We start from the raw sequence: 57,352 nt of genomic DNA, 5'->3' as shown, positions 1-57,352 counted from the left end.
GCCGCAGCAGCACCACGCCCTCATGGGCCAGGCGCGACAAGGCGCGACGAATGATGGTGCGGCTGACGCCGAAGATCTCACCCAGCGCCTCTTCGCTCAGCTTGGTGCCGGGCGCCAGGCGTTGCTCAAGAATCGCATCGAAAATGTGGGCATATACGACATCGTCCTGAGTCCCGCTGCGGCTGCTTTTACCCGCGCGCGGCTGCTTCTTCAGAGGCTGCAATTGATCGTTCATTCTGGCTCGCGTCAATGAGAGTCGGCGACAGTGCGACTCTACTGTGTTCTACCCGGTAGCTGACAAGCACCGAGCGAAAAAACATCAGAAAAGAATGGAGGCAATTGTACACAAGTCAATCCGCCACTACACCATGCGTTGTATGACGTCATAGCTGCTATCGGCCGCTCGCTGACCAGGGTGAGTGCCGAAGATCAAATTCTTTCCTTATATATAGCTGCGTTGTCAGTTCGTTAGCAGCTAAGGGTTTCCTTATCCGATGGATCGATGCGTACGCGAGTAAAAGCGTCAAACCCGCAACCCATCTATCTTATTGTTTTTAAAGAATTTAAAGCAGATTCCAGAATGATTGTCGCCTAATCCGTGCGCATCCGGGCCAGACCGTACGACTGGTGCGATTAATGCAACATTAAAAACATTAATTGCATTTTTTGTATACAACATCATAATCGCGCCTGAGTGACTTCTTGACCGCTCGGTCAACAACTTAGCCAGGAAGCACCACCAAAGACACCGCCTGCCTCAGAGAGCATTGTTCTTGCGCAACGCTCTGGGCGGTACACAACAAGAGAGATGAGGAGTACCCGCTGTGGAAAGCGTCAAACAAGAACAACACGCGAATCAACTGGCAAGGGGTGGCCTGCTCGACCGCTTCTTCAAACTGACCGAGCACCGCACCACCATAAAGACCGAACTGCTGGCGGGCCTGACGACCTTCGTCACCATGGCCTACATCATTTTCGTCAACCCCAACATCATGGCCGGCGCCGGCATCGACCATGGCGCCGCCTTCGTCGCCACCTGCATCGGCGCAGCCCTTGGCTGCTTCCTGATGGGCCTGTACGCCAACTGGCCGGTCGGTCTGGCGCCGGGCATGGGGCTGAATGCCTTCTTCACCTACACGGTCGTCGGCGAGATGGGCTACAGCTGGCAGATCGCATTGGGCGCAGTGTTCATCTCCGGTGTGCTGTTCATGATCATGAGCTTGTCGAAGATTCGCGAATGGCTGCTCAACAGCATCCCGATGAGCCTGCGCTTCGCCATGGGCGCCGGGGTCGGCCTGTTTCTCGGCCTCATCGGCCTGAAGACCGCCGGCATCGTCGTCGACAGCCCGGCGACCCTGCTGACCATGGGCTCGTTCGGCAATCCGACGGCGCTGCTCGCAGCCGTGTGCTTCCTGCTGATCGCCGTGCTCAGTCATCGCAACGTGTTTGGCGCGATCCTGTTCAGCATGCTCGGCGTGACCGCCATCGGCTGGGCCCTGGGCCTGGTGGAATATGGCGGTCTGGTGTCGATGCCGCCGAGCCTGGCGCCGACCTTCCTGGCGATGGACATCGCCGGCGCGTTCAATGTGGCGATGATCAGCGTGATCCTGGCCTTCCTGTTCGTGAACATGTTCGACACCGCCGGCACCCTGATGGGTGTGGCGCATCGCGCCAACCTGGTAGACGAAGACGGCAAGATCCACAATCTCTCCAAGGCACTGAAAGCCGACTCCACCTCCAGCGTCGTGGGCGCGATGGTTGGCTGCCCGCCGGTGACCAGTTACGTCGAGAGCGCTTCGGGCGTCGCCGCCGGGGGCCGCACCGGCCTGACCGCCATCACCGTCGGCCTGCTGTTCCTCGCCGCGATGTTCTTTGCGCCACTGGCCGGCATGATTCCCGCCTATGCCACCGCGGGCGCGCTGATCTACGTGGCGATGCTGATGATGAGCGGCATGGCGCACATCGACTGGAAGGATCACACCGACACCATTCCGGCCATCGTCACGGTGGTGATGATGCCGCTGACCTTCTCCATCGCCAACGGCATCGCCCTGGGCTTTCTCACCTACGCCACGCTCAAGCTGCTCACCGGCCAGCGCGACAAGGTATCGCTGAGCCTGTACGTGCTGTGCGTCATCTTCATCGCCAAGTTCGCCTTCCTCTGACGACACGCTCGAGGCGATGATCAAAAGCTCATCGCCGTAGTCAGTCATTCAGAACAAAAGCTTCGCGGACAAGTCCGCTCCCACAAAAGCACTGTCTGTGTTCTGTGGGAGCGGACTTGTCCGCGAAGATCTTTGGTAGCAGCAGCCCGATCAGGCAAAACACCCGCGCCCCTGCAAAAGCAGCCGCAGCGTTTCTGTTGACTGACAGCTATCAGTCCCAGATTTGCATTGGAACTACGTCAACGTGCATCGGTAGGATCCGCACGCAGCGCCATGGAGTTCATCCAACTTGGTGCCCCCAAGCACCCTCCCCCCTGGGCGTCACCTGACCACACAACAACATTGGACAGGTCTTAGCCTTGGCAAAAACATTCGCGCAAAAAAAAGCCCGCAGTGTGAGCGGGCGTAAGGACTCAAACGAGTCTGAGGGTGACAAGCATTCGTCTGGCGGACGGCCCGCCAATCATCAGCTACCGCGGTAGGTGGAGTAGCTGTAGGGAGAAATCAGCAGCGGCACGTGGTAATGCTCCTGACCGGCATCGATGCCGAAGCGCAGCACGACCACATCGAGAAATGCGGTATCCGGCAGTTTCACGCCACGGGCGCGGTAGTAGTCGCCGGCATGGAAGTGCAGTTGATAGACGCCCGTGCGGTAATCATCGCCCTGCAGCACCGGTGCATCGCAACGGCCATCGTGGTTGGTGGTAACGGTGTTGATCAGTTCCAGCTGCGCGCCTTCGACGCGGTACAGCTCGACCTTGATGTCACTGCCTGGGCAGCCATGTGCGGCATCCAGTACGTGTGTAGTCAATCGTCCCATGGGTTTCGGATGCTCGTAGCGGCCAGCGCCCGGCGAACATCACACCTCCTCTACTTTGTTGAAATCGGCTCGTCGCAGTGCACCGACGCGATGGCAGGATAGCACGCAGCCATAATATAAAACACTTTAATCAAAAATTGTACACAATAAATCCAGTAGCCATACTCGAAACGCACCAAAGCGGTTCACTATTCACCCCATCCCCAGTTAGTAATCACGGCACAACCCGCGCGCATTGCTGGCCATCCGGTCAATTTTTCCATGGCCACGCACCGCGAAGAAAATGATGAAAAGTCGATTTACAAACAGCAATTAACTTTGTATACAATTACTCATCCCGGTCGCGTAGCCGTCGATTATCCGGCACGCAGTGACCGCAACGCTCCAGATAGGAAGACTGCAGTGAATGCTGATTACCCACGCGATCTGATCGGCTACGGCGCAAACCCACCCCATCCGCAATGGCCGGGCGATGCCCGCATCGCCCTGTCCTTCGTGCTCAATTACGAAGAAGGCGGCGAGCGCAACATTCTTCATGGGGACAAGGAATCCGAGGCTTTCCTCTCCGAGATGGTCGCCGCCCAGCCACTGCAGGGCCAGCGCAACCTGTGCATGGAGTCGCTCTACGAATACGGCAGCCGCGCCGGCGTGTGGCGCCTGCTCGATCTGTTCAAAAAGCACGACATCCCGCTGACCATCTTCGCCGTGGCCATGGCCGCGCAGCGCCATCCAGAGGTGATTCGGCAGATGGTCAACGCCGGTCACGAGATCTGCAGCCACGGCTACCGCTGGATCGACTACCAGAACATGGACGAGGCCACCGAACGTGAGCACATGTTCGAGGCCATCCGCATCCTCACCGAGCTGACCGGCGAACGTCCGCTGGGCTGGTATACCGGCCGTCTGGGCCCGAACACCCGACGCATCGTGCGCGAGGAAGGCGGTTTCCTCTACGACTCCGACACCTACGACGACGACCTGCCCTACTGGGACCCGGCCAGCAGCGCGGAAAAGCCGCATCTGGTGATCCCCTACACCCTGGACACCAACGACATGCGCTTCACCCAGGTGCAGGGCTTCAACAAGGGCGACGATTTCTTCGAATACCTCAAGGATGCCTTCGACGTGCTCTACGCCGAAGGCCAGGCCGGCGCGCCGAAGATGCTGTCGATCGGCATGCACTGCCGCCTGCTCGGTCGCCCGGCGCGCCTGGCCTCGCTGGCACGCTTCATTGACTACGTGAAAAGCCATGACAAGGTCTGGTGCGCCCGCCGCGTCGACATCGCCAAACACTGGCACGCCACTCACCCCTTCCGCGCGACCGAACAAGAGAGCCGCCCATGAGCCGTTTCCAGACCCTGACCCCGTCCCAGCTGAGCCGCGAGGAGTTTGTCGCAGCCTTCGCCGACATCTACGAGCACTCGCCCTGGGTCGCCGAGAAAGCCTATGACCTCGGTCTGGACGCTTCGGTAGACGAGATCGACGCCCTGCACCAGCGCATGGCCGACATCCTCCTGTCCGCCAGCGCCGATGCGCAGTTGGCACTGATCAACGCCCACCCGGATCTGGCCGGTAAAGCTGCCGTACGCGGCGAACTGACTGCCTCCAGCACTGCCGAACAATCCGGTGCCGGCATCCATGAATGCACCGCCGAGGAGTTCGCCCGCTTCACCGAGCTCAACGACGCCTACAAGGCCAAGTTCGGCTTCCCCTTCATCAAGGCCGTCAAGGGCAGCAACCGCCACCAGATCCTGGCCGCCTTCGAGGAGCGCATTCACAACACGCCGGAGCAGGAGTTCGCCACCGCCCTGGCCGAGATCAACAAGATCGCCCTCTTCCGTCTGCAGCAGCTGTAACACTGCCGCCCTTTCAATCGAACAGAACAAGTAGTACAGCCATGCGTAGCCTGACCATCGAGCCCCTGAGCAAAGAAGCCTTCGCCCCTTTCGGTGACGTGATCGAAACCGACGGCAGCGACTTCTTCATGATCAACAACGGTTCCACCCGCCGCTATCACAAGCTGGCCACCGTGGAGACCGCACAGCCGGAGGACAAGGCCATCATCAGCATCTTCAGTGCCGAGGCACTGGAAATGCCGTTGACCATCCGCATGCTGGAACGCCATCCGCTGGGCAGCCAGGCTTTCATCCCGCTGCTCGGCAACCCCTTTCTGATCGTGGTCGCGCCACTTGGCGATGTACCTGTATCAGGGTCCGTCCGTGCCTTCCTCAGCAATGGCAGGCAGGGCGTCAATTACCATCGCGGCGTCTGGCACCATCCGGTGCTGACGATCGAAAAGCGGGATGACTTCCTGGTGGTTGATCGCAGTGGTTCCGGTAACAACTGCGATGAGCATTTCTTCAATGAGGACGAGCTCCTTCTCCTCAAACCCCACCAATAAGAGAAGCCCGGGGCTGGCGTGCCTCCCCCGGGGAAGAGGTACGAATCGTGGAAGCACATTTCACCGAGTGGCTAAACCTGGGCATCCGCTGGATCCATATGATTACCGGCGTCGCCTGGATCGGCGCATCCTTCTATTTCGTCTGGCTGGAGAACAACCTCAACCGCAGCAACCCGCGCGACGGCCTGTCGGGCGACCTCTGGGCGATTCACGGCGGCGGCATCTACCACCTAGAAAAGTACAAGCTGGCCCCGCCGAAAATGCCGGAGAACCTGCACTGGTTCAAATGGGAGGCCTACTTCACCTGGTTGTCGGGCGTCGCCCTGCTGCTGGTGGTGTATTACCTCAACCCCAGCCTGTACCTGGTCAAGCCGGGCGTCGAACTGTCTCCGGCGATGGGCATCGCCATCGGACTCGGCTCCATGGCGGTCAGCTATGTGATCTACCACTTCCTCTGCGATTCGCCGCTGGGCAAACGCCCCGCCCTGCTCGGCGCCGTGCTCTTCGTGCTGATCATCGCGGCGGCCTATGGCTTCAGCCAGATTTTCAGCGGCCGCGCGGCCTATATCCATGTCGGCGCCATCATCGGCACCATCATGGTCGGCAACGTGTTCTTCACCATCATGCCGGCCCAGCGTGCGCTGGTTAAGGCGATCGAAACCAACACGACGCCAGATCCGCTGCTGCCGGCCAAGGGCCTACTGCGTTCGCGCCACAACAACTACTTCACCCTGCCGGTGCTGTTCATCATGATCAGCAACCACTTCCCGAGCACTTACGGCAGCCAATACAACTGGGCAATCCTGGCCGGCATCGCGATTCTGGCCGTGCTGGTGCGTCACTACTTCAACACCCGCCACGACAGCAGCAAGTACGTCTGGACCCTGCCGGCCGCAGCCTTGGGCATGATCTGCCTGGCTTACGTCACCAGCCCGCACAGCAAATCGGTCAGCGCACCGGCAACGGCTCAAGCCCCGGCGATCAAGTACGCTCCCGTACCTGCCACGGGACGCCCTGGCAACCCCGCCACGCCCAGCGAACCCGCTACGCAAGACGCCCAGGCCAAGACCGAGGTCAGCGCGGAGTCGCCAGCGACCGCCGATAGCGCGGCACCTGCCACCAGCAGCGACTTCGCCAAGGTCGAAAACGTGATTCACGAGCGCTGCACCGTGTGCCATTCAGCCAGCCCCAGCAGCCCGATGTTCAGCGCTGCACCGGCCGGCCTGATGCTCGATACCCCGGAGCAGATGAAGGCGCAGGCGGCCAAGATCCACGCCCAGACCGTGGCCACGCAGATCATGCCGCTGGGCAATATCACCCAGATGACCCAGGACGAGCGCGACCTGATCGGCAGCTGGATCGCCGAGGGCGCGCAGATCAACTGATTGCCACACATGTCGCGCCCGTGACTGGCGCGGCATCTTTTTACACCCATGAACCGCCGGCAGCGCGAGCTGACCGGCGGTTCATTTTTTGTGCACAATCGATAAATAAATTGTTTTTAACCATGTCCACAAGTTGCTATAGTCGGGAACATTCTGACCGACCAGACAAGTTTCTATCGGCCAGGACGAGAGGTGCCGTGAAGCCTCGTGCAAGCCCATGACCGTATAAAAACAAAATGGCAGGCTACGACATGACCACAGACAGCAACACCCAAGCTCCCGCTGCGCCCGCCGGCAACAGCGACCTGATCTACCAGCTGGACGACACCCCAGCGTTCGCCCCAGCCATCTTCGCGGCGCTGCAGCATGTGCTGGCCAGCTTCGTCGGCATCATCACCCCCACACTGATCGTCGGTAGCGCTCTGGGCCTCGGCGCCCATGTGCCCTATCTGGTGAGCATGGCGCTGTTCGTTTCCGGCCTCGGCACCTTCGTCCAGGCCAAACGCATCGGCCCGATCGGCTCAGGCCTGCTATGTCTGCAGGGCACCAGTTTCGGCTTCCTCAGCGTGGTGCTCAGCGCCGGCTTCATCGTCAAAGGGCGCGGAGCCAGCGAGGAGGAAATACTCGCCACGCTGTTCGGCATCTGCTTCTGCGCCGCCTTCGTCGAGATCGCCTTCAGCCAGTTCATCAACAAGCTGCGCAAGGTCATCACCCCGGTAGTGACCGGCACCATCATCTGCCTGATGGGCCTGTCGCTGATCAAGGTGGGCATGACCGACCTGGCCGGCGGCTACGGCGCACCGGATCTCGGCGCATTGCATCATCTCGCCCTCGGCGGCCTGGTGCTGGGCACTATCGTCGTGCTCAACCGCGTCTCGTCGCAGGTGCTGCGCCTGTCCGCGGTGATCATCGGCCTGACGCTCGGCTTCGCCGTTGCCTGGTTCACCGGCCGGGTGGATTTCGCCAACATGGCCGATGTGCCGCTGATCAGCGTGCCGCAGCCGTTCAAGTATGGCTTCGGCTTCGACTGGATCGCCTTCGTGCCCATCGCCGTGATCTTCCTGATCACTCCGCTGGAAACCGCTGGCGACCTGACTGCCAACTCGATCATCTCCAGGCAGCCGGTCAAGGGCCCGCTGTACATGCGCCGGATCAAGTCCGGGGTACTGGCCGACGGCTGCAACTCGGCGGTCGCCGCCATGTTCAACAGCCTGCCGATGACCACCTTCAGCCAGAACAACGGGGTGATCCAGCTCACCGGCGTAGCCAGCCGCCACGTGGCTTTCTACATCGCCGGCATCCTGGTTTTGCTCGGCCTGTTCCCGGTGGTGGGCGCGGTGCTGCAACTGATGCCCAAACCGGTGCTCGGCGGCGCTACCCTGATCATGTTCGGCACCGTCGCGGTGGCCGGCATCAAGATTCTCAGCGAAGCCGGTCTGCACCGCCGTAACGTGCTGATCGTGGCCATTTCCCTGGGCCTGGGCCTGGGCGTAGCTGGCGTGCCGGATGTGCTGTCGCACATGCCGGACGTGCTGAAGAACATCTTCGGCTCACCGATCACCATCGGAGCCTTCAGCGCCATCGTGCTGAACATTTTCCTGCCAGACGAACAGCAGGAAGTGGAAGAGGACGACTACGACCCCGAGGCGCACCTGCACACCGTGCTGCAGAACCGCCAGGACGACGATAGCGTCGACGACGGCAACCTCAAGACCCTGAGCCGCGACCTCACCCCGGACGCGCGCACCAGCTGACCCGTTAACCGCGTCATCGATTTCACTCCCGGCAGCCTGCTGCCGGGAGGCACCTGCTTGCACCTCAAAAACAAGGACAATTCATGAAACTCAAGCATCTGCCTCACTGCCTGGCCCTTTCTGCCGGACTGCTCTGCGGCCAGCAGGCGCTCGCCGGCGACCTGCTGCTCTGGCAGGACAACAGCCTGTCGTACCTGTATGGCGAGAACTTCCAGCGCATGAACTTCAATGGCGAAGAGCAGCGCACTCAGACCACCTTCACCTTCGAGCACGCCAGCGGCTGGGCCTGGGGCGACATCTTCTATTTCCTCGACTACATCCGCGCCGACAACGTGCAGACACGCGGCAGCTTCGACAATGGCACCTTCCGCCAGCACGACCGCAACACCTTCTACTACATGGAGTTCTCGCCGCGCGTCAGCCTGAGCTGGCTGACCGGGCAACAGCTCGCCGCCGGCCCGATCAAGGACGTCTACGCCGCCTTTACCTACGAAAAAGGCGAAGGCGGCCCGGGGCCGGAGAACTACCTGTACGGCATCGGTCTGGACTGGGAACTACCCGGCTTCAATTACTTCAAGACCAACCTGTATCAGGTGAAGATCAACAACCACACCTTCTTCAAGGATGCCGACAGCAACGGCTACGCCACCCAGCTGACCGTCAGCGCGGCGTACCCTTTCAGCCTGGGCGATCAGGATTTCGTGGTCGACGGTTTCGTCGACTGGCGCTCGCCCTCGCGCGACGCCGGCACTCAGACCTCGGTCGGCTCCTCGATCCAGGTCAAGTGGGATGCGGGCAAGGCCCTGTTCGGCAAGGAACGTCAGCTCTATGTGGGCACCGAAATCAACATGTGGCGCGCCAAGTATGGCGTGAAACCGGTGGATGGCTCGGGCGACCGCTTCGACCAGACCGCCGTGCAGGCACTGGTCAAGTATCACTTCTGACCGTTGCCGCAACGCACTTGGCCAACGTCGGTAGGGACGGCGGCCGGGTAAAAGGGGGATGGGCGCTTGCGCCCCTCCCCCTTTTTCTTTAACGGGACATCGACAAGTACCCTGGAAGCCGCACCAACCCGGCACTCAAGCACCAACCCCGGCACCGAATCGGTGCGCGATTTGACTGGCGTAACCGGCTTTTCGATCAACATCTTGCAAGCACACAGCTGACCAGAAGGTCAAGTTTTTGATCACAAAAATTCAGTTTTTTGTGTGCAATTTATTCAAAAGCCATATTCAACAACGACTTTTATGTGTACAACACAAGCAGGTTCCTACCGAAACACTGTTTAAGTGGCTGTATACATGGAATCAGTCACGCAACGCATACAGGATCGGAACGAAACCTGCAGACAAATCTCCTCATAGATCGCCGCGGCGCAAGAACAAAACTGGGAGCTGTCCATGTCCAACACCGAAGACTTTCGCATCAAGCACATCGACCCCTCGCTACACAATGAGGACCTCGCCCCATTGGCTCCCGAGAAACGCACCTGGGGCTGGTTCGAGATTTTCAACGTCTGGTCGAATGACATTCAAAGCCTGTTCGGCTACACCCTGGCGGCGACGCTGTTCATTTCCTACGGCCTCAATGGCTGGGCGGTACTGGCGGGCATCGTTCTCGCCGGCTTCATCGTCATGGGCCTGGTGCAACTGACCGGCAAACCCAGCGTCAAGTACGGCATCCCCTTCCCGGTGTTCGCCCGCGCCAGCATGGGTGTACGCGGCGCCAACTTCCCCGCCTTGGTGCGCGGTATCGTCGCCATCTTCTGGTACGGCGTGCAGACCTACTTCGCCTCCACGGCGGTGGCGCTGCTGCTCAACTCGCTGCTGCAACCTCAGGACCCGGCCGTATACATGGGCCTGACCGCCATCGGCTGGCTGTCCTACGTGATCGTCTGCCTGTTCCAGGTGGGGCTGTTCGTCTGCGGCATGAGCTGGATCACCCGCTTCCTCAACTGGGCCGGGCCGCTGGTCTACGTGGTGATGATCGCGCTGATGGGCCTGATCTGGTACAAGGCCGGCCCGAGCCTGCTCAGCGAGCTGGGCAATATCTTCAGTGGCTCGGGCGAATACAAGGCCGGCCCGGTGGCCGCCTTCTTCGCCGTGGTCGGCACCATGGTCGCCTACTTCGCCGCGGTGGTGATCAACTACGGCGACTTCGCCCGCTTCGTCAAAAGCGAAAAGCAGATGACCATCGGCAACTTCCTCGGCCTGCCGGTGAGCCTGGCGTTCTTCTCGCTGATCGCCCTGGTGATCACCGCCGGCACCGTGGTGGTGTTCGGCGAGACATTGACCAACCCCACCGATATAGTCGCGCGCGTCGACAACCTGACCCTGACCATCATCGCCGCGCTGACCTTCTTCGCCGCGACCGTGGGCATCAACCTGGTGGCCAACTTCATCCCGCCAGCCTATGACCTGGCCAACCTGGCGCCGGCGCATATCAGCGCGCGCACCGGGGGCTTCATCACCGCAGCTATCGCCTTCTTCATCGGCGCGCTGTGGGTGGCCTTCATCAGCAGCGTCGGGATCGCTGCTTTCGTCGACACCCTGGGCGCCGTGCTCGCGCCGCTGTACGGCATCATCGTCGCCGACTACTACCTGGTGCGCCGGCGCAAGCTCGACCTGCAGCAGCTGTTCAGTGCCGAGGTCGGCTCGGTCTACTACTTCGATGGCGGCTGGAACCGCAAGGCGATGCTGGCCTTCGCCATCGGCTCGATGTTCTCCGTCGCTTCGGTATGGGCGCCAGCCCTGAGCCAACTGTCGGGCTATGCCTGGCTACTCGGCGCCCTGCTCGGTGCAGTGCTGCACTATGGCCTGATGCACGGCCAGGCGCAGGCGCTGAAACGCGCCACCGTCTGACCCCTTATCGAGTGGACGAAGCCGGCGCCTGTGCGCCGGCTTTGGCTTTCTGGCGCTCGAGAAAATCCACCTTCCATTGCTCGACGCCCATGTACTCGCTATCCAGGTTGGCCTCGACGCGATGGTCCGCCTTGAGTGCCGCCACCTGGGCCGAACGCTCGGCAAGAAAGCGATCGAAGCGGGCGATCAACTGCGGATGACGCTGGCTCGACAGATGAAAACTGCCGCGGGTGTGCGGCAACCTGGGATCGAACACCAGCGCACCGGGCCGCGCACGAATGTTGTCCAGATAATGCGTGGCCACCACCACATTGAAGTAGGCGCCATCGCTGTCCTGCTTCAAGGCCTGGCGAATCATCTGGCGCAAATCCTCGCTGTAGCTCAGCTGAATCTGCCCACTATCGATACCCTGCTCGTATCCACGCGGCGTCCAGCCCTGCACCATCGCCAGGCGATGAATGTTCTCCAACGGCTGCGCCTGGCGCTGCGGCGCGACCAGCACACCATCGACATAATCGACCACGGCCCGGCTGTAATGCATCGCCATGCCCGCCTTTTGCGCGCCGGCCCAGTGCGGGCTATCGGGATACTTGAAGTCGATCTCGCCGCGCTGCAGGGCCGGCAGCAGCTGATCCACCGGCAGCGCCCTGTAGGTCAGACTGACGCCGCTGTCGGCGGCGAAGGCATCCAGAACCTCACGCGCGAAGCCACGGTATTGCCCATCGGCATCGACGCTGTAGTGCGGCGCGAACGGCAGGTCCTCGACGCCGACCACATAGGTGTGGGCCAGGACATTCGCGCTCATCAAAACGGTAGATAGCAGACACAGTCTTACGGGCTTCATGCAGAGCCTCCTTATTGTTCTTGTGAGAAATCCGAAAGCGGATCTATCCGCCGGTCATGCTCATAAAGCGCACCACCTGAACCTGCTCGTCGGTGGCGAAGTGGTGTCGCTCGGGCTTCAGGCGTAGCGCCTCGACCAGCGCCTGGCGCAGACGCTCGCCGTCACCCGGATGGGCGCGCAGCAGACGCTTGAGATCCAATGCGTTGTCATGGCCAAGGCAGAGCACCAGCTTGCCCTCGGCAGTAACCCGCACACGGTTGCAGTCGCCGCAGAAGTTGTGACTGTGCGGCGAGATAAAGCCGACTCGCGTATCGCTGCCGACCACCTGCCAGTAGCGCGAGGGGCCGCCGGTTACCGTACTGCTGCGCACCAGCGAGTGTCGCTGCTCGATGCGCTGGCGCACCTCGTCGCTGGAGCAGAACGTCTGCTCGCGGCTGTGGCTGACCACGCTGCCCAGCGGCATCTCCTCGATGAAGCTGATATCCAGGCCACGGTCGATGGCGAACTCGACCAGATCCAGCACCTCGTCGTCGTTGCGCCCGCTCTGCACCACGCTGTTGAGCTTGATCCTGTCTAAGCCGGCTGCACGCGCCGCATCGATACCGGCCAGCACCTGGTCGAGTTTGTCGCGCCGGGTGAACGCGGCGAAACGCTCGCGCTGCAGGGAATCCAGGCTGATGTTCAGACGGCGTACACCGGCCGCACGCAATTGCGGCGCCAGCTCGCCGAGTTGCGAACCATTGGTGGTGATCGCCAGGTCATCCAGCTCGTCACGTGCGCCCAGGCGCTGCAACAGGCTGAGCAGGTTCTTGCGCACCAGCGGCTCGCCACCGGTGATGCGAATACGCCGTACGCCCAGGCCGATGAAGGCGTCGGCCACGGCGTAGAGTTCTTCCAGGCTGAGTATCTGTGCACGCGGCGCGAACTGCATGTCTTCGCTCATGCAGTAGGTGCAGCGAAAATCGCAGCGGTCGGTCACCGACAAACGCAGGTAGGTGATGCGTCGACCGAAGGGATCGACGAGCTGACTGGTATTCACGTTGGTCTCCTGCAGCGTCGCGCGCCGAGACTTTTGCTCATGGATGTAGCTGTACGGGATAAGAACAGAAAAGCGATTTTCTGTACACAAAAATTTGACCCACAAGTCAGTTAAGCGCTGCGCAGCCCGTGGCCGCTGGCTTGAGCCTCGCGCAAAGCCGGTGCTACCATGCCCGACCGCCGCTCGGCGGCAGAGGAAAACACAGGGCCTTATGACCAGCATTCGCGAGCGCAACAAAGAGCTCATCCTGCGCGCAGCCAGCGAGGAGTTCGCCGACAAGGGCTTCGCCGCCACCAAGACCAGTGACATCGCGGCCAAGGCAGGCCTGCCCAAGCCCAACGTCTACTACTACTTCAAATCCAAGGAAAACCTCTACCGCGAGGTCCTGGAAAGCATCATCGAACCGTTACTGGCTGCCTCTGCCCCCTTCAACCAGCCAGGCCACCCGAGCGAAGTCCTGACCGCTTACATCCGCTCGAAGATCCGCATCTCCCGCGAACTGCCGCATGCGTCCAAGGTGTTCGCCAGCGAGATCATGCACGGTGCGCCGCATCTGTCACCGGAACAGACCGAACAGCTCAACGCCCAGGCCAAACACAACATCGCCTGCATCCAGCGCTGGATCGACCAGGGCCTGATGGCCAAGGTCGACCCACATCATCTGCTGTTCAGCATCTGGGCCGCCACCCAGACCTACGCCGACTTCGACTGGCAGATTTCCACCGTCACCGGCAAGGCCAACCTGGACGACGCCGACTACGAAGCCGCCGCGCAGACAATCATTCGTCTGGTGCTCAAGGGCTGCGACGTCGACCCGATGCCGTCTAACGCCTCCGAGCTGGTAAGCAGCGTCTAGGTGACTGTCCGTCTCAGTATGGATCGCGCTCTACCGATGCACCTCTGGTGGATGTAAAAGGCGACATCCACCCTACGCAACCCCGCAAACCGTGGGAGGCGCTTTAGCGGCGACGCTTCGATGTCCCAGTCGCGACTGAAGCCCCTCCCACAGTCGTAGCCCGGATGCAATCCAGGGCATCGCGCAGCCGCAATCAAGGCGGTGCGCAAAGCGTCCCTACGCCCCCGCATCCGCCTTCAGACCAAGAGATTCCAGCGCGCTGACCGCACACTGCTCATCGATGTCCGAGGTGTCGCCGGTGATGCCGACCGCGCCGATCACCTGCCCCTGCGCGTCACGGATCAACACGCCGCCAGGCGCCGGCACAAGGTTGCCCTGGGCCAGATTGTTCACCGCACCGATAAAGGTCGGGCGCTGCTGCGCATCGGCGGCGATCAGGCGCGAGCCCTTGCCCAGCGCCAGTGCACCCCAGGCCTTGCCGATGGCGATCTGCGGACGCAGCAGGCTGGCACCATCCTCGCGCTGCAGGCTGATCAGATGCCCGCCGGCATCCAACACTGCCACCGTCAGCGGCGCAGCGCGAAGCTCACGCCCGACGGCAAGCGCGTTGCGGGTGATGCTCACGGCTGTGGACAGGTTAAGCGCATTCATAAGGAGTCTCCGAAAACCGAACAGGAAGTCACCGCACGCTCCAATGAGACTGTGCGACATGAGAAAGCGCCTTATGCAATAGCCGAAGAGAAGGATTGTTTCAACAAAAAAGAACAAAATAAAATGAAAATGTACACAATAAGTTTATATTATAAAAACAATATAAGTATCGAATAACCTATTTATCCTCCTCGTACTTCCCAGTACCCCGGCGCGTTGTAGATGTCCTTCAGGTAGTCGATGAAAAAGCGCACCTTGGCCGGCAGGTAACGCTGCTGTGGGTATACCGCCTGGATGTCATAGGCCGGGATTTCGTAATCATCGAGCACCGTGACCAGCTCGCCGGCCTTCAACTCCGCCTGAATTTCCCAGGTCGAGCGCCAGCCGATTCCCAGCCCCTGCTTGACCCAGTCGTAGAGCAGTTCGCCATCGTTGCAATCGAGGTTGCCGGCCACCTTTACCGCCACCTGGCGCCCGTCGCGCAGGAAGGTCCAGCCGCGCTGCTGGCCGCCCTGCAGGTTGAACGCCAGGCAATTGTGCCGCGCCAGGTCTTCGAGGGTGCGCGGCACGCCGTGCAGCTCGAAGTAACTGGGCGCGCCACAGACCACACGGCGATTGGGGAAGAGCTTGACCGCAACGTAGTTGGGGTCGGTCACCTCGCCGATGCGGATGCCCATGTCGTAACCCTGGCGCACCAGATCGACCAGGCTGTCGGTGAAGTTGAACGACAGCTTCAGGTCCGGGTAGCGCTTGAGAAATGCCGGCGCATGCGGCGCGATATGCCGTCTGCCGAACGCGGCAGGCGCGGATACCACCAGATGCCCACGCACCGACCTGCCCCCACGGGCCACGCTAGCATCGGCCTCGTCGAAGTCCTTGAGCAGGGCGCGGGCGCGATCGAGGTACTGCTCACCGAGGTCGGTCAGCTGCAGACCACGCGTGGAGCGATGCATCAACTTGACGCCCAGGTGGCGCTCCAGCGCGTCCAGGCGGCGTCCCATGACCACCGGGGTGACGCCTTCACTGAGCGCAGCTGCGGCGAAGCTGCCGTTGTCGGCCACCAGAACGAAACTGCGGATAAGGGTATGACGGTCCATTCGGTACTCCAAGTATCGACAGAACTGAAGTATCCAACAATTCCGCCGCACCGGTACAGCCGTCATCCTTGCTCCCAAGAAGAAAAACCACTGACTCGGAGAACAATGGTCATGGCCAGAATGAGAGCAATCGAGGCAGCCGTACTGGTGATGCGCCGCGAAGGCGTCGATACCGCGTTCGGCGTCCCCGGCGCTGCCATCAACCCCCTGTATGCCGCACTGAAGAAACTCGGTGGCATCGATCACGTCCTGGCCCGTCACGTCGAAGGCGCTTCGCACATGGCCGAGGGTTACACCCGCACCAATGCCGGCAATATCGGCGTGTGCATCGGCACCTCCGGCCCTGCCGGCACCGACATGGTCACCGGCCTGTACTCGGCCTCCGCCGACTCCATCCCAATCCTTTGCATCACTGGCTATGCCCCACGTGCACGCATGCACAAGGAAGACTTCCAGGCGGTCGACATCACCAGCATCGTCGGCCCGGTGACCACGTGGGCCACCACCGTGATGGAGCCCGGCCAGGTACCGCGCGCCTTCCAGCGCGCCTTCCATGAAATGCGCAGCGGCCGTCCCGGCCCGGTGCTGATCGACCTGCCGTTCGACGTGCAGATGGCCGAGATTGAGTTCGATATCGACGCCTACGAGCCGCTGCCGGTGGCCAAGCCGAGCACCAGCCGCGTCCAGGCCGAGAAGGCCATCGCCATGCTCAACGATGCCGAGCGCCCGCTTCTGGTCGCCGGTGGCGGCATCTTCAACGCCGATGCGGCGGACAAGCTGGTCGAATTCGCCGAGCTGACCGGCGTACCGGTGGTGCCAACCCTGATGGGCTGGGGCGCGATTCCGGACGATCACAAGCTGATGGTCGGCATGGTCGGTCTGCAGACCTCGCATCGCTACGGTAACGCCACCCTGCTCGCCTCCGACCTGGTGTTCGGCATCGGCAACCGCTGGGCCAACCGCCACACCGGCTCGGTGGACGTCTACACCGAGGGCCGCAAGTTCATCCACGTCGACATCGAACCGACGCAGATCGGCCGCGTGTTCAACCCGGATCTGGGCATCGTTTCCGACGCCGGTAGCGCACTGAATGCCTTCCTCCAGGTGGCCCGCGAGTGGAAAGCCGCTGGCAAGCTGAAGGATCGCAGCGCCTGGGTCGAGTCGTGCCGCGAGCGTAAGCGCACCCTGCAGCGCAAGACCCACTTCGACAACGTGCCGGCCAAGCCGCAGCGCGTGTACGAGGAGATGAACGAGGCCTTCGGCAAGGACACCTGCTACGTCAGCACCATCGGTCTGTCACAGATCGCCGGCGCGCAGTTCCTGCACGTGTACAAGCCGCGCCACTGGATCAACTGCGGCCAGGCCGGCCCGCTGGGCTGGACCATTCCGGCGGCCCTCGGCGTGGTCAAGGCCGACCCGACCCGCAACGTGGTGGCGCTGTCCGGCGACTATGACTTCCAGTTCATGATCGAAGAGCTGGCTGTCGGCGCGCAGTTCAACCTGCCGTACATCCACGTGCTGGTGAACAACTCCTACCTGGGGCTGATTCGTCAGGCGCAGCGCGGCTTCGACATCGACTACTGCGTGCAGCTGGCGTTCGAGAACATCAATGCGCCGGAGCTCAATGGGTATGGCGTCGACCACATCGCCGTGGTCGAGGGCCTGGGCTGCAAGGCGATCCGCGTGTTCGACCCGAACGAGCTGCAGAACGCCTTCGCCGAAGCCAAGCGTTTGATGGCCGAACACCGTGTACCGGTGGTGGTCGAGGTGATCCTGGAGCGTGTCACCAACATCTCCATGGGCACCGAGATCAACGCCGTCAACGAGTTCGAGGAACTGGCCGAGCGCGGCGTCGACGCCCCGACCGCCATCTCGCTGCTGGATTGATCAGTACGCCGGGTGTGCCATGCGCACCCGGCCATCACGACGTAGCCCGGATGCAATCCGGGAAGACCGCAACACCGCCCCCGGATTGCATCCGGGCTACGACAAGGAGCACACCATGCCCCGTTTTGCTGCCAACCTGTCCATGCTGTTCACCGAAGTGGACTTCCTGGACCGTTTCGCCGCTGCCGCCGAAGCCGGTTTCAGCGGCGTGGAATACCTTTTCCCCTATGACTTGCCGGTGGAAGAGATCAAGGCCCGCCTGGACGCCAACAAACTGGAGCAGGTGCTGTTCAACCTGCCGGCCGGCGACTGGGGCAAGGGCGAGCGCGGCATCGCCTGCCACCCGAACCGCATCGAGGAGTTCCGCGCCGGCGTCGACCAGGCCATTGCCTACGCTAAGGTGCTGGGCAACAAGCAGATCAACTGCCTGGCCGGCATCCGCCCGCAGGGCGTGGACTGCGCCACCGTCGAGAAAACCTTCGTCGACAACCTGCGCTATGCGGCAGACAAGCTGGCCGGTGCCGGCATCCGCCTGGTGATGGAAGCCATTAACACCCGCGACATCCCCGGCTTCTACCTCAGCACCACCAAGCAGGCCCTGGACATCCGCGACAAGGTCGGCAGCACCAACCTGTACCTGCAGTACGACATCTACCACATGCAGATCATGGAAGGTGACCTGGCCCGCACGGTTGAGAGCAACCTGGCCGCCATCAACCACGTGCAGCTGGCCGACAACCCGGGCCGCAACGAGCCGGGCACCGGCGAGATCAACTACCGCTTCCTCTTCGAGCACCTGGATCGCATCGGCTACCAGGGCTGGATCGGCTGTGAATACAAGCCGGCCACCACCACCGCTGCCGGCCTCGGCTGGATGAAAGCGCACAACGTGATCTGACGGCTGCACCTGTAGGAGCGGATTCATCCGCGAAAGCGGCAGTGAACCCACCACTGCATTCGCGGGCAAGCCCGCTCCCACAGGCCTGCGTCGCCCCCAGCATCGAGACAGACAAATACAAAGAGGCAAATTCTCATGGCAAAAATCGGATTTATCGGCACCGGCATCATGGGCAAACCCATGGCGCAGAACCTGCAGAAAGCCGGGCACACCCTGTTCCTTTCCGAGCATCACGACCCGGCTCCGGCCGACCTCGTAGCTGCCGGGGCTGTCGCGCTGGCCAACCCGCAGGAAGTCGCTCAGGAAGCCGAATTCATCATCGTCATGGTGCCGGACACCCCGCAGGTCGAAGACGTGCTGTTCCGCGCAGACGGCGTTGCCAGCGGTGTTGGCAGCGGCAAGGTGGTGATCGACATGAGCTCGATCTCGCCCTCCGCCACCAAGGCCTTCGCCGAGAAGATCAAGGCCACCGGCGCCGCCTACCTGGACGCCCCGGTGTCCGGCGGCGAAGTCGGTGCCAAGGCCGCGACCCTGTCGATCATGGTCGGTGGCTGCCCGAACGCCTTCGAACGCGCCCTGCCGCTGTTCCAGGCCATGGGCAAGAACATCACCCTCGTTGGCGGCAATGGCGACGGCCAGACCGCCAAGGTGGCCAACCAGATCATCGTCGCCCTGAACATCCAGGCAGTGGCCGAAGCGCTGCTGTTCGCTGCCAGGAACGGTGCCGACCCGGCCAAGGTGCGCGAGGCGCTGTCCGGTGGTTTCGCCGGCTCGAAGATCCTCGAAGTGCATGGCGAGCGCATGATCAAGGGCACCTTCGATCCGGGCTTCCGCATCAGCCTGCATCAGAAGGACCTCAACCTGGCGCTGTCCGGCGCCCGCGAGCTGGGTCTGAACCTGCCTAACACCGCCAATGCCCAGCAGGTGTTCAGCACCTGTGCGGCGCTCGGCGGCAGCGGCTGGGACCACTCCGCCCTGATCAAGGGCCTGGAGCACATGGCCAACTTCAATATCCGCGGCGAGTAACAGAGCGCCCTCTCCCCCGGCCCCTCTCCCGCATGCGGGAGAGGGGAGACAAGCAGCTCGGCGTTGCGCGAATTTCGGCGTACGCCAACCAGTCCCCTCTCCCACTTGTGGGAGTGAAGGACAAGCAGCTCGGCGTTGCACGGAGTTTCGGCGTACGCCAAACCAATCCCCTCTCCCACTTGTGAGAGTGAGGGACAAGCGGCTCGGCGTTTACGGAGTTTCGGCGTACGCCAAACCAGCCCCCTCTCTCAGTTATGGGAGTGAGGGACAAGCAGCTCGGCGTTGCACGGAGTTTCGGCTTACGCCGGACCAGTCCCCTCTCCCATTTATGGGAGAGGGTTAGGGAGAGGGGCTTAGCTTCTGGCCCACCCTTTCGACCTTCCTGGCAGGAGGTGTCACGGCCCGATTGCCAGGTTGGTCGATTCCACTCCCCAGGCGCTGCCAACGCGGCGCCTGCGGACTGGAATCGATCCAGCACTACCCAAGAGCCTATTCAAAGTCTCGCGAGCTAGAGCCATGCAAGGCAAAAGCAGGCGAGGACCGGTCGGAGTCGCGCTCGACTTTACGAGCTGTGAATGAGCAGTCCGAGCCTGCTTTTAACGCAGCAGGGCCGACGCGCAGCAGACTTTGAACAGGCTCTAAGAACAAGAGACCACCACCATGACCTTCGACCCGCAAAGCCTGCTGCGCGACCTGTTCGCCACCGCCATCGCTGCTGCCCATCCGCGCCAGGTACTGGCCGATCATCTGCCTGCCGACCGTAGCGGCCGCGTCATCGTCATCGGCGCTGGCAAGGCCGCCGCGGCCATGGCCGAGGTGATCGAGCAACAGTGGCAGGGCGAGATCAGCGGCCTGGTGGTGACCCGCTACGAGCACGGCGCCGATTGCAAAAAAATCGAAGTGGTGGAAGCCGCGCACCCGGTGCCGGACGATGCCGGCGAGCGCGTCGCCCGCCGCGTGCTGGAACTGGTGTCGAATCTGAGCGAAGACGACCGGGTGATTTTCCTCCTCTCCGGCGGCGGCTCCTCGCTACTCGCAATGCCGGCAGACGGCATCAGCCTCCAAGACAAGCAGGCGATCAACAAGGCGCTGCTCAAATCCGGCGCCACCATTGGCGAGATGAACTGCGTGCGCAAGCACCTCTCGGCGATCAAGGGCGGCCGCCTGGCCAAGGCCTGCTGGCCGGCGACCGTCTACACCTACGCCATCTCCGACGTGCCCGGCGACGAGGCCACGGTGATCGCATCCGGCCCCACCGTGGGCGACCCGACCACCTCGGCCGAAGCCCTGGCGATTCTCGCCCGCTATGGCATCGACATTCCCGCCAACGTGCGCGCCTGGCTGGAAGATCCACGCTCGGAAACGGTCAAGCCAGGCGATCCGGTGCTCGCCCGCAGCCATTTCCAGCTGATCGCCACGCCGCAGCAATCGCTCGACGCCGCTGCGGCCAAGGCCGAAGCCGCCGGCCTCCCGGTGCTGATTCTTGGCGACCTGGAAGGCGAGTCGCGTGACGTGGCCAAGGTGCATGCCGGCATCGCCCGCCAGGTGCAGTTGCACGGCCAGCCGATCAAGCCGCCATGCGTAATCCTCTCCGGCGGCGAGACCACCGTTACCGTGCGCGGCAATGGCCGCGGCGGACGCAACGCCGAATTCCTCCTCAGCCTCACCGACAGCCTCAAGGGCCTGCCCGGCATCTACGCGCTGGCCGGCGACACCGACGGCATCGACGGCTCCGAAGACAACGCCGGCGCCATCATGACGCCCTACAGCCATGCCCGCGCCGGCATCAAGGGCCTGAGCGCCCGCGACGAACTGGACAACAACAACGGCTATGGCTACTTCGCCGCCCTCGACGAGCTGATCGTCACTGGCCCGACCCGTACCAACGTCAACGACTTCCGCGCCATTCTGATCCTGGGAACATCGGAAACTGCAGGTGAAGAACCGCTGGGCGCCTCCCTGAAGGGCGGGTGAAAACCGCCAGAGCGCTGGTGGCGGGTTGCACCCGCCCTACGCCGCAACGCCATCGACAAAACTCATGACCAAGGCCTGCCAGATGACTCCCGACAAGAAAGTAAAGATCCTCGCCACCCTCGGCCCGGCGATCCGCGACGCCGCGCATATCCGCCAACTGGTGGAAGCCGGGGTCAACCTGTTTCGCCTCAACTTCAGCCACGGCGAGCACGCCGACCACGCCCAGCGCTATGAGTGGGTACGCGAAGTGGAGCGCGAGCTGAACCAGCCCATCGGCATCCTCATGGACCTGCAGGGGCCGAAACTGCGCGTCGGCCGCTTTGCCGAAGGCAAGGTACAACTGGTCAACGGCCAGAACCTGCACCTGGATCTGGACGCCACGCCCGGTGACGCCAGCCGGGTCAACCTGCCCCATCCCGAGATCATCGAAGCCCTGCAGCCGGGCATGAGCCTGCTGCTGGACGACGGCCGCCTGCGCCTGAAAGTGACCGGCAAGCAGGCCGATGCCGTGATCACCGAAGTGGTAGCCGGCGGTGAACTGTCCGACCGCAAGGGCGTCAACGTGCCCGAGGCGGTGCTGCAACTGTCGCCGCTGACCGAGAAGGATCGCCGCGACCTGGCCTTTGGCCTGGAGCTGGGCGTGGACTGGGTGGCGCTGTCGTTCGTGCAGCGCCCGGAAGACATCGTCGAGGCTCGTGAGCTGATCGGCGGCAAGGCCTTCCTTATGGCCAAGATCGAGAAGCCCTCGGCGGTGCAGCATCTCGAAGAAATCGCCCGTCTGTGCGACGCGATCATGGTGGCGCGCGGCGATCTGGGCGTGGAAGTGCCGGCCGAGAACGTGCCGCGCATCCAGAAGGACATCGTGCGCACCTGCCGCCAACTGGGCCGCCCGGTGGTGGTCGCCACGCAGATGCTCGAATCCATGCGTTTCTCCCCGGCGCCGACCCGCGCCGAAGTCACCGATGTGGCCAACGCCGTGGCCGAAGGCGCCGATGCAGTGATGCTGTCGGCCGAGACGGCCTCCGGCGACTACCCGCTGGAAACCGTGCAGATGATGAGCAAGATCATTCGCCAGGTGGAAAATGGCCCGGACTACCAGACTCAACTCGACGTCGGTCGCCCGCAGGCCGAAGCCACCGCCAGCGATGCCATCAGCTGCGCCATCCGCCGTATCAGCTCGATCTTGCCGGTGGCGGCCCTGGTCAATTACAGCGAATCCGGTGCCAGCAGCCTGCGCGCCTCTCGCGAGCGTCCGAAGGCGCCGATTCTCAGCCTGACGCCGAGCCTGACCACGGCGCGCCGCCTGACCGTGGCCTGGGGCATCTACTCCGTGGTCAACGAGCGCCTGCGCCGGGTCGAGGAAGTCACCAGCACCGCGCTGGAGATCGCCCAGGCCCAGGGCATGGCCAAGCGCGGTGAAACCGTGGTGATCACCGCCGGCGAACCCTTCGGCCAGCCCGGCAGCACCAACAGCCTGAGGATCGAGACGCTGCATTGAGCCGGCGATTCTCAATGCAATAAAGAACCGTAGCCCGAATGAAATCCGGGGAATGCTCGACTCCTGATTCCCGGATTTCATCCGGGCTACGCACCGAGTCGGCGCACCCTACACAGCTCCTCCGGCCTGCACGGATGGCTCCCCTCTCCCATTTATGGGAGAGGGGCTGGGGGAGAGGGCTCTTGGCACAGACATCATGCCTCCACTACCCACCTCACACCCTGCCCTGCAAAGCCTGCGCGCCCTGCTCTGCGGCTTCGCCCAGATATTCCTGCAACAGAGCCCCGGCTGCGGAGCACTGGTGCTGCTCGCCATCCTTATCGGCGCACCTCACCTGCTGCCCGGCGCGCTGCTCGGTGGCCTGAGCGCGATGCTGGTAGCGCAACGCCGTGGCCACCTACAAGCGGACATCGCCATCGGCCTGTATGGCTACAACGGCATTCTGCTCGGCCTGCTGCTGAGCCTGAAACTGCCATGGACGCCGTTGCTGCCCGTGCTGGTCGTCGCCAGCGCTGCCCTGTCCAGCCTGCTGCTGGCGCCCTGGATGCGGCGCATGCGCCAGCGTGGCTGGCTGCCCGCCTTCACCCTTCCCTTCGTACTGCTCGGCTGGCTGCTGCTGGCGTTGTTCGCACCGGCCGATCAGCCACTTTCAGTTCCATCGCACTCAGCTGAGTTCGACGCTGTACAACTGCTGCAGGCCATATTGCGCGGCCTCGGTCAGGTGATTTTCCTCGACTCGCCACTGGCCGGCCTGTGCCTGCTGATCGGTCTGCGCCTGGCCGATGGCCGCACGGCGCTCTGGGCGCTACTGGGCTCCAGCAGCGGCCTTGCCCTGGCGATAGCGCATGGCTGGCCCAGCGACGCCGCCCTGGCCGGACTCCATGGCTACAACGCCACCCTCGCCGCCATCGCCCTGGCCCAGGTCTATCGCTGCCCATTGGTCCCCGCAGCGGGAATCCTGCTGGCCCTGGTCCTGCAACCGGCGTTCAGCGCACTGGGCCTTCCGGCGCTGACCATGCCGTTCATCCTCGCCTGCTGGCTAGTCAAAGCCTGCGCGCTGAGCTGGCAACGGGCAGTGAGAAACGGGGTCTCATGACGCAGCGCTGAAACGCGATACACAGCAGATGAACTCAGGCCAGGGATAGCGCTCAGAGTCTTCAGCCGCCAGGTTTATCGGTGGCCAGACAAAAGTACGCACAGGGAGCGTTGCCCATGATCTTGGAAAACAAGTCAAGCGGATTGTCCGCTTTCGCGCTTGCACTATTGGCCGGCTCGCTATCGCCAGCAGCGAGCGCTACGGACGCCGAATTCAACGCCACGCTTTCCGAGGCAGCCACTCGAGTGGTGACGGCGAGAACGGTCAAGGAACTTTGCGACGAACGCAGCCCGCAAAGCGAAAGCGCGCGTCGCGATGCCTTGGCAAGCTGGAGCCATCGCAACGACATCGCCGACTACGACAAGGTCATAAGCGAGCTGGTGCGCAATAGCGAAGCGTTTCGCAAGGAAATGGAAGGCAACCTCACGCGTGCCCGTACCCAGATCGCCTCACCACTCGCTGCGGACCCCGCACCCTGTGCGGACCTGGCAACATTTTTGGCTGACGAGAAGTACGCCATCAAACCCCTCGTGCGCAAGCTGCGCCGCCTGGCAGGCAATTACGGGCTGGACCTGGCGCGAGCACCAGCGGACTCAGCGCAATCCAACCTGCAGGTCAGGGGGTTGGCGCACCTGACGGTGCTGGCCGACGCCGAAATGGCCAGCGTCGGCTCCTACGAGGGGGCGCTCGAGGATCGTGACCTGCGCAAGGCACGTGAAGACCGCCTGGAAACCTATCTGCAGAACCAGGGCGCGGTCGCTGGTTACGGCCGTGTGGTTGCCGACAATCGCCTGCGCGAGTGGCGCGGGGCTCGCCAATCGCGCTTCTCGCTGTCCTGCCGCAGCTTCAAGGACGACACGCACAAAACGCGGATGAACGAGGCGCTTGGCCAGGACCGCGTCGTCATCGGCCAGGTGCGCAACGTGATCGATGGCAAGAACGCCGAGATCTCGCTGCGCGAGTGCCAGGTACTCACCCTGGAACAAACTCATACGCCCGTCGCTAAAGCCGATGACCAGGCAGGTCTCGTCCACCGGCCGCCGGAGGCCAACGAGGTTTTCGCCGGGCCGGGTAAGGGTATCGCCATGGCCGAGGTCGATCGCGTGCTCTACGTCGCGGACTTCGCGCACCGTTTTGACGGTTTCGGCAATGGCTACACCAGCCGCGACGAGGACATCTATGTCCTGCTGTCGGACGCGAGCGCCTACCGCCATACCTGGAAATTCCCCTTTACAGACCTCGATGTGAGCGCCTCGAAGAGCCGTGAACCGGAAAACTGGCTCACCTGGTCAAAGAGCTGGACAGGCGAGATCACGCTGTCGCGTGACGGTGAAGAGATCGACCTCTCCAAAGCACAGGAACTGGCGCCGCTGCCGGCCGATACGCGGCTCGACCACAGCTATTACTTCCTTAATGTCGGCATGGGCGGCGCTCGCAGCGACCGCTCCTTCGTGTTCCGCCCGGATGGAACCGTCACGCACAAGCGCAGCGGCTTCGTCGCGGGAAGATTCGCCACCAGCTACATCATCACTGGCAGCAATCGCGACGACAGCGTCACCTCGAACTACCGCTTCGAGGATTACGCCCTGGTGCTGTCGAGCCCGCAGGGAGAGGAGCGCCGCTTCTTCGCTGTGCTCGACAGTGCCGACAAGAGCAAGCCGGAAGACGTCATCGTCGACGGTCAGGTCTATTGGACGCGCAAAAAGGACTAGCGCTAGCGCGCGGCAAACACGCAGCGCCGTGCGTGAATCATCCAGATGAGCCGTGATCGCGCAAATCATGCCGACGCGGCCGATCCTGCGCCCTTTGCTCGGGTAAAGACTGAACTCCCGCCGCGTTCGGCGGGCTAATGGATATCTGCCCCGACGAGCGACGCCCATGCCCGACCTTGTCCGCTGCCCTGCCATCGCCCTTTCGCCTCTTGCCTGCGCGCCTTGTCGCGAGGTGCGTCGATGAGTCTGGCGCCGGGCGACATCGAGCTACCCGCCGACCTGCGCTATGTCGACGACAGCATGCCGGGCATCAGCCGTCGCAAGCTGCGTGGCAAGTTCTGCTATTTCGACAGCCAGGGCCAACGCATCCGTGACCCGCAGGAGGTGGCCCGCATCAATGCCCTGGCGGTGCCGCCCGCCTATACCGAGGTATGGATCTGCCCTCTGGCCAACGGTCATCTGCAGGCAACGGGCCGCGACGCCCGCGGGCGCAAGCAATACCGCTACCACGCCCGCTGGCGCGAAATCAGGGATGCCGACAAGTACGCCAGCCTGCTGGCCTTCGGCAAAGCCCTGCCGGCACTGCGTGAAGCCCTGCAACAGCACCTGAACCTGCGCGAACACCGCCGAGAGAAAGTGCTGGCGACGGTGATCCTGCTGCTGGACAACACCCTGATCCGCATCGGCAACGCCCGCTACGCGCGGGACAATCGCTCCTATGGCCTGACCACCCTGCGCAATCGCCACGTCGAAGTGCAAGGCAGCACGATACGCTTTCATTTTCGCGGCAAGAGCGGCATCGAGCATGAGGTGAAGATCAGCGACCGGCGTCTGGCGCGCATCATCCAGCGCTGCCTGGAACTGCCCGGGCAGCACCTGTTCCAGTATCTGGACGAGCATGGCGAACGTCGGGCGGTCACCTCCACCGACATCAACGACTACCTGCGTGAACTCACCGGCGCCGACTTCACCGCCAAGCACTACCGTACCTGGGCGGGCAGCGCGCTGGCTCTGACGCTACTGCGAGAGCTCGAATGGCAACCCGATAGCGCGGCGAAGAAACATGTGGTGGCGATGGTCAAGGAGGTTGCCCAACAGTTGCGTAATACGCCGGCGGTCTGCCGCAAGTGCTACATCCACCCCGCGCTCCTCGATGCCTTCCATGCCGGCGAGCTGTCCAGCCTCCGCCTGGCGACGCCGCGCAAGGGCCTGCGCGCTGAAGAAAGCCTGTTGATGCGCTTCCTGGAAAAACTGCCGATGACCTGAGCCTGATACCTGGCGGGGCTCAACCTGACGGACGCAGAGCGGCCTGGGCAGCAGTCCCACCGGAGCGTGGGAACGATCAAAGCGCCTTGTGTAGGAGCGAATTCATTCGCGATTTGCGGCGAAAACCGCGCCTGTCGAGTCGGTCACGCGTAGCGGCCATGTACGTTGGCGTATGGGCGCTTTTCGTATCGCCGACCTCGGGCATGGATCGGATATCGAGGATGCCATCATCGCGGCTGAAGCCGCTCTTACAGCCTCGGTATATCGATGTTCAACCCACCGGCCCTGGAATCCGGCGCTATTACTGCGCAGCGCTGACCTCGCCCAGTGCCGGCTGCGCGTGTTCAGGCAACCAAAGCGCCTTGTGTAGGAGCGAATTTATTCGCGATTCGCGGCGAAAGCCGCGCCTGCCGCGTCGGTCACGCGCAGCGGCCATGAACTTGGCATGTGGGCGCTTTTCGTGTCGCCGACCTCAGGGCATGGATCAAATATCGAGGATGCAAGCATCGCGGCTGAAGCCGCTCTTACCGCCTCGGCATATCGATGTTCAAGGGAGTCGCCTGCTCTCTGCGCCTGGAATCCGGCGCTATCACTGCGCAGCGCTGGCCTCGCTCGGTGCATGCGCAGCTTCTGCGGCCTCCGCGTTCCAGCCACCGCCTAACGCTACATACAGCGCAACCTGCGCCGTCGCCAGCGCGGTCCGGCCTTCCAGCGCCCGTTGCCGGGCTTGCAGCGCGCCACGCTGGGCGTCCAGCACCTCGCTCAGGTTCACTTCGCCCAGCTCATAGCTGCGCTGCGCCAGCCGGTGCGCGCGCTCGCGATGGTCGCGGGTGCGGCTGAGGGCGGCATGTCGGCGTTGCTGGCCGGCGATGCGCGTCAGGCCGCGTTCGACTTCCTCCAACGCGCCGGCCAGGGCCTGCTCGAAGGCGATGTAGGCAGTCTCGCCCTCGGCATCGGCCAGCTCGATGGCGGCACCACGGTTCGGATAGTCCAGCAACGGCAGGCTGAAAGTGGCACCGAGTCGGGCAAAGTTCGAAGCGCCGGAAATGGCGTCGCCCAAGGCGAAGCCGGAGCGGCCCACGGCGGCCTGCACCGCCAGTTTCGGGAACAGGTCGCGACGGGCGGCCAGCGCCTGCAGCCCGGCGGCGTCCAGGCGTGCCGCCTCGGCGATCAGATCCGGACGGCGGCGCAGCAGGTCGATGGGCTGGCCGGGGGCTATACGCGGCTCGGCCAGTGGCACCGCAGCACCGGTGGCAAGCTGATTGGCAGTGCTGCCCGGCGGTTCGGCGAGCAGTGTATCCAGGGCCAGTTGCGCTTCGGCCAGGTGAACGTCCAGCTCGCCCAGGTCGGCCTCCAGCGACGCGCGCTCGGCGGAAGTCGCCTCGACGTCCAGCCGGGTGACCTCGCCGGCATGAAACAGCAGCCCGGCGATGCGTTCCAGCTCGCTGGCCACTTCTATGCCTTCCACCAGCAGGTCGCGCTGACCCTGCAACGCGCGCAGCTGCAGATAGCCCTGGGCGGTGTTGGAGGCCACGGCCAGGCGCGCGGCCACCGTCTGCGCCTCGGCCGAGCGCAGCTGCTGGGCCGCGCTGTCGCGCCGTGCGCGGGCGGCGCCGAACAGGTCCAGCTCCCAGGTCGCCTGCAGGGCCAGGTCCCAACTGTCCAAGGTGATCGGATCATCATCCGGGATGAAGTCGGCCAGCGGACTGCCGGGTTCAGCCTCCTGGTCGTTCTCGAGCCATTGGCGGCTGGCCGACCCCGGCAGGTCAAAGCTTGGCAACAGGCCGGCGCGCGACTGGCGCAGTTGCGCGCGGGCGCTGTCGACCCGTGCCATGGCCAGGCGCACGTCATGGTTGCGCTGCATGGCGCGGCCGACCAATGCGGTGAGCTGAGGGTCGTCGAACTGGCGCCACCACGCGGCCAGCTTTTCGGCATCGACCGCGGACGCGCCAGCGGCGCTGTACCAGGTTGGCGGCAGTTGCGGCACCGGGTATTGCGGTGCGCTGGAACAGGCGCCCAGAGCCAGGGCGAACAGCAGCGGGCCGGCCATGCGCTTGGCACTCATGCGGTTTCCTCCGGACGCACTTTCATCAGCAACAGATACAGGCAGGGAACGGCGAGCAAGGTCAGTAGCGTGGCGAAGCCCAGGCCGCCCATGATGGTCACCGCCATGTTGGCGAAGAACGGATCGAAGAGCAGCGGCACCATGCCCAGCACCGTGGTGCCGGCGGCCATCATCACCGGACGCAGGCGCGAGGCCGAGGCTTCGATGATGGCGGTCAGGCGCGGCACCTCGTCGGCGATCTGCCGGTCGATCTCGTCCACCAGCACCACGGCGTTCTTGATCAGCATGCCGGTGAGGCTGAGCAGGCCGAGCAGCGCCATGAAGCCGAAGGCCTGGCCGGTGAGCAGCAGGCCGAAGCTCACCCCGCAAATCGCCATGGGCACCACCGCCCAGATCATCAGCGGCTGGCGCACCTTGGCGAACAGCAATACGGTGACCAGCACCATCGCCAGATAGGGCACCGCCAGCGTACCGGCCAGCGCCTGCTGGGCGTCGGAGGACTGCTCATAGTCGCCGCCCCATTTCAGGCTGTAGTTGAGCGGCAACTCGATGTCCTCGATCAACGGACGGATGCGCGCGTGCGCCTCGTTGGTGTTTTCGCCGTCACGCGGTTCGGCGCGGACGGAGATGGTGCGCTCGCGGTCGTAGCGCACGATGATGCTGTCCTCGCGGCTTGGCTCGACGCCGTCGGCCACCTGCGCCAGCGGCACGTAGCCGTTACTGGCCGGGCTCCAGATCAGCCGTTGCAGCAGGTTGTCGCTGTCGATGCGGTCCTGCGGCGCGGCGCGCAGCAGCACCGGAATCAGCTCGTCGCGCTCGCGCAGCAGGCTGACGCGCTGGCCCTCGCTGCCGGCAGCCAGGGCGCGCGCCACCGCCTGGCGGGTCAGCCCGGCATCGGCGAGGCGATCCAGCGCCAGTTGCGGGCGCAGCACCAGTTCCGGCTGGCGCCAATCGTCGCGCACATTGAGCACCTGGCCCTGCTCCTGCAGGCGCTTGCGTCCTTCGGCGGACAGCGCGCGCAGCACCTCGATGTCCGGGCCGCTGATACGTGCTTCCAGCTTGGCCTCGGCGTTGGGGCCGAACATGAACTGCGCGGCGCTGACATCCGCCGATGGATAGCGCTGCGGCAGTTCCTGATTGATCTGCCGGCCCAGGCTGGCGATCCGCTCGGCATCCTCGGTACGCACGAGAAAGTGCATCAGCGAGGCGTTGGGCTGCTCCGGCATGTAGGTCAGCATGAAACGCGAGGCCCCGGCGCCGATGAAGCTCGACACCTCGCTCACGCCGTCCTGCTCGGCCAGGTACTGCTCGACCTCGCTGGCAGCCTGCGCAGTGTCGCGGATATGCGTGCCTTGCGGCAGGAACAGGTTGACGTAGAACAGCGGCGTGCTCGACGGCGGGAAGAAGCTCTGCGGCAGGCGGGTGAAGATCACCGCGCTGATCACCGTCAGCACCAGCAGCGCACCGATGGTCAGCCAGGGCCGGCGCAGCACGCCTGCCGCCAGCCGCCGGTAGCGCGCATACCAGGGGCCGCTGTAGGCAGCGTCGGCATCTTCCTCATCGCTGGCCTTGCGCAGCAGGTAATGGCCGAACAGCGGCACCAGCAGCAAGGCCAGCAGCCAGCTGAGCAACAGCGAAACGGCGATGACGAAGAACAGCGAGAAGAGGAATTCGCCGGTGGTGTCCTGGGACAGGCCAATGCCGGCGAAGGCGAGGATACCGATGATGGTCGCGCCGAGCAGCGGCCATTGCGTCTGTTGCAGCGTCTGCTGCGAGGCCTCGAGGATGCTCTTGCCCTGACGCTGGCGCACCAGCATGCCGTCGCAGACCACTACCGCATTGTCCACCAGCATGCCCATGGCGATGATCAACGCGCCGAGGGAAATCCGCTCCAGCTCGATGCCCATCAGCCACATCACCAGCAGCGTGCCTAGCACGGTAAGAAACAGCACCGCGCCGATGATGACGCCGGCGCGCAGGCCCATGGCCAAGCACAGCACGCCGACAACGATAGCTACCGAGAGGAACACGTTGAGCGCGAAGCTGTTCACCGCATCGTCGACGATACGGTGCTGCTCGTATAGCGGGTGAAGCTCGGCGCCCAACGGCATGCGGTGCCGGACGCCCTCGAGTACCGCTTCGACGCTTTGCCCGACCTCGACGATGTTCGCCCCGGACACCCCGCTGATGCCCAGCGTCAATGCCGGCTGGCCGTTATGGCGAATGATCTGCTGCGGCCGCTCGGCATAGTCGCGCGAAAGCCTGGCAATGGCGCCCAGCTCGACCCGCTGCGAGCCCTGGCCGACCGACAGCGCACGCAACTCCTCGAGCGAGTCGAAGGCCCCGCTGGGGCGCAGGCGCACGAAGAACTCGCCGGCAGTGACGCCGCCGGCATCCACAGCAGCATCGGTGTCGGCCAGGGCTGCGGCGATCTCGTCCGGGTCGACGCCCAGTGCCGCCAGTTGCGCCTGATCGACCTCGACCAAGATGCGCTCCTCCTGCACGCCGGCGATCTCCACCTTGCCGACGCCGTCGGCGGCGAGCAGCGCGCGGCGCAGCTCCTTGGCTGTTTCGTGCAATTCCTTGAGCGTCAGGCCGTCACCGGTCAGCGCGTAGAAAATGCCGTAAACGTCACCGAAGTCGTCGTTGACCTGCGGCGGCTCGATGCCGGGCGGCAGATCGCCCTGGGCATCGTTGACCTTGTTACGCAGCTCGTCCCAGATCTGCGGCAGCGCATCGCCGGCGTAGCGGTCCTGCATCTCCACGCGAATCTCGGCGATGCCCGGCATCGAGCGCGAGCGGATCTCCTTGATCTGCGACATCTGCTGGATGGCGCTTTCCAGTGGCTCGGTGACCTGCTGCTCGACCTCCAGTGCGGTGGCGCCGGGATATTGCACGTTGACGATGGCCTGCTTGATGGTGAACTCGGGGTCCTCCAGGCGACCGATCTCGAAGAAGGCGAGGATGCCGCCGAACAGGCAGGTCAGCACCAGGATCCAGATATTGACGCGACGAGTAATGGCGTAGCGGGCGAAATCCATTGGCTCAGTTCCGCTCCTGCACTTTGATCGGCTGCTCCTCGTGCAGCTTGCTGCCGCCAGCGACGATAATCGGCAGCTGCGCCTGCAGGCCATCGCCGCGGATCAATGCCTGGTCACCTTCGACCTCCTGCAACTCCACCGCCAATCGCCGGGCGCGGCCATCGACGGCCTGCCAGATGTAGTGGCCGCCGTCGCTGTCGGCCTGCAACGCCGACAACGGCAGGCGAAATTGGTCCTGGCTCGCCTGCGGCCGGGGTGGCCGCTGCACGCTGACGCGCATGGCCATGCCCGGCAGCAGGTTGTAGTCCTCCGGCGGCTCGCCCTGCAGCACCAGCCGGTAGGTGCGCGCGCCCTCGCGCGGCTGAGTGCTGTGCTCCTTGTAGCGCAGCGGCAGGCTCACGTCGGCGATCACCAGCTGCCCTTCGGCCTTGAGTTCGGGGCCGAGCGGAATGCTCAACGCGGCGATTTCCGGCAGATCGACGCTGACCTCGATATGGCGGTTGTCCTGCATCTCGAACACTGGCGTGCCCACCGCCACCACCATGTTCGGCTCGACCAGACGGCGCGCCACGACGCCATCGAACGGCGCGCTCAACGTGCTGCGTTCGAGGTCGCGCCGGGCGCTGTCGCGCGCCACCCGCGCCGCCACGGTGTTGGCTTCCAGCGCCTCGATGGCGGCGGGGGCAAGGATGCCTTCGGCGAGCAGCGTACGCTTGCGCGCCAGATCTGCCTGCAACTGGCGCAGGCGTGCCTCGGCTTCACTCAGTTGCAGTTGGTAGTCGACGCGATCCAGCTCGGCCAGCGGTTGCCCGCGACGGATACGCGTGCCTTCATCGATCAGGATCCGCTCGATGCGTCCGGCGACCTCGAACGACAGCTGGGTGGTGGTCACGCTCTGCACCACCCCCGAGAGGCGCAGCGCCTCCGGTTGTGGCTCGGCCGGCTGAAGCGGCTCGACCAGCGCCACCCGCGGCGGCTCGGAGGCCGGCTCATCCCCGGAGGAGCAGCCGCCAAGCAGTAGCGTGCAGGCGATGATCGTCAGATAGGTCTTGAGCGGGGGAAATGCTGGCGTCGACGTCATCGGGACTCCTGTCTGGTGGGATTGACGACCGCGAGTGCGGGTCGCAGGGACTGACAGTAGAACATCGCTACAACGCAGGAGTTCGCCAGCAAATCGTTGCCAATCTCGTGACCAGTCAGTCACGCGGATAGCGAGCGCAAGATGAGGGACGGAACGAGAGGTCGCAGCCTGCGCCTCTCTCATCAATGTCGCGGTAACAGCGGATGCCGGATCGGCCTCCAGCGAATGGCTGGCTGCCCGTCCTCTCCGACTGCCAGCCCGGTCTTTATCCGCACTCGACGCTGCGTGACGACGGCGCTGTCATCGGCGCCTCGCGCTGGCAGCGCTGCATGAAGTGAGCGCCAGAAGCGCGCGCGTCGCCTGGGTAAAAACCTGATACGGCTGATGAACCATGCCCAGTCCTCGCGGTATGATCCGGGCCGACCCAGCCACCATTGCCTGTATGAACATATCGCGCACGACCCTCGCCAACCTCGCTCGGCGAGCAGCATGAATACCGCCTGGCAAGGGCGCCTGTGGCTGGCCAGCGACTATTGCCTGCTCGATGGCTGCGCGGGTGACACCCAGACGCATGCTCATTACGCCCACCAGCTGATGCTGGCCCACGACGGTGAACTACGTCTGATGGTCGGCGGCCAGTTGCTGCAAAGCCAGCGCCTGCTGGTGCCCTCGATGCAGCCGCATGCTTTCATCGAGCCCGGCCAGCCCATGCTGGCGCTGTACACCGAGCCGCTGTCGTTCCGCCTGGAGCACTTGAAGGATTGGCAAGACGAGGCCCCAACCCAGCCGCAGGCACTGATCGAGCGGTTTCGCCACTGGCCAAGACCGCCTCTGGACACACGTGTGGAGCAGGCGCTGCTTGGTATCGACGCGCTATTGCAGGAGAAAATCGACGCCACAGAGCTGGCAAGCCAGGTTCGATTGTCATTGAGCCAGCTGGAGCGCCTGTTCGGTGATCAGGTCGGCCTTTCCATCCGCCGGCTGGTGCTCTGGCGGCGGCTGCGCCTGGCGTTGGCCATGGTGCTGCGTGGCAGCAATCTGACCGCAGCCGCACATGCGGCGAGCTTCGCCGACTCGGCGCACTTCTCGCGCACCGTTCGCAGCATGTTCGGCATCCAGGCGCGAGCGCTGCACAACCTGCAACTGCAACTACTCGACTGAGCGGCGCAAGCCCAGCGGCAGAACGGGCGCAGGTACATGTCCGGCGCGATCGACAAAGGGCTCGGCCAGCTGCGCCAGGTACTCGTCAGGGTAGTCCGGCTGGCTGCCGATACCCAGATCCTCGCTGGCCACTTCGTAGCTGGAGTGGAAAGCCGTGCCTAGCAGGCGATCCCAGAAACTGAAGAACAGCGCGAAATTCACATCCCCCGCTCTGCCGTAACGCAGGTGATGGAAACGATGTACCGGCGCCCAGGCGAACAGATGGCGTAATGGACCGATGCGCATATCCACATTGCTGTGCTGCAGCAGCAACTGCACGCCAATGGCGAATGCCAGCACCCCGGCGATGTCCACCGGCATCCCCACGAGCACCAACGGCAGCGTAGCCGCCAGGGCTTCGAGACCCAGATGCAATGGGTGCTTCATCAGGCCATTGAGGCCATACATGCGCTGCACCGAATGATGCACCGCGTGCAGGCGCCAGAGCCATGCGCTGCGATGGCTGAGCCAGTGCATCAGGGTGATGCCAAGGTCGGCCACCACAATCGCCATCAGCACCTGCAACCAGAATGGCCAGGCATGCGGCCAAAGATCAGGCCCTGGCAACAACGCAGCAAGCAGCGGGATGCCGAGTACGCCAAGGCTGTTGAGGCTTTCGTTGACCAGTGCATGCAGGCGATCGCGCCCCGCATCACCGCGCGGCTGATTCCATTGAGGTCGATAAGGTGCCTGGCGCTCGGCCACTGCGGATAGACCGATGGCCAGCAGCAACAGTACCGGCAGACAGCCCAGGCCCAAGTGCCAGTAACCGACCAGACAGATCCCCAGAGCGGTCAGGCCGAAGCTGAAACAGGGGGCGTAAAGATAACGAAGCAGTGCATCACGCATGGTGTTCTCCTTGATGATCGGAGCCCACAGCCTGCTGCCTGGCAGGCCTTGCGCGCTTGAACAAACCACGCATGCCTGCCTGCAGCCGGACTTATCGAAAGTGGCCAACGCCATCCATAGTCGCGGTGAGCAGCCGCGACAGGAGCCGCCACTGGGGGGCGAGTAAGGCAGAGCAACAACTAGGGCCACGGTCTTGCCCTTGCTCCTCCTTCCTGCCTAGGCTGTGCCCTTCGCTTACTTCGGAGCTTGCCATGGATAACCGGCAGAGCTGGCGCCAGCGCCTGTACATCATCATTTTCGAAACCAGCACGCCGGCGGCGCAACGCTTCGACAACTGGCTGCTGGTGGCCATCCTCGCCAGCCTGGTAGTGGTGATGCTCGACAGCATCGAACACTTTCATAGCCGGTACGCCGAGGTTTTCAGTCTATTGGAATGGTTCTTCACCATCCTTTTCGCAATCGAATACGGCTTGCGTTTGTACATTTCGCCCAAGCCTATGCGCTATGCGTTCAGTTTCTTCGGAATGGTGGATCTGCTGGCGGTACTGCCAGCCATACTGACGCTGATCTTAGCCGATGCGCAGTACTTGATGATCGTTCGCGTCATCCGCCTGATCCGAATTTTCCGTGTCCTCAAGTTGCGTCAGTATCTGTCTCAGGCGAATTTCCTGATTGTGGCGCTGCAAGGAAGCAAGCAGAAGATCATCGTGTTTCTGGTGAGTGTTTCCACGCTTGTAACCGTGTTCGGCGCGCTGATGTACGTCATCGAGGGACCGGCTCACGGTTTCACCAGTATTCCCATGGGCATCTACTGGGCAGTGGTAACACTGACCACCGTAGGCTTTGGCGATATCACCCCGCAGACGCCCGTCGGCCAGATGCTGGCCACCATGGTGATGATCACCGGCTATTCGATCATCGCCGTCCCGACCGGGATCTTCACCGCCGAACTGGCCAACGCCATGCGCCAGGACGGGCTGATGGAACATGACTGCCCGCATTGCCGGAAGAACCGCCACGAATACAGCGCGGCATTCTGCAGCCGCTGCGGCGGGCCGCTGTTCAGCCGGCGGGCCGGGCCCTCAGCCCCGCCGCAGAGCGCGCCTGAAACAGACTGAAGCAAAACCGATTGGCCACCGCGTGGTCATAAAGTCGCCCTGTGGGCTATAAAGCCCGACTTTTTAGCTGAAGGAAGCGCGCCATGGCCGTTACCACCAATGAATCCACGGCACCCGCCAAGGCAGCCTGGATTGGCCTGATCCTGGGTCCATTGCTACTGCTCGTGTGCCTGATCACCGAGCCGCCGGGCGATCTGTCCAGCGCCGCCTGGGCCACTATCGGCCTGACCCTGCTGATGGCCACCTGGTGGTCGACCGAAGCCATTCCGATTCCGGCCACCTCGCTGCTACCAATCCTGCTAATCCCGGCGCTGGGCATCGACAGCCTCAATGCCGCCACCGCGCCCTACGCCAACCCGACCATCTACCTGTTCCTCGGCGGCTTTGTCCTGGGCCTGGCCATGGAGCGCTGGAACCTGCACAAGCGCATCGCCCTGATGACGCTGCTGGCCATGGGCAGCAAGCCAAGCAAACAGATCGCCGGCTTCATGATGGCCACCGCGTTTCTCAGTATGTGGGTGAGCAACACCGCCACCACCATCATGATGCTGCCCATCGGCCTGTCGGTGGTCGGCATGCTCACCGGCGAGAAGAACGAGGGCGACACCGAGCGCGAACGCTTCGCCACCGCCCTGCTGCTGGCGATTGCCTATGCCGCCAGCGTCGGCGGTATCGCCACGCTGATCGGTACACCGCCCAACGCCCTGCTCGCGGCCTTCCTCGCCGACAACTACGACGTGCAGATCGGCTTCGGCCAGTGGATGCTGCTCGGCGTGCCGGTGGCGGTGATCATGCTGGCGTTCATCTGGTGGTGGCTGACCCGTGGCGGCTTCAACCTGGCCGGGCATGACAGCACGCAACTGATCCGCAGCGAACTGGCCGAACTCGGCCCGCTGAGCCGCGGCGAGAAGCTGGTGGCACTGGTATTTCTGGTTACCGCGCTGGCCTGGGTGTTCCAGCCGCTGATCGCCGACTGGGTATCGGGCGTCAACGATACCAGCATCGCCATCGCGGCAGCGCTGGCGCTGTTCATCATTCCGGTGGACACCAAGCAGCGCGTATTCCTGATGGACTGGGAAAGCGCCAGCAAACTGCCGTGGGGCGTGCTGCTGCTATTTGGCGGTGGCCTGTCGCTGGCTGGCGTGATCCGCAGCACCGGTTTGGCCGAGTGGATCGCCCAGAGCCTCGGCGCGCTGGGCGCCCTGCCGGTGATCGCGATGATTGGCGTGGTAGTGCTGGTGATCATTTTCCTCACCGAAGTCACCTCCAACACCGCCACAGCGGCGGCCTTCCTGCCGCTGCTGGGCGCCCTTGCCGTATCGCAGGGCATGCCGGCTGAACTGCTGGCAATTCCAGCCGCCATCGCTGCCAGCTGCGCCTTCATGATGCCCGTGGCGACACCACCCAACGCCATCGTGTTCGGCACCGGGCATATGAAAATACAGTCGATGATCAAGGCGGGCTTCGCCCTCAACCTGTTCGGCGTGGTGCTGGTGACCGTGATCTGCTACCTGCTGGTGGGCATGATCTGGGCGCACTGAACCTGATCACTGCCAGCAAAAACGGCGCCTGCGGGCGCCGTTTTTGTTAGGAATGTAGGGCGGGTGAAACCCGCCAGCTTGGAGATGGCGGGTTTCACCCGCCCTACGCAATCAGCGGTTCTGATACTGGCGAAACAATCCCGGCGGAATGCCCGAGCTGTCGGTTTCCTTCCACGGCCCACCGGCTTGAGGCGACCAGCTCCAGCCACCATCCCAGCGGTAGAAAATGCGCTCGCGGTAGTAGAGGTCCCGCGTTCCTTCGACCACATATACACCCAGTGCCGGGTTCCAGTGGCTTTTCACGCCGGGTGGCGGTGCATAGCGCGGATGCGAAGGCTGCTGCACCGGCGGCAACTGGCCAGCCGGGGTACCGGCTTGCTGCGCTGGTGGCGGCTCGCCGCCCGGCGCACTCGGTTGTTGCAATACGCAACCGCTCAGGCCAAGCCCGAGCGCGCAGACCAGCGCCAGGCGCTTCACTGAGCCTGCCCGTCGCGGCTGTCGATCAGCAACGTCTGCACGTCACGGGCGGTGCTGGCGACCGGGCCGGTCTCGCCGCTCCACTCGCCCTGGGTGGCATTGCCCGCGCGGGAAACCCGCGCCACCAGTTGCACCTGGTCGAATTGTGACATCTTCAGTTCCGGCATCATCGCATCCACATCCGAGAGACTGATCTGCACCGGCAGGTCGGAAACCTTCAGGCGTTTGGCCGCCAGCGGCATCGGTGGGCCGCTGAGTGCGCGGGCGAAGACGAACACGGCATCGTCCGGCTGCACGTTCTGCTGCACCTCGGGCGACAGCGACACGCTGACTTCCAGCGCGTGCACCTTGGCGCTCGGCTCGGCGGCAGCGCTGGGCTGCTCGCCCTCGCCCATCTGCTGCCGGGCGCGTTCGATACCGCCGGCGATGGCCGCGCGGGACGGGTCCTGCTCCGGTAGCACGGCGACCAGACGCTCCCAGTAGCGCACTGCATCAGCATAGCGCTGACTTTCATAGGCCGCGATGCCAAGCAAGCCCAAACTGGTGACTTCTTCCGGATCGGCCTGCAACGCCTCGTCGGTGAGTGCCTGCAGTTGCTCGTTCCACTGCTTGCCTTCGGCGAAATACAGCGCCTGCGCCCATTGGCCGAGCAGTTCCGGGGCACGCCCGGCGATCTCCACGGCGCGCTCGAAAGCCTTGGCGGCGTCGCTGGCACGCTCCTGCGCCATATAGGTACGGCCGAGGAAGTACCAACCTTCGGCGGAATCCGGCTGCTGCTTGACGGTCTGTTCCAGGCGCGCGGTCATTTCCTCGATGCTCTGCGGCTGCATGGCAGCCATCTGACGGGTCTGCTCGACCTGGTCGAGCGCGCCCCAGTGCAGGTACAGGGCCACGCCGAGCACCGGCACCAGCAACGCCGAGACCAGCGGGATCTTGCCGCCGAGCACGCCACTACGACGCTGCACGCCTTCGGTGTCGTCGAGCAGCTCGCGCGCCGCTTCGGCGCGACCGGCCTGCATCTGCGCATCATCGAGCACACCGGCCTGGCGCTGGGCTTCCAGCTCCTGCAGGCGCTCCTGATAGAGGGTAACGTTGAGTGCGGTACGGTCTTCTTCGGCCTGCAGCTTGCGAATGCGCAGCACCGGAATCAGCAGAAACGCCAGGGCAGTCAGCAACAGCAGCCCGGCGGGCAACCAGAAATCGATCATTGGTCTTTCTTGTCCTGAGAGGCTTGGGCGAGCAGCGCGTCGAGGCGCGCCTGCTCATCAAGGGAGAGGCCGGCGGCGGAGCGATCCTTCTGCTGGCCACGGCGGCGCAGGACGATCACCCCGAGCACACCGAAGCCTATCAGCAGCAGGCCGGCCGGGCCGTACCAGAGCAGCAGCGTGCGGCTGGTCAGCGGTGGCTTGTAGAGCACGAAGTCGCCATAGCGGGAGACCAGGAAGTCGATGATCTGCTCGTTGCTCTTGCCCTCTTCGAGCATGCGATAGATTTCGCCGCGCAGGTCCATGGCGATCGGCGCATCGGAGTCGGCGATGTTCTGGTTCTGGCATTTCGGGCAGCGCAACTCCTCGATCAGGTTGCGATAGCGCTGGCGCTCTGCCTCGTTGGCGAACTCGAAGGTATCGATGGCGGCATGCGCGCTGGCCAACAGGCCCAACGCCAGACCGGCGGACATCAGCAAACGCTTCATGGCTGGGCCTCGTCGACCAGTTGCTGGTAGATCGGCGCCAGCTTCTCGCGCCAGACGCGCTCGTCGATGGTACCGACGAACTTGTGACGGATGATGCCCTTGGCGTCGATGAAAAACGTTTCCGGCGCGCCATACACCCCCAGATCCAGCCCCAGGCTGCCCTTGGCGTCCTCGATGTTGAGCTGATAAGGGTTGTGCAGGTCACGCAGCCACTTCTGCGCCGGCTCGCGCTGATCCTTGTAGTTGACCCCGTGGATCACCACGCCGGCCTCGGCCAGCTTGTTCAGCACCGGATGCTCGTGGCGGCAGGCCGGGCACCAGGTGGCCCAGACGTTGACCAGCGCAGGCCGGCCCTTGATGTCAGCCTCGCTGAGGGTGCGTTCGGGATCGTCCAGGGACGGTAGGCTGAAAACCGGAAACGGCTTGCCGATCAGCGCCGAGGGCAGCTCGGACGGGTCGAGGAACAAACCACGGTAGAGGAATACGGCAATCGCCAGGAAGGCCAGCAGCGGCAACAGCAGGAGCAGGCGTCTCATGCGCTGGCCCCCTGCATGCCCAAGGCGTCGCGCACGCGGGTGCGGACCTTGATGCGGTAGCGTTTGTCGGCCGCAGCGAGGAAACCGCCAAAGCCCATCAGCAGCGCGCCGGGCCAGATCCAGCGTACGAAGGGTTTGATGTGCACGCGCACGGCCCAGGCGCCCTGCTCCAGCGGCTCGCCGAGCGCGACGAAGAGGTCGCGGGTGAAGCCGGCATCGATGCCCGCCTCGGTCATGGTCGCCTGCTGCACGGTGTACAGGCGCTTCTCCGGGTGCAGCACCTTGATCTGCCGCTCGCCGTCGAACACGCGAATAGTGCCTTTGTCGGAAATGAAGTTGGGGCCTTCGTGATGCACGGCGCCGTCGAACTGGAAGCGATAGCCCGCCAGCTCCACCGACTCGCCCGGTGCCATGCGCAGGTCGCGCTCGTAGCTGCCCAGGCTGGTCAGCACCACGCCGAGGGCGCATACGGCAAACCCCAGGTGCGCCATCTGCATGCCCCAGTAGCTGCGACCGAGAGTCGGCAGGCCCTTGATCAGGCCCTTGTGGCGCGTCTTGTCGAGAACGTCGCGCACGCCGCCGAGTACCACCCAGAACGCCAGCAAGCAGACCGCCAGAACCGACCAGTGGAAATCACCATGCAGGAAGGTCGCGGCTACCGCCAGCACCACACTGGCGACCAGCACCGGCGTCAGCATGCTGCCCAGCCACTTCAGCGGCGTATCTTTCCAGCGCACCAGCACGCCGACGCTGATCACCGCCATCAGCAGCGCCATCAGCGGCAGGAACAAGGCATTGAAGTAAGGCGGACCGACCGACAGCTTGGCGCCGGTCAGCGCATCGAGCACCAGCGGATAGAGGGTGCCGAGCAGGATCATCGCCGCCGACACCACCAGCACTATGTTGTTGACCAGCAGCAGGGTTTCACGCGACCACAGGCCAAAGCCCACCTGGCTCTTGACCACCGGTGCGCGCACGGCGAACAGCGCCAGCGAACCGCCGACCACCACCAGCAGGAAAGCGAGGATGAACACGCCGCGCTCCGGGTCGGTAGCAAAGGCATGCACCGAGGTCAGCACGCCGGAACGCACCAGGAAGGTACCGAGCAAGCTGAGCGAGAACGCGGCGATGGCCAGCAGCACCGTCCAGCTCTTGAACACGCCGCGTTTTTCCGTCACGGCCAGTGAGTGGATCAGCGCCGTACCCACCAGCCAGGGCATGAACGAGGCATTTTCCACCGGGTCCCAGAACCACCAGCCGCCCCAGCCCAGTTCGTAGTAGGCCCACCAGGAACCGAGCGCAATACCGATGCCGAGGAAGGCCCAGGCGACGATGGTCCACGGCCGCGACCAGCGCGCCCAGGCAGCGTCCAGCTTGCCGCCGAGCAGTGCGGCAATGGCGAAGGCGAAGGCCACCGAGAAGCCGACGTAGCCCATGTACAGCATCGGTGGATGGACGATCAGGCCGAAGTCCTGCAGCAGCGGGTTGAGGTCGCGGCCGTCGGCCGGCGAGTTCGGCAGCAGACGCTCGAATGGATTGGAGGTAACGATCAGGAACAGCAGGAAGCCAACGCTGATCATGCCCATCACCGCCAGCACGCGGGCGAGCATCTCTTCCGGCAGGTGGCGCGAGAAGATCGCCACGGCGAAGGTCCAGCCGGCCAGAATCAAGGCCCATAGCAGCAGGGAGCCTTCGTGAGCGCCCCATACCGCGCTGAACTTGTAGTACCAGGGCAACGCGCTGTTGGAGTTGTTGGCCACGTAGGCGACGGAGAAGTCGTCGACCATGAAGGCGTAAGTCAGGCACAGGAAGGAGAACAACAGGAAGGCGAACTGACCCCAGGCGGCCGGCTGCGCCAGGCTCATCCACTGGTGGTCACCACGCCAGGCGCCGACCAGCGGCAGCGTCGCCTGTACCAGACACAGGCACAGCGCCAGGATCATCGCCAGGTGGCCGAGCTCGGGGATCATTGCGCGCTCTCCTGCTGGTAGCCACCTTGCTTGGCGGCTTTGGCCTCATCGTGCTTTTGCATCATCCCGCTCTTTTCCAGCGCCTGCATGACTTCAGGCGGCATGTAGTTCTCGTCGTGCTTGGCCAGTACCTCGTCGGCCACCAGCACGCCCTGTTCATTGACACGGCCCAGGGCAACGATGCCCTGCCCTTCACGGAACAGGTCCGGGAGGATGCCGCTGTAGCGGATGGTCACGCCATGGGCACCGTCGGTGACGACGAAGTCCACTTCCAGCGAATCGGCCGAGCGCTTCACCGACCCCTCCTCCACCAGGCCACCGGCACGAATGCGGGTATCGACCGGCGCCTCGCCATTGGCGATCTGGCTCGGGGTGTAGAACAGGTTGATGTTCTCCTGCAGCGCGGTCAGCGCCAGCGCGACGGCGATGCTGACGCCACAGAGGATGGCCAGAACGATGTACAGGCGTTTCTTGCGAACCGGATTCACTTCGACTTCTCCCGGCGCAAACGGCGCGCCTCGTCTTGCAGGTAACGGCGGCGAGCCAGAATCGGCAGCACCACATTCAACGCCAGAATCGCCAGGCTGATGCCGTAGGCGCTCCAGACGTAGGGGCCATGGGTGCCCATGGCGAGAAATTCGGAAAAGGACGAAAAGCTCATGCCTTGCCCTCCACCAGGTTCTGCACCTCAGCTTTCACCCAGCTGCTGCGCGATTCACGCTTGAGTACTTCCAGGCGCATGCGATAGAGCAGCACGGCGCCGAAGAAGCAGTAGAAACCCAGCACCGCCAGCAGCAGCGGCAGCCACATCTCCACCGGCATTGCCGGTTTTTCGGTGACCTTGAAGGTGGCGGTCTGGTGCAGCGAGTTCCACCACTCCACCGAGTACTTGATGATAGGGATGTTGATCACGCCGACGATGGCCAACACGGCGCAGGCCTTGGCGGCGCTGTCGCGGTTGCTGATGGCGTTGCCCAGGGCGATCACGCCGAAGTAGAGAAACAGCAGAATCAGCATCGAGGTCAGGCGTGCGTCCCAGACCCAGTAGGTGCCCCAGGTCGGCTTGCCCCAGATGGCCCCGGTGAGCAGCGCGATGGCGGTCATCCAGGCGCCGATGGGCGCCGCCTGCTGCAGGGCGACGTCGGCCAGCTTCATTTTCCAGACCAGGCCAACCAGGCCGGCGATGGCCAGCGTCACGTAGATCGATTGGGCCAGGAATGCGGCCGGAACGTGGATGTAGATGATGCGAAAGCTGTTGCCCTGCTGGTAGTCCGGCGGCGCGAAGGCCAGGCCCCAGACCAGGCCGGAGACGGTCAACAACACGGCAGCGATGCTGAGCCAGGGCAGCCAGCGGCCACTCATCTCATAGAACCACTTGGGCGAACCCCATTTGTGAAACCACGTCCAGTTCATGCTCGACTCATCATTCAGGCCTGACTCGACTGTTGTCGGCCAGGTATCACGGTTCTTTTCTTATTCGCCGACACTGATGGTCAGGCCGGCGGCAATCGCAAACGGTGTCAGGGTCACCGCCAGGGCGGTGAGGCTCGCCAGCCACAACAGGTGGCCGGTCGCCGGCAATCCTTGCAGGGCCGCCTGCAATGCTCCGCTGCCGAGAATCAGCACCGGGATGTACAGCGGCAGAATCAGCAGTGCCAGCAGCAGGCCGCCACGCTTGAGACCAACGGTAAGCGCCGCGCCTACCGCGCCGAGCAGGCTCAACACCGGGGTGCCGAGCAGCAGGGAAATCAACAGGACCGGCAGGCAACGCCCGGGCAGACCGAGCATCAGCGCCAGCACAGGCGCCAGCAAAACCAGCGCCAGACCGCTGAACAGCCAGTGTGCCAGCACCTTGGCCAACACCAGAAGAGGCAGGGGGTGCGACGAAAGGACCCACTGCTCCAGCGAGCCGTCCTCGAAATCACTGCGGAAAAGCCCGTCCAGCGAGAGCAGCACGGCCAAAAGCGCTGCCACCCAGACCAGGCCTGGGGAAAGGGTTTGCAACAATTGCGTCTCCGGCCCTACCGCCAGTGGGAACAGCGCGATGACGATGGCGAAGAACACCAGCGGGTTGGCCAGATCGGACGGACGGCGGGCGAGCAGACGCATTTCGCGCGAAAGCAGCTGTGTGAAGACGTTGCTCATGCGGCGTACTGCCCCAGATCCAGATCGCGATAGGTCGCCGGCTTATGCTGCAGGCTATGGTGGGTGGTCAGCACCACCACGCCGCCGCGCTCGCAGTGGCCGGCCAGGTGCGCTTCGAGTTGCGCCACGCCATTCTTGTCCAGCGCGGTGAAGGGCTCATCGAGCACCCACAACGGCGGCGTGTCCTCCAGATACAGGCGCGCCAGGGCCACACGCCGCTGCTGGCCGGCCGACAGGGTATGACAGGGAACGTCCTCGAAACCACGCAGGCCGACCGCTTCCAGCGCCTGCCAGATCGCCTCGCGGCCGGCCGGGCGATGCAGTGCGCAGAGCCAGGCCAGGTTCTCTTCGGCGCTCAAAAGGCCCTTGATACCGGCTGCATGGCCGATCCACAGAAGATTGCGCGCCAGCTCGCTGCGCTGCTCGGCCAGAGCCTGGCCCCGCAGGAGAATGTCGCCGGAGGTCGGTTGACGCAGCCCGGCGATCAGACGCAACAGGCTGGTCTTGCCGCTGCCATTGGGACCGCTGATCTGCAGCATGTCGCCTGGTTGCAGGGCGAAATGCAGCTGTTCGAAGAGCATGCGCCAGTCCCGCTCACAGCTGAGCGCCACGGCTTCGAGAAGGGGAACAGGACGGGTCATCGATACCTGACAGGGCTAAAGTCGACGGTGCTCCGGCCGCTATACTGACGCGAGCCGGAAGTGCGATGCGCAGTGGGCCGGCATTATACATGGCGCATCACTGTCCCCGCAGTCAGCATTTTCGACAGGGTGTTAATCGCGTAGGGTGTGCCATACGCACCAGCAGTTGAAACCGATACGCATGGCGCCCCCGACAGCACCTGCAAAGGACGGAGCCTCAGCAAAGCCCATGAGCGAAATCAGCAGTCCACGTCCGCTTCCGCCCTCCGCACCGGTGATTCGCAACACTGCGACCGCTGCCGACATGGCCGTGCGCCTTCTGCAGCCGCTGGAAGGCATGCTGGCAGCCGGCGAGAGCGCCAAGGCCGAAGTGGTCGCGGTTCGCGAGCAGGCGCAGAGCTTCCAGCTGCTGCTGAAACTCACCCTCGAGGGCGGCAAACAGGCGACGCTGCAGGCCGAAAGCTCCAGGCCTCTGGCTCAGGGCAGCGCGCTGATGGTCACCGCACTGTCCGACACTCGCCTGGCGTTGGCCCTGCAGGCAGGCGGCGACAAACCGCTGACCAGTCTCGACCTGCAGCAACTGCCGCCCGGCACTCTGGTCCAGGGCAAAGTCGTCAGCCGCGACGTTTTGCCGCCCCAGGGCGCGCAGACGGTCTATCGCCTGGTGGTGAATCTGCTCAACACCCCGCTTGCCGGTAACCAACTGGCACTCGACAGCCCGCTGCCACTGCCGCTCGGCAGCCTGCTCAGTGCCCAGGTCCAGGGCAGCCAGAGCCTCGCCTTCCTGCCGCTCAGCGGTCGTCTCGATCAGTTGGTACTGGGTCAGCAACTGGCTGCACAGCAAAACCGCCAGGCTTCGCTGGAGGGCTTGTTCAAGGGTCTGCAGAACCTGAGCGGCGGCGATGAAGCACTGCGCGGCAGCATCGACAAGCTACTCGGTGCGCTGCCCGACAGCACCCAGCTGAGCACCGCCAAGGGCCTGGCGCAGGCACTGGAAAGCAGCGGCGTGCTGCTCGAAGCCAAGCTGCTGCAGGGCCAGACCGGCGCCTTGCAACAGGACCTGAAAGCCAACCTGCTGCGCCTGATTGCCCAACTCATGCCGCAACTGCCTGGTGGTGCCAGTACCCTCGCCGGCCTGCAGAATGCGCTCAACCAGAACCTGCCCAACCTCGCCCGGCAACTGCTCGGCGTGAATGCGGCCGGCTCGTCGCGACAGCAGGCACTGACCTTTCCCCTGCCCTCGCGCCTGCTGCAGAACATGGATGGCGAGGCCGACCTGGAAACCCTGCTGAAACTCGCCGCGGCGGCCGTTTCACGACTGCAGACCCACCAGCTGTCGAGCCTGGCGCAAACCCAGGTCGATGCCAACGGCAATCTACTGACCACCTGGCAGCTGGAGCTGCCCATGCGCCACCAGCAGGAAGTGATTCCCCTGCAAGTCAAATTGCAACGCGAGGACAGCGGCAAGCCAGAGAAAACAGAGCAGAAGGAAACGCTCTGGCGCGTGGAGCTGGCCTTCGAACTCGATCATCTCGGCCCGTTGCAGGTGCGCGCGCAACTGCTGCGTGGCAGCCTGTCCAGCCAGTTGTGGGCCGAGCGTGCCGAGACCACCCACCTGATCAATGCCGAACTTGACCACCTGCGTGAACGCCTGCAGGCCGCGGGGCTGGAAGTCGGAGAGCTGGCCTGCAGCCAGGGCATGCCACCGCAGGGACCGAAGACCTCGCTGGAACAACGCTGGGTGGATGAAACCGCATGAGCCGCAAGCAGCAACCCGAAGCCCGACAGGCCATTGCCCTCAATTACGATGGGCAGAATGCGCCAGTGCTCAGTGCCAAGGGTGATGACGAACTGGCCGAAGCCATCCTCGCCATCGCCCGCGAGTACGAAGTGCCGATCTACGAGAATGCCGAACTGGTGCGTTTGTTGGCACGCCTGGAGTTGGGCGACGCGATTCCCGAAGCGCTGTATCGATGCATCGCCGAGATCATTGCCTTCGCCTGGTACCTGCAGGGCAAGACCCCGCCTGGTTTCAAAGCGGATGCGGAACGCGACATCACCCCGCCGCTTCGCCAGCTCAAGGGACCAACGAACTGAGCAGCAACCTCAGCTACTCAACGTCAGCACAGCTATCGACCTCGCAGGAAGATGCTGGGAGATTGTGAGGTGATCGCGCAAGCGGCGGGATTTGTCGGCTATGCGCTAAGCGAACGGGCTGACGGAGCTATTGCGACTGGCCCGCCTTTGGTTTGTGCAGACGACTGATCAGCTCCGCCTCGGCCTTGCTCAGGCCGCAGGACTGGGTCAGGTCCTCGACGCTGGCGCCCATGCCCACCAGGCGCGCCGCCTGAGTGAAGGACAGGCTGCTGGGGTCGCGCTGCTCGATCTGGCTGACCTTATCCGGCAGCGGTGCCACCACGCGGCGCAGCTCGTGTAGCTCCTCGCCCATGCGAATGCTGCCGGTCAGGTAGGTATCGAGGCGCTTGCTCAGCTCCTTGATCCGCGCATCGCGCGCGGCGTCACGCTTGGCCTGCTCGGCCAGCAGGCGCTGCTGGTTGCGATACAGGCCATTGCAGGCGATGCCCAGTGCCACGCATAGCAAGGCCACGAAGGCCAGGGCCGCAGCGAGCATGGCAAACTCGGACATGGCTCAGATGCTCTCCAGCTCCGACCACTCTTCTTCGGACATCATCTTGTCCAGCTCGACCAGGATCAGCAGCTCGCCGTTCTTGTTGCACACGCCCTGGATGAACTTGGCCGACTCGTCGTTACCCACGTTCGGTGCGGTCTCGATCTCGGACTGGCGCAGGTAGACCACTTCGGCCACGCTGTCGACCAGAATGCCGACCACTTGCTTGTCCGCTTCGATGATGACGATACGGGTGTTGTCGGTCACCGGCGCCGACCCCAGGCCGAAACGCTGGCGGGTATCGATCACGGTCACAACATTGCCGCGCAGGTTGATGATGCCCAGCACGTAGCTCGGTGCCCCCGGCACCGGGGCGATCTCGGTGTAGCGCAGAACTTCCTGCACCTGCATCACGTTGATGCCATAGGTCTCGTTGTCCAGGCGAAAGGTCACCCACTGCAGAATCGGATCTTCGGCACCTTGTGCAGAACTTTTCTTCATGTCCCTAGCCTCGTCAAAAACCGCTCAGTGCGGCATGTGCGGGTCGACCCGCTTGTCATCAACTATAGAGCCCGTTGGCACGGGCCCACCAATTCTCAATGCACTTTTCCGCCATTCAGGCGTTTCGCCGCACCGCTGGCGATCAGCTCGGCCAGCGCTGCCACGTCGAGCAGCGCGCACATGTGCTCGATCACCGTACCGGCCAACCAGGGCCGCTGGGTACGCTGACTGCGCCACTTGACCTCGCTGGGGTCCAGGCGAATCGAGCGGCTGACCTGATGCACCGCCAGCCCCCACTCGTAGCCCTGCACGGAAATCACATACTGCAGGCCTTCGCGGAAGTCCTCACGATACCGATCCGGCATCACCCAACGCGCCGTGTCCAGCACCTTCAGGTTACCGGCCTGGCTCGGCAGGATGCCCAGGAACCAATCCGGCTGACCGAACAGCGGCGTCAGCTCCTGGCCCTCGAGCGGATAGATCGAGCCCAGGCAAATCAGCGGCACGGCCAGGGTCAACCCGGCAACGTCGAACAACAGACACTCGAAGGGTTCCTCGGCCCAGGCCGGACGACCATCGGCCAGCAACGCGGCCGGTTGCGGCGCCAGCTCGGCAAGGATGGCAACTTCCGGCGGTGCCTCTTCGATCACCGGCGCCTGCACAGGCGCCAGCAACTCCACCGGCGCGACGGCCACCTTAACCTGCGGCTCGACCACCGCAGCGAGCGCAACCGGCGCAACGACTGGTGCAACCGGCTCGACCAGCCGGGCATCGCGTACCTGCTCCTCGAGCACCGCAGCCTCGAACTCGTCAAGGCTGACGGACATCTCCAGCTCGGCAGCAGCGTCCTGCAGCAACCCATCAAGATAGGACTGCAGGGCCAGCTGGGAACGTGTGGCGGTGGCGAGGTTACGACTCATGACAGGAACCCGGGATAAGATCTTGACAGCCTATCGGCCGCAGCCTGCTGCGACTTGAGTGACGCAGTTCAACACAGACGCTCATTTCAAGCCACCTGCGCCGCCGGCTGGTGACTGAGCAGGTGCTTGAGCAGCGCCCGGTAGGCGATCACGCCACGGCTGTTGGCATCGAACTGCGACGGTGTACGCCCCGCCCGGCTGGCATCGCGCAAGCGCGTATCGACCGGAATGTAGGCCTGCCACAGGTGTTCGGGATAGGTGTTGCGCAGCACACGTAGCGTGCTCATCGACGCCTGGGTCCGACGATCGAACAGCGTCGGCACGATGGTGTAAGGCAGCGCCTGCTTGCGCGAGCGGTTGATCATGGCCAGCGTGGTGATCATGCGCTCCAGGCCTTTGACCGCGAGGAACTCGGTCTGCACCGGGATCGCCAACTGCTGGCTGGCCGCCAGGGCATTGACCATCAGGACGCCGAGCAATGGCGGGCTGTCGATGATGGCGTGATCGAAATCCTCCCATAGCTGCGCCAGGCTCTTGGCGATCACCAGCCCCAGGCCGTTCTGTCCCGGCGACTGGCGCTCGAGCGTAGCCAGCGCGGTGCTCGACGGCAGCAGCGAGATATTCTCGTGGCTGGTGCCGTGCAACAGCTGCTTGGGCAGGCCTTGTGGCACATTGCCCTGGTGCAGGAACAGATCGAAGCAACTGTGCTCCAGCGTATCGGGATCATGGCCGAAATAACTGGTCATCGACCCATGCGGGTCGAGATCGACGACGATCACGCGCTTGCCGGCGTCGGCCAACAGGCCCGCCAGCGCGATGGAAGTGGTGGTCTTGCCGACCCCGCCCTTCTGATTGGCTACTGCCCAGACTTTCATCTTCTCTCATCCTCCCGGCAAGAGGCGCTCAGGCCGAGAATGGCTGTCGCACGCACGCAGCAGGCGACTGGGATTTGACGGCTCACGACTGTGGAACCCCCGACGCAGACGCCGGTGCAGGTTGCGTGCCAGCATCGGACTGCTGGGTTGCGGCGCTGCCAGCACCACGTCGCGTGTCGAGGTTACGGGAAATCACCAGCACGACCCGACGGTTTCGCCCCCTGCCCTCTGCGGTGGCATTGTCGGCCACCGGCTGAAATTCGCCATAACCCACTGCGGCCAGACGCGAAGGATCGACGCCATCCATGGCCAGCATACGCACGATGCTCGACGCACGCGCCGAAGACAGCTCCCAGTTGGTTGGATACTGGGGCGTCTGGATCGGCAGGTTATCGGTGAAACCTTCGACCTTGACCGGGTTCTGGTACGGCGCCAGGATTTTGGCGACCTTCTCGATTATGTCGAATGCCTGGTTGTTCGGAATCGCGTCGCCGCTGGGAAACAGCAGGCTGGAGCTGAGCTCGATCTCGATCCACATCTCGTTGCCGCGTACGGTCAGCTGATCGCTCTGGATCAGATCACCAAAGGCCTCACGCACGCTGGAGGCGATGCTCTGCAAGTTCGAGTCCGAACTCGGGTCGTCCACCGCGGTGTTGTCCGGCTCGCTGGTACGCGGCCGTTCCTCACCGACCGGAATCGGCTTGATCGAGCGATCCGGCTGGTTGAATACGCCAGTCAGCGACTCCGAGAGGATCTTGTACTTGCCTTCGTTGATCGAAGAGATCGAATACATCACCACGAAGAAGGCGAAGAGCAAGGTGATGAAGTCGGCGTAGGACACCAGCCAGCGCTCGTGATTCTCGTGTTCTTCATGTTGCCGCCTGCGCGCCATGCCATGCCTCCATCAGTCCATGAAGCCTTGCAGCTTCAGTTCGATGGAGCGCGGGTTCTCACCCTCGGCGATGGACAGGATGCCTTCGAGGAGCATCTCGCGGTAACGCGACTGGCGCAGCGCGATGGACTTGAGCTTGTTACCAGCCGGCAACAGCAACAGGTTGGCGAAGCCGACGCCGTAGATGGTAGCGACGAACGCCACGGCAATACCGCTGCCGAGCATGCTCGGATCGGCCAGGTTGCCCATCACGTGAATCAGGCCCATCACGGCACCGATGATGCCGATGGTCGGCGCGTAGCCGCCCATGCTCTCGAATACCTTGGCGGCCTGTATATCGCGCGCTTCCTGGGTGTAAAGATCGACCTCCAGAATGCTGCGAATGGACTCGGGCTCGGCGCCATCGACCAGCAACTGCAAGCCTTTGCGCGCATAGGGATCCGGCTCGGCATCGGCCACGGATTCCAGGCCCAGCAGGCCCTCCTTGCGCGCCACCATGCTCCAGCCAACCACGCGGTTGATGCCACCGATCAGGTCGATACGCGGCGGAAAGAAAATCCAGCGCAGGATACCCATGGCACGCTTGAACACCTGCACGGGCGCTTGCAGGAAAGCCGCACCCAGCGTACCGCCAATGACGATTAGCGCGGCCGGGCCGTTGAGCAGAGCACCAGCGTGTCCGCCCTCGAGATAATTGCCGCCCAGAATGGCAACGAACGCCAGGATGACGCCGATCAGGCTCAGTACATCCATACGCATGTTCCCGGCTTAAGCATCGTCACTGGCAGGCCTCGGTCAGATGCCGGCCGATATCGTCCAGACCGTAGACCGCATCGGCCAGATTGGCCTTGACCACCGCCATGGGCATGCCATAGATCACGCAGCTGGCTTCGTCCTGCGCCCACACCTGGCTGCCGCCCTGCTTGAGCAAGCGCGCGCCTTCGCGGCCATCGGCGCCCATGCCGGTCAGCACCACGGCCAGTACCTTGTCGCCATAGGACTTGGCTGCAGAACCGAAGGTGATATCGACACAGGGCTTGTAGTTGAGGCGCTCGTCGCCCGGCAGGATTTTCACCGCGCCGCGCGCATCGACCATCATCTGCTTACCGCCTGGCGCCAGCAGCGCCAGGCCGGGACGCAGGATATCGCCGTCCTCGGCTTCCTTGACCTGGATGCGGCACAGCTTGTCCAGACGCTCGGCGAAGGCCTTGGTGAAGGCGGCCGGCATGTGCTGGATCAGCACCAACGGCGCCGGGAAATTGGCCGGCAACTGGGTCAGTACGCGCTGCAGCGCCACCGGGCCACCTGTGGAGGTGCCGATGGCCACCAGCTTGTAAGCCTTGCGCTTCGGCGCAGACGAAACCGCTGCACCACCAGTACGTGCAGGAGCTGCGGGAGCGGGAGCCGGTGCCGCAGGTCGCGTCGAAACGGCCGGACGGCTAATCGGCGCCACACTCGGACTGGCCGCAGTCGGCGCCGGAGCCACCGCAGCCGAGCTGAAACGACGGTTGCTGCGCGCGATGCTGTGCACCTTCTCGCAGAGCATCTGCTTGACCTTCTCGGGGTTACGCGAAATGTCTTCGAAGTTCTTCGGCAGGAAATCCACTGCGCCGGCGTCCAGCGCATCGAGGGTCACCCGCGCGCCTTCATGAGTCAGCGAGGAGAACATCAGTACCGGCGTCGGACAGCGCTGCATGATGTTTCGCACCGCGGTGATGCCGTCCATCATCGGCATCTCGTAATCCATGGTGATCACGTCCGGCTTGAGCGCCAACGCCTGATCGATGGCTTCACGCCCGTTGGTGGCCGTGCCCACGACCTGAATGCTGGGGTCAGCAGACAGGATTTCCGAGACGCGCCGGCGGAAGAAACCGGAGTCGTCCACCACCAGAACCTTAACAGCCATACACACTCCTAGACGGCGCGAAGCAATGGCCCGCGCCGCGAAACATCAGAAACGTCGAGCGTAGCGCTTGAGCATGCTCGGTACGTCGAGAATCAATGCGATGCGTCCGTCGCCGGTGATCGTGGCGCCAGACATCCCGGGCGTGCCTTGCAGCATCTTGCCCAGTGGCTTGATTACCACTTCTTCCTGGCCGACCAATTGATCGACGACAAAGCCGATGCGTTGACTGCCAACCGTGAGGATCACCACGTGGCCTTCGCGCTGACCTTCATGGAAGGCCTGCGGCACCAGCCAGCGCTTGAGATAGAACAGCGGCAGCGCCTTGTCGCGCACGATCACCACTTCCTGGCCGTCGACCACGTTGGTGCGCGACAGATCGAGGTGGAAGATCTCGTTGACGTTGACCAGCGGGAAAGCGAATGCCTGGTTCTCCAGCATCACCATCAGCGTCGGCATGATCGCCAGGGTCAGCGGCACCTTGATGATGATCTTCGAGCCCTGGCCCTTCTGCGAGAACACGTTGACCGTGCCGTTGAGCTGGGAAATCTTGGTCTTGACCACATCCATGCCGACACCACGGCCGGACACGTCGGAAATCTCGGTCTTGGTCGAGAAACCCGGGGCGAAGATCAGGTTGTAGCACTCGAACTCGTTGAGGCGATCGGCCGCGTCCTTGTCCAGCAGGCCCTTCTCCACGGCCTTGGCGCGCAGCACGTCGGCGTCCATGCCCTTGCCGTCATCGGTGATCGACAAGAGGATGTGGTCGCCTTCCTGCTCGGCGGACAGCACCACGCGACCAGCGCGCGCCTTGCCGGCCTTCTCGCGCTCTTCCGGGGTTTCCACGCCATGGTCGACGGCGTTGCGCACCAAGTGCACCAGCGGGTCGGCCAGCGCCTCGACCAGGTTCTTGTCGAGGTCGGTTTCCTCGCCCACCAGTTCGAGGTTGATTTCCTTCTTCAGGTTGCGCGCCAGGTCGCGTACCAGGCGCGGGAAGCGGCCGAAGACCTTCTTGATCGGCTGCATGCGTGTCTTCATCACCGAGGTCTGCAGGTCAGCCGTTACCACGTCGAGGTTCGACACGGCCTTGGACATGGCCTCGTCGCCGCTGTTGAGCCCCAGGCGAACCAGGCGGTTACGCACCAGAACCAGCTCGCCGACCATGTTCATGATCTCGTCGAGGCGCGCGGTATCGACACGCACGGTGGTTTCCGCTTCGCTCGCCGCCGTTGCCTTTTCGGCCGCAGCTGCAGGCGCGGCGCTGGCACGGGCAGCAGCGGGCTCAGCCTTGGCAGGTGCAGGGCTGGCGGGTGCGGCGGCCTTGGGCGCCGCAGCCGGTTTGGCCGCAGGTACCGGGGCCGGCGCCGGCTCGCTGGGCGCTACGAACTTGCCCTTGCCGTGCAGTTGATCGAGCAACGACTCGAACTCGTCGTCGGTGATCTCATCACTGGCCGCAACAGGTGCAGCGGCAACGGCCGCAGCAACCGGCGCCGCGGCTTCGGCTGCGTCAGAGAACTGACCCTTGCCATGCAACTGATCGAGCAGCGCTTCGAATTCGTCGTCGGTTATGTCGTCGCCTGCCGGGGCAGCAGCCGGCGCAGAGGCAACGACAGCGATCGCAGCAGGCGTCTCGACCATGCCGGAGAACTGCCCTTTGCCGTGCAACTGGTCGAGCAGCGATTCGAACTCGTCATCGGTGATCTCATCACCGGCGGCATTCTCCGCACTTGGAGCGGCAGCCGGCGCCTCACCCAGCGCGTCGAGCAGTTGCTCGAATTCGCTGTCAGTGATATCGCCCGAGGCAACGGACGCAGCAACCGCCTGGGGCTCCGGTTCGGGCTCGGGTTGCGGCTGCGCCTGCTGCACCGGTTCAGGGGCCGCTTCGCCGCCACCCGGTTCGGCCAGGCGCGACAGGGCCGCCAGCAGCTCCGGCGACGCGGGCGTCGGCTCACGCCGCTCACGCACTTCGCCGAACATGCCATTGACTGCATCAAGAGCCTCGAGCACTACATCCATCAGCTCCGAATCGACGCGACGCTCACCCTTGCGCAGGATGTCGAAGACGTTTTCGGCGATATGGCAGCACTCCACCAGCTCGTTGAGCTGGAGGAAGCCCGCTCCGCCCTTGACGGTATGGAAACCGCGAAAGATGGCATTGAGCAGGTTCATGTCGTCCGGTCGGCTTTCCAGCTCGACTAACTGTTCGGACAACTGTTCGAGAATCTCGCCGGCCTCTACCAGGAAATCCTGGAGGATCTCTTCATCGGCGCCGAAGCTCATATTGTGTGCTCCTTAGAACCCTAGACTGGACAGCAGGTCGTCGACATCGTCCTGGCTGGAGGCAACGTCATCACGCTTATCGGCATGAATCTGCGGACCTTCACCCCGCGATGGTTCTTTTAATTGATCCTGTTCGGCGCGCAGCACTTCGTGGTCGTGCTGAATACCGGCGAAACGGTCGACCTGGCTGGCCATGAGCACCAGCTTGAGCAGGTTGCTTTCCACTTCTGTCACCAACTGGGTGACACGCTTGATCACCTGACCGGTAAGGTCCTGGTAGTCCTGCGCCAGCAGAATGTCGTTGAGGTGGCCGGAGAGCTTGGCGCCGTCTCGCTCGCTACGGGCGAGGAACAGCTCGACACGCTTGGCCAGCTCGCGAAAACCATCGGCACCGATTTCGCGGCGCATGAAGCGGCCCCACTCGACACTCAGGCTGTGCGCCTCGTCGCTCAGGTCGTTGACCAGCGGTGCGCTCTGCTCGACCAGATCCATGGTCCGGTTGGCGGCCTTCTCGGTCATGGTCACGACGTAGTTCAGACGCTCGGTAGCGTCGGCGATCTGCGACAACTCCTGAGCATGAGGCATGCGCGGGTCGAGCTGAAAGTTGACGATAGCGTTGTGCAGCTCACGAGTCAGTTTGCCGACTTCGTGATACAGCCCGCGGTCGCGGACCTTGTTGAGTTCGTTGATCAGTTGCACCGCGGCGCCGAAGTTGCCTTGTTCGAGGCTGTCGACCAGATCGCGGGCATTGTTTTTCAGGGTCGACTCAAGGTCACCCAGCGTGGAGTCATCGTGTTCCATAGCACCCTCGCGGCCGGCATCAGCCGTTGACCCGCTCGAAGATCTTTTCGATCTTTTCCTTCAGCACCTGGGCGGTGAAGGGTTTGACCACGTAGCCATTCACGCCGGCCTGGGCCGCCTCGATGATCTGATCGCGCTTGGCTTCAGCGGTCACCATCAGCACTGGCAGGTGCTTGAGACGCTCGTCGGCACGCACGGCACGCAGCAGGTCGATGCCGGTCATGCCGGGCATGTTCCAGTCGGTCACCAGAAAGTCGAAGCTGCCGCTTTGCAGCATCGGCAGCGCCGAGGTGCCGTCATCGGCTTCCGCGGTGTTGGTGAAACCCAAGTCCCGCAAGAGGTTCTTGATGATCCGTCGCATCGTCGAAAAATCGTCAACGATGAGGATTTTCATGTTCTTGTCCAAGTCGACCTCCGTCAGTCCCAAACGTATTGCGCTTGCAACTACGTCCTTTAATCGTGAAACCGTTTCTGCCTGCGAGTACGCTGCGTTCAGCCAGCGCGCCATTCACTCAGCCGCGAGCGCAGACGCGCCGCACACTGGCTGTGCAGCTGACTCACGCGCGACTCGCTAACCCCCAGCACTTCACCGATTTCCTTCAAGTTCAATTCTTCATCGTAATACAGCGCCAGCACCAGACGTTCGCGCTCCGGCAGGCCGGCGATGGCATTGGCCAAGGCCGCCTGGAAGCGTTCGTCTTCGAGGTCCCGCGAAGGTTCGAGGTGGGTGTGCTCGGCGTCTTCGTGCAACCCGCCATGCTCGCCGTCCTGCAATAGGTCGTCGAAGCTGAACAGGCGGCTGCCCAAAGTGTCGCCAAGAATGCCGTAGTAATCTTCCAGACTCAATTGGAGTTCGGCCGCAACCTCCTGATCTTTAGCGTCGCGCCCGGTTCTGGCCTCAACGGCGCGAATGGCATCGCTGACCATGCGGCTGTTGCGGTGCACCGAACGCGGCGCCCAATCG

Annotated in this window: 53 protein-coding genes (1 of these 53 cut by a window edge); 22 read left to right on the top strand and 31 right to left on the bottom strand. The window is 63.5% G+C overall.

All coding sequences use genetic code 11. The annotated features are described in order from the left end of the window. Window positions 1-235, bottom strand: partial view of a GntR family transcriptional regulator gene (locus B3P22_RS13925; RefSeq protein WP_275544738.1) — the beginning only. It extends 533 nt beyond the left edge of the window; the window shows 235 of its 768 coding nt (coding positions 1-235); its start codon is at window positions 233-235; its stop codon lies beyond the left edge, outside the window. Window positions 236-824: 589 nt separating this feature from the next. Here B3P22_RS13925 and B3P22_RS13920 point away from each other — a divergent pair. Then, window positions 825-2,165: an NCS2 family permease gene (locus B3P22_RS13920; protein ID WP_197858250.1), complete on the top strand. Its 1,341-nt coding sequence runs from the start codon at window positions 825-827 to the stop codon at window positions 2,163-2,165. 466 nt (window positions 2,166-2,631) lie between these two features. Here the strand turns inward: B3P22_RS13920 and uraH are convergent, their stop codons facing one another. Next, a complete protein-coding gene (gene uraH / locus B3P22_RS13915) occupies window positions 2,632-2,985 on the bottom strand; it encodes a hydroxyisourate hydrolase (protein WP_296271372.1) in 354 nt (117 codons plus the stop codon). A gap of 402 nt (window positions 2,986-3,387) precedes the next feature. On the opposite strand from uraH, the gene puuE reads away from it, so the two are divergent. From puuE to B3P22_RS13880, 7 genes are all read left to right on the top strand, one after another. Continuing rightward, complete coding sequence (gene puuE / locus B3P22_RS13910; protein ID WP_296271371.1) at window positions 3,388-4,329, top strand: allantoinase PuuE; 942 nt, start codon at window positions 3,388-3,390, stop codon at window positions 4,327-4,329. Continuing rightward, window positions 4,326-4,841 carry a 2-oxo-4-hydroxy-4-carboxy-5-ureidoimidazoline decarboxylase gene (gene uraD / locus B3P22_RS13905; protein ID WP_296271370.1) on the top strand — a complete coding sequence of 172 codons (516 nt, stop codon included), beginning with the start codon at window positions 4,326-4,328 and terminating at the stop codon, window positions 4,839-4,841. Before puuE ends, uraD begins: the two co-directional genes overlap by 4 nt. A gap of 41 nt (window positions 4,842-4,882) precedes the next feature. Further along, window positions 4,883-5,386, top strand: a complete 504-nt coding sequence (locus B3P22_RS13900) for an ureidoglycolate lyase (RefSeq protein WP_296271369.1) — start codon at window positions 4,883-4,885, stop codon at window positions 5,384-5,386. A gap of 47 nt (window positions 5,387-5,433) precedes the next feature. Further along, complete coding sequence (locus tag B3P22_RS13895) at window positions 5,434-6,771, top strand: urate hydroxylase PuuD (RefSeq protein ID WP_296271368.1); 1,338 nt, start codon at window positions 5,434-5,436, stop codon at window positions 6,769-6,771. Window positions 6,772-7,007: 236 nt separating this feature from the next. After that, window positions 7,008-8,525 carry a nucleobase:cation symporter-2 family protein gene (locus tag B3P22_RS13890; protein ID WP_419096437.1) on the top strand — a complete coding sequence of 506 codons (1,518 nt, stop codon included), beginning with the start codon at window positions 7,008-7,010 and terminating at the stop codon, window positions 8,523-8,525. An 83-nt stretch (window positions 8,526-8,608) separates the two neighbouring features. Then, complete coding sequence (locus B3P22_RS13885) at window positions 8,609-9,469, top strand: outer membrane protein OmpK (RefSeq protein WP_296271367.1); 861 nt, start codon at window positions 8,609-8,611, stop codon at window positions 9,467-9,469. Between the two features lie 456 nt (window positions 9,470-9,925). Further along, window positions 9,926-11,386: an NCS1 family nucleobase:cation symporter-1 gene (locus B3P22_RS13880; RefSeq protein ID WP_296271366.1), complete on the top strand. Its 1,461-nt coding sequence runs from the start codon at window positions 9,926-9,928 to the stop codon at window positions 11,384-11,386. A 4-nt stretch (window positions 11,387-11,390) separates the two neighbouring features. On the opposite strand, the gene B3P22_RS13875 is transcribed toward B3P22_RS13880, so the two are convergent. Both B3P22_RS13875 and moaA read right to left on the bottom strand, forming a co-directional pair. Continuing rightward, a complete protein-coding gene (locus tag B3P22_RS13875; protein ID WP_296271365.1) occupies window positions 11,391-12,230 on the bottom strand; it encodes a substrate-binding periplasmic protein in 840 nt (279 codons plus the stop codon). 43 nt (window positions 12,231-12,273) lie between these two features. Next, the gene (moaA, locus tag B3P22_RS13870; protein ID WP_296271364.1) at window positions 12,274-13,269 is read right to left on the bottom strand and encodes a GTP 3',8-cyclase MoaA; all 996 of its coding nucleotides are present in this window, start codon (window positions 13,267-13,269) and stop codon (window positions 12,274-12,276) included. A 211-nt stretch (window positions 13,270-13,480) separates the two neighbouring features. On the opposite strand from moaA, the gene B3P22_RS13865 reads away from it, so the two are divergent. Then, entirely contained in the window at window positions 13,481-14,125 is a 645-nt protein-coding gene (locus tag B3P22_RS13865; protein WP_296271363.1) for a TetR/AcrR family transcriptional regulator, read from the top strand. A 216-nt stretch (window positions 14,126-14,341) separates the two neighbouring features. Here the strand turns inward: B3P22_RS13865 and B3P22_RS13860 are convergent, their stop codons facing one another. Beyond that, window positions 14,342-14,776 (bottom strand): GlcG/HbpS family heme-binding protein, encoded by a 435-nt coding sequence (locus tag B3P22_RS13860; protein WP_296271362.1) that lies wholly within the window; start codon window positions 14,774-14,776, stop codon window positions 14,342-14,344. A 182-nt stretch (window positions 14,777-14,958) separates the two neighbouring features. After that, window positions 14,959-15,873, bottom strand: coding sequence for a LysR family transcriptional regulator (locus B3P22_RS13855; protein WP_013715037.1), 915 nt, complete (start codon window positions 15,871-15,873; stop codon window positions 14,959-14,961). Between the two features lie 111 nt (window positions 15,874-15,984). Here B3P22_RS13855 and gcl point away from each other — a divergent pair, with 111 nt between their 5' ends. The 8 genes from gcl (at window position 15,985) to B3P22_RS13815 (ending at window position 27,230) form a co-directional block, all read left to right on the top strand. Next, window positions 15,985-17,760 (top strand): glyoxylate carboligase, encoded by a 1,776-nt coding sequence (gene gcl, locus B3P22_RS13850; protein ID WP_296271361.1) that lies wholly within the window; start codon window positions 15,985-15,987, stop codon window positions 17,758-17,760. Window positions 17,761-17,875: 115 nt separating this feature from the next. After that, on the top strand, window positions 17,876-18,658 hold the full coding sequence (hyi, locus tag B3P22_RS13845) for a hydroxypyruvate isomerase (RefSeq protein WP_296271360.1): 783 nt from the start codon (window positions 17,876-17,878) through the stop codon (window positions 18,656-18,658). Between the two features lie 57 nt (window positions 18,659-18,715). Next, on the top strand, window positions 18,716-19,684 hold the full coding sequence (locus B3P22_RS13840; protein WP_332108633.1) for a 2-hydroxy-3-oxopropionate reductase: 969 nt from the start codon (window positions 18,716-18,718) through the stop codon (window positions 19,682-19,684). Between the two features lie 660 nt (window positions 19,685-20,344). Next, a complete protein-coding gene (locus B3P22_RS13835; RefSeq protein ID WP_296271359.1) occupies window positions 20,345-21,658 on the top strand; it encodes a glycerate kinase type-2 family protein in 1,314 nt (437 codons plus the stop codon). Window positions 21,659-21,740: 82 nt separating this feature from the next. Continuing rightward, a complete protein-coding gene (gene pyk, locus B3P22_RS13830; protein WP_296271402.1) occupies window positions 21,741-23,156 on the top strand; it encodes a pyruvate kinase in 1,416 nt (471 codons plus the stop codon). Between the two features lie 196 nt (window positions 23,157-23,352). Beyond that, window positions 23,353-24,252 carry an urea transporter gene (locus B3P22_RS13825; protein ID WP_296271358.1) on the top strand — a complete coding sequence of 300 codons (900 nt, stop codon included), beginning with the start codon at window positions 23,353-23,355 and terminating at the stop codon, window positions 24,250-24,252. A gap of 116 nt (window positions 24,253-24,368) precedes the next feature. Then, window positions 24,369-25,964 (top strand): hypothetical protein, encoded by a 1,596-nt coding sequence (locus B3P22_RS13820; RefSeq protein ID WP_296271357.1) that lies wholly within the window; start codon window positions 24,369-24,371, stop codon window positions 25,962-25,964. A gap of 240 nt (window positions 25,965-26,204) precedes the next feature. Then, window positions 26,205-27,230, top strand: coding sequence for a DNA topoisomerase IB (locus B3P22_RS13815; protein ID WP_275544720.1), 1,026 nt, complete (start codon window positions 26,205-26,207; stop codon window positions 27,228-27,230). 589 nt (window positions 27,231-27,819) lie between these two features. Here B3P22_RS13815 and B3P22_RS13810 read toward each other — a convergent pair. The 3 genes from B3P22_RS13810 to B3P22_RS13800 are packed head-to-tail and all read right to left on the bottom strand — an operon-like array spanning window position 27,820 to window position 33,417. Further along, on the bottom strand, window positions 27,820-29,295 hold the full coding sequence (locus B3P22_RS13810) for an efflux transporter outer membrane subunit (RefSeq protein ID WP_296271356.1): 1,476 nt from the start codon (window positions 29,293-29,295) through the stop codon (window positions 27,820-27,822). Next, on the bottom strand, window positions 29,292-32,336 hold the full coding sequence (locus tag B3P22_RS13805) for an efflux RND transporter permease subunit (RefSeq protein ID WP_296271355.1): 3,045 nt from the start codon (window positions 32,334-32,336) through the stop codon (window positions 29,292-29,294). Before B3P22_RS13805 ends, B3P22_RS13810 begins: the two co-directional genes overlap by 4 nt. Window positions 32,337-32,340: 4 nt before the next feature. Then, entirely contained in the window at window positions 32,341-33,417 is a 1,077-nt protein-coding gene (locus B3P22_RS13800) for an efflux RND transporter periplasmic adaptor subunit (protein WP_275544717.1), read from the bottom strand. A 489-nt stretch (window positions 33,418-33,906) separates the two neighbouring features. On the opposite strand from B3P22_RS13800, the gene B3P22_RS13795 reads away from it, so the two are divergent. Further along, the gene (locus B3P22_RS13795) at window positions 33,907-34,578 is read left to right on the top strand and encodes a helix-turn-helix domain-containing protein (RefSeq protein ID WP_275544716.1); all 672 of its coding nucleotides are present in this window, start codon (window positions 33,907-33,909) and stop codon (window positions 34,576-34,578) included. Here the strand turns inward: B3P22_RS13795 and B3P22_RS13790 are convergent. Beyond that, entirely contained in the window at window positions 34,567-35,466 is a 900-nt protein-coding gene (locus B3P22_RS13790) for a sterol desaturase family protein (RefSeq protein WP_275544715.1), read from the bottom strand. The genes B3P22_RS13795 and B3P22_RS13790 overlap by 12 nt on opposite strands. Window positions 35,467-35,717: 251 nt before the next feature. Here B3P22_RS13790 and B3P22_RS13785 point away from each other — a divergent pair, with 251 nt between their 5' ends. Continuing rightward, on the top strand, window positions 35,718-36,584 hold the full coding sequence (locus tag B3P22_RS13785; protein ID WP_296271354.1) for an ion transporter: 867 nt from the start codon (window positions 35,718-35,720) through the stop codon (window positions 36,582-36,584). Between the two features lie 83 nt (window positions 36,585-36,667). After that, a complete protein-coding gene (locus B3P22_RS13780) occupies window positions 36,668-38,125 on the top strand; it encodes an SLC13 family permease (RefSeq protein ID WP_275544714.1) in 1,458 nt (485 codons plus the stop codon). 111 nt (window positions 38,126-38,236) lie between these two features. Here the strand turns inward: B3P22_RS13780 and B3P22_RS13775 are convergent, their stop codons facing one another. From B3P22_RS13775 to ccmA, 10 genes are read right to left on the bottom strand one after another with little or no spacing between them, the layout of a single operon-like run. After that, on the bottom strand, window positions 38,237-38,602 hold the full coding sequence (locus tag B3P22_RS13775; protein ID WP_275544713.1) for a hypothetical protein: 366 nt from the start codon (window positions 38,600-38,602) through the stop codon (window positions 38,237-38,239). Then, a complete protein-coding gene (ccmI, locus tag B3P22_RS13770) occupies window positions 38,599-39,810 on the bottom strand; it encodes a c-type cytochrome biogenesis protein CcmI (protein ID WP_275544712.1) in 1,212 nt (403 codons plus the stop codon). The genes B3P22_RS13775 and ccmI overlap by 4 nt, the downstream gene beginning before the upstream one ends. Further along, window positions 39,807-40,295 (bottom strand): cytochrome c-type biogenesis protein, encoded by a 489-nt coding sequence (locus tag B3P22_RS13765; protein WP_275544711.1) that lies wholly within the window; start codon window positions 40,293-40,295, stop codon window positions 39,807-39,809. The genes ccmI and B3P22_RS13765 overlap by 4 nt, the downstream gene beginning before the upstream one ends. Further along, complete coding sequence (locus tag B3P22_RS13760; protein ID WP_275544710.1) at window positions 40,292-40,831, bottom strand: DsbE family thiol:disulfide interchange protein; 540 nt, start codon at window positions 40,829-40,831, stop codon at window positions 40,292-40,294. The genes B3P22_RS13765 and B3P22_RS13760 overlap by 4 nt, the downstream gene beginning before the upstream one ends. Next, window positions 40,828-42,801 (bottom strand): heme lyase CcmF/NrfE family subunit, encoded by a 1,974-nt coding sequence (locus tag B3P22_RS13755; RefSeq protein WP_296271353.1) that lies wholly within the window; start codon window positions 42,799-42,801, stop codon window positions 40,828-40,830. Before B3P22_RS13755 ends, B3P22_RS13760 begins: the two co-directional genes overlap by 4 nt. Further along, window positions 42,798-43,289: a cytochrome c maturation protein CcmE gene (ccmE, locus tag B3P22_RS13750; RefSeq protein ID WP_197858218.1), complete on the bottom strand. Its 492-nt coding sequence runs from the start codon at window positions 43,287-43,289 to the stop codon at window positions 42,798-42,800. Before ccmE ends, B3P22_RS13755 begins: the two co-directional genes overlap by 4 nt. Continuing rightward, on the bottom strand, window positions 43,286-43,462 hold the full coding sequence (ccmD, locus tag B3P22_RS13745; protein ID WP_079783423.1) for a heme exporter protein CcmD: 177 nt from the start codon (window positions 43,460-43,462) through the stop codon (window positions 43,286-43,288). The genes ccmE and ccmD overlap by 4 nt, the downstream gene beginning before the upstream one ends. Continuing rightward, window positions 43,459-44,214 (bottom strand): heme ABC transporter permease, encoded by a 756-nt coding sequence (locus tag B3P22_RS13740; RefSeq protein ID WP_197858217.1) that lies wholly within the window; start codon window positions 44,212-44,214, stop codon window positions 43,459-43,461. Before B3P22_RS13740 ends, ccmD begins: the two co-directional genes overlap by 4 nt. A gap of 60 nt (window positions 44,215-44,274) precedes the next feature. Next, on the bottom strand, window positions 44,275-44,946 hold the full coding sequence (ccmB, locus tag B3P22_RS13735) for a heme exporter protein CcmB (RefSeq protein WP_013715011.1): 672 nt from the start codon (window positions 44,944-44,946) through the stop codon (window positions 44,275-44,277). Continuing rightward, on the bottom strand, window positions 44,943-45,587 hold the full coding sequence (gene ccmA, locus B3P22_RS13730) for a cytochrome c biogenesis heme-transporting ATPase CcmA (protein ID WP_275544708.1): 645 nt from the start codon (window positions 45,585-45,587) through the stop codon (window positions 44,943-44,945). The genes ccmB and ccmA overlap by 4 nt, the downstream gene beginning before the upstream one ends. A 229-nt stretch (window positions 45,588-45,816) precedes the next feature. Here ccmA and B3P22_RS13725 point away from each other — a divergent pair, with 229 nt between their 5' ends. Further along, the gene (locus B3P22_RS13725) at window positions 45,817-47,346 is read left to right on the top strand and encodes a flagellar hook-length control protein FliK (RefSeq protein WP_275544707.1); all 1,530 of its coding nucleotides are present in this window, start codon (window positions 45,817-45,819) and stop codon (window positions 47,344-47,346) included. Continuing rightward, window positions 47,343-47,684: an EscU/YscU/HrcU family type III secretion system export apparatus switch protein gene (locus B3P22_RS13720; RefSeq protein ID WP_275544706.1), complete on the top strand. Its 342-nt coding sequence runs from the start codon at window positions 47,343-47,345 to the stop codon at window positions 47,682-47,684. Before B3P22_RS13725 ends, B3P22_RS13720 begins: the two co-directional genes overlap by 4 nt. Before the next feature lie 127 nt (window positions 47,685-47,811). Here B3P22_RS13720 and B3P22_RS13715 read toward each other — a convergent pair whose 3' ends face one another. From B3P22_RS13715 to B3P22_RS13665, 11 genes are all read right to left on the bottom strand, one after another. After that, on the bottom strand, window positions 47,812-48,234 hold the full coding sequence (locus B3P22_RS13715) for a DUF2802 domain-containing protein (protein WP_275544705.1): 423 nt from the start codon (window positions 48,232-48,234) through the stop codon (window positions 47,812-47,814). A gap of 3 nt (window positions 48,235-48,237) precedes the next feature. Further along, on the bottom strand, window positions 48,238-48,717 hold the full coding sequence (locus B3P22_RS13710) for a chemotaxis protein CheW (RefSeq protein WP_003243242.1): 480 nt from the start codon (window positions 48,715-48,717) through the stop codon (window positions 48,238-48,240). Window positions 48,718-48,812: 95 nt separating this feature from the next. Next, on the bottom strand, window positions 48,813-49,637 hold the full coding sequence (locus B3P22_RS13705) for a CheW domain-containing protein (RefSeq protein WP_275544704.1): 825 nt from the start codon (window positions 49,635-49,637) through the stop codon (window positions 48,813-48,815). 86 nt (window positions 49,638-49,723) lie between these two features. After that, entirely contained in the window at window positions 49,724-50,512 is a 789-nt protein-coding gene (locus B3P22_RS13700; protein WP_275544703.1) for a ParA family protein, read from the bottom strand. Between the two features lie 82 nt (window positions 50,513-50,594). Then, entirely contained in the window at window positions 50,595-51,404 is an 810-nt protein-coding gene (motD, locus tag B3P22_RS13695) for a flagellar motor protein MotD (protein WP_296271352.1), read from the bottom strand. Window positions 51,405-51,416: 12 nt separating this feature from the next. Next, window positions 51,417-52,157, bottom strand: a complete 741-nt coding sequence (locus B3P22_RS13690; RefSeq protein WP_161928836.1) for a flagellar motor protein — start codon at window positions 52,155-52,157, stop codon at window positions 51,417-51,419. 25 nt (window positions 52,158-52,182) lie between these two features. Continuing rightward, complete coding sequence (locus tag B3P22_RS13685; protein ID WP_296271351.1) at window positions 52,183-53,310, bottom strand: protein-glutamate methylesterase/protein-glutamine glutaminase; 1,128 nt, start codon at window positions 53,308-53,310, stop codon at window positions 52,183-52,185. A gap of 45 nt (window positions 53,311-53,355) precedes the next feature. After that, the gene (locus B3P22_RS13680; protein ID WP_275544700.1) at window positions 53,356-55,587 is read right to left on the bottom strand and encodes a chemotaxis protein CheA; all 2,232 of its coding nucleotides are present in this window, start codon (window positions 55,585-55,587) and stop codon (window positions 53,356-53,358) included. 12 nt (window positions 55,588-55,599) lie between these two features. Continuing rightward, window positions 55,600-56,388: a protein phosphatase CheZ gene (locus B3P22_RS13675; protein WP_296271350.1), complete on the bottom strand. Its 789-nt coding sequence runs from the start codon at window positions 56,386-56,388 to the stop codon at window positions 55,600-55,602. A gap of 19 nt (window positions 56,389-56,407) precedes the next feature. Next, window positions 56,408-56,782: a chemotaxis response regulator CheY gene (locus tag B3P22_RS13670; protein ID WP_169968482.1), complete on the bottom strand. Its 375-nt coding sequence runs from the start codon at window positions 56,780-56,782 to the stop codon at window positions 56,408-56,410. A gap of 98 nt (window positions 56,783-56,880) precedes the next feature. Further along, window positions 56,881-57,352 (bottom strand): sigma-70 family RNA polymerase sigma factor (locus tag B3P22_RS13665; RefSeq protein WP_296271349.1); only part of this gene is annotated, 472 nt, incomplete at its 5' end.

Source organism: Pseudomonas sp. UBA6323, from assembly GCF_002439135.1.
Taxonomy (GTDB): Bacteria; Pseudomonadota; Gammaproteobacteria; order Pseudomonadales; family Pseudomonadaceae; genus Aquipseudomonas.
Note: the sequence above shows the minus strand (reverse complement) of the source record. Positions and strands in the feature narration are given on the sequence as shown.

Bases quoted from the DNA above. Each gene is read 5' to 3' on its own strand.
- uraH (WP_296271372.1), bottom strand. From the start codon at position 2,985: ATGGGACGATTGACTACACACGTACTGGATGCCGCACATGGCTGCCCA.
- uraD (WP_296271370.1), top strand. From the start codon at position 4,326: ATGAGCCGTTTCCAGACCCTGACCCCGTCCCAGCTGAGCCGCGAGGAG.
- B3P22_RS13900 (WP_296271369.1), top strand. From the start codon at position 4,883: ATGCGTAGCCTGACCATCGAGCCCCTGAGCAAAGAAGCCTTCGCCCCT.
- B3P22_RS13890 (WP_419096437.1), top strand. From the start codon at position 7,008: ATGGCAGGCTACGACATGACCACAGACAGCAACACCCAAGCTCCCGCT.
- B3P22_RS13885 (WP_296271367.1), top strand. From the start codon at position 8,609: ATGAAACTCAAGCATCTGCCTCACTGCCTGGCCCTTTCTGCCGGACTG.
- B3P22_RS13880 (WP_296271366.1), top strand. From the start codon at position 9,926: ATGTCCAACACCGAAGACTTTCGCATCAAGCACATCGACCCCTCGCTA.
- B3P22_RS13875 (WP_296271365.1), bottom strand. From the start codon at position 12,230: ATGAAGCCCGTAAGACTGTGTCTGCTATCTACCGTTTTGATGAGCGCG.
- B3P22_RS13865 (WP_296271363.1), top strand. From the start codon at position 13,481: ATGACCAGCATTCGCGAGCGCAACAAAGAGCTCATCCTGCGCGCAGCC.
- B3P22_RS13860 (WP_296271362.1), bottom strand. From the start codon at position 14,776: ATGAATGCGCTTAACCTGTCCACAGCCGTGAGCATCACCCGCAACGCG.
- B3P22_RS13855 (WP_013715037.1), bottom strand. From the start codon at position 15,873: ATGGACCGTCATACCCTTATCCGCAGTTTCGTTCTGGTGGCCGACAAC.
- gcl (WP_296271361.1), top strand. From the start codon at position 15,985: ATGGCCAGAATGAGAGCAATCGAGGCAGCCGTACTGGTGATGCGCCGC.
- hyi (WP_296271360.1), top strand. From the start codon at position 17,876: ATGCCCCGTTTTGCTGCCAACCTGTCCATGCTGTTCACCGAAGTGGAC.
- B3P22_RS13835 (WP_296271359.1), top strand. From the start codon at position 20,345: ATGACCTTCGACCCGCAAAGCCTGCTGCGCGACCTGTTCGCCACCGCC.
- pyk (WP_296271402.1), top strand. From the start codon at position 21,741: ATGACTCCCGACAAGAAAGTAAAGATCCTCGCCACCCTCGGCCCGGCG.
- B3P22_RS13825 (WP_296271358.1), top strand. From the start codon at position 23,353: ATGCCTCCACTACCCACCTCACACCCTGCCCTGCAAAGCCTGCGCGCC.
- B3P22_RS13820 (WP_296271357.1), top strand. From the start codon at position 24,369: ATGATCTTGGAAAACAAGTCAAGCGGATTGTCCGCTTTCGCGCTTGCA.
- B3P22_RS13815 (WP_275544720.1), top strand. From the start codon at position 26,205: ATGAGTCTGGCGCCGGGCGACATCGAGCTACCCGCCGACCTGCGCTAT.
- B3P22_RS13810 (WP_296271356.1), bottom strand. From the start codon at position 29,295: ATGAGTGCCAAGCGCATGGCCGGCCCGCTGCTGTTCGCCCTGGCTCTG.
- B3P22_RS13805 (WP_296271355.1), bottom strand. From the start codon at position 32,336: ATGGATTTCGCCCGCTACGCCATTACTCGTCGCGTCAATATCTGGATC.
- B3P22_RS13800 (WP_275544717.1), bottom strand. From the start codon at position 33,417: ATGACGTCGACGCCAGCATTTCCCCCGCTCAAGACCTATCTGACGATC.
- B3P22_RS13795 (WP_275544716.1), top strand. From the start codon at position 33,907: ATGAATACCGCCTGGCAAGGGCGCCTGTGGCTGGCCAGCGACTATTGC.
- B3P22_RS13790 (WP_275544715.1), bottom strand. From the start codon at position 35,466: ATGCGTGATGCACTGCTTCGTTATCTTTACGCCCCCTGTTTCAGCTTC.
- B3P22_RS13785 (WP_296271354.1), top strand. From the start codon at position 35,718: ATGGATAACCGGCAGAGCTGGCGCCAGCGCCTGTACATCATCATTTTC.
- B3P22_RS13780 (WP_275544714.1), top strand. From the start codon at position 36,668: ATGGCCGTTACCACCAATGAATCCACGGCACCCGCCAAGGCAGCCTGG.
- ccmI (WP_275544712.1), bottom strand. From the start codon at position 39,810: ATGATCGATTTCTGGTTGCCCGCCGGGCTGCTGTTGCTGACTGCCCTG.
- B3P22_RS13765 (WP_275544711.1), bottom strand. From the start codon at position 40,295: ATGAAGCGTTTGCTGATGTCCGCCGGTCTGGCGTTGGGCCTGTTGGCC.
- B3P22_RS13760 (WP_275544710.1), bottom strand. From the start codon at position 40,831: ATGAGACGCCTGCTCCTGCTGTTGCCGCTGCTGGCCTTCCTGGCGATT.
- B3P22_RS13755 (WP_296271353.1), bottom strand. From the start codon at position 42,801: ATGATCCCCGAGCTCGGCCACCTGGCGATGATCCTGGCGCTGTGCCTG.
- ccmD (WP_079783423.1), bottom strand. From the start codon at position 43,462: ATGAGCTTTTCGTCCTTTTCCGAATTTCTCGCCATGGGCACCCATGGC.
- B3P22_RS13740 (WP_197858217.1), bottom strand. From the start codon at position 44,214: ATGAACTGGACGTGGTTTCACAAATGGGGTTCGCCCAAGTGGTTCTAT.
- ccmB (WP_013715011.1), bottom strand. From the start codon at position 44,946: ATGAGCAACGTCTTCACACAGCTGCTTTCGCGCGAAATGCGTCTGCTC.
- ccmA (WP_275544708.1), bottom strand. From the start codon at position 45,587: ATGACCCGTCCTGTTCCCCTTCTCGAAGCCGTGGCGCTCAGCTGTGAG.
- B3P22_RS13725 (WP_275544707.1), top strand. From the start codon at position 45,817: ATGAGCGAAATCAGCAGTCCACGTCCGCTTCCGCCCTCCGCACCGGTG.
- B3P22_RS13720 (WP_275544706.1), top strand. From the start codon at position 47,343: ATGAGCCGCAAGCAGCAACCCGAAGCCCGACAGGCCATTGCCCTCAAT.
- B3P22_RS13715 (WP_275544705.1), bottom strand. From the start codon at position 48,234: ATGTCCGAGTTTGCCATGCTCGCTGCGGCCCTGGCCTTCGTGGCCTTG.
- B3P22_RS13710 (WP_003243242.1), bottom strand. From the start codon at position 48,717: ATGAAGAAAAGTTCTGCACAAGGTGCCGAAGATCCGATTCTGCAGTGG.
- B3P22_RS13705 (WP_275544704.1), bottom strand. From the start codon at position 49,637: ATGAGTCGTAACCTCGCCACCGCCACACGTTCCCAGCTGGCCCTGCAG.
- B3P22_RS13700 (WP_275544703.1), bottom strand. From the start codon at position 50,512: ATGAAAGTCTGGGCAGTAGCCAATCAGAAGGGCGGGGTCGGCAAGACC.
- motD (WP_296271352.1), bottom strand. From the start codon at position 51,404: ATGGCGCGCAGGCGGCAACATGAAGAACACGAGAATCACGAGCGCTGG.
- B3P22_RS13690 (WP_161928836.1), bottom strand. From the start codon at position 52,157: ATGGATGTACTGAGCCTGATCGGCGTCATCCTGGCGTTCGTTGCCATT.
- B3P22_RS13685 (WP_296271351.1), bottom strand. From the start codon at position 53,310: ATGGCTGTTAAGGTTCTGGTGGTGGACGACTCCGGTTTCTTCCGCCGG.
- B3P22_RS13680 (WP_275544700.1), bottom strand. From the start codon at position 55,587: ATGAGCTTCGGCGCCGATGAAGAGATCCTCCAGGATTTCCTGGTAGAG.
- B3P22_RS13675 (WP_296271350.1), bottom strand. From the start codon at position 56,388: ATGGAACACGATGACTCCACGCTGGGTGACCTTGAGTCGACCCTGAAA.
- B3P22_RS13670 (WP_169968482.1), bottom strand. From the start codon at position 56,782: ATGAAAATCCTCATCGTTGACGATTTTTCGACGATGCGACGGATCATC.